The organism is Yersinia sp. IP36721, assembly GCF_003634395.1.
GTDB lineage: Bacteria > Pseudomonadota > Gammaproteobacteria > Enterobacterales > Enterobacteriaceae > Yersinia > Yersinia entomophaga.
On the sequence record NZ_QCZL01000001.1, the window covers coordinates 288358 to 346028 of the forward strand.

A 57671-nucleotide genomic window follows, 5' to 3' on the forward strand; every position below is an offset into this window, starting at 1 on the left:
CATGAATCATCGATCGACTTAACCAGTATAGGAAACGTATCGGGGAATAAGACCGTTTGTAATATGACATCGGTAGTCAGTTTAGGTGTGTCTTTTTCATTATCTAAATCTTCAAAAATGACTGATAGTTTAGCATCTGATTTGTTTGCTTCATTGGTATAGGATGAAAAAAAAGTTAACTTATAATTGCCAGTATCAATAGGAAAAAAGTAACTGATTAAGTCATTCTCTTCATCAGTCACAACGTTATAGTCTGTCTCTGTGTTCGCAAATATCAGGCAACCTTTAGATTTAAACAATAATTCGGTGCCAGTCATTCGACCAGAGGCTATTTTTATTATATAAAAATCGGCGTTATTATTCATAGCAACGAAGGTTCTATTGGTGTAAAAATCAGTCATTAATGATGAGCTGTATTTCTTAAAGAGAATACAACTAAAATAGTTCGCATACATCTTTTAAAGTTTGGTTATTATTGCCGATTTGAATCTATTACTCATCGGAATAAATCGCACTAATTCTTATCGTTTCTGGTACCGGCATCCTTTTATAAAGGATGTTTTTTTCCTAATAATTCCAAAGAATGTGATTGTTGCTAATTGTAGAGTATAACCAGATTTTGTTTAAATAATCAGATGCTACTTCCTGTTAAGGTTTTTTATTCATGAGTATAAGTAAGAGCAACAATAATGTGGACGGAGAACTACCTGCTCTTGATTGCATGATTTTCTATGTCAGGCCAATGGTGAAAGGTTCTATATTAGAATACCCATCATTTATACGGAAAGAAAAAGGTCTGGTACTGGATTCCTCACTTTTAATTGCGCCGAGTTTGGATGACTTAAATCAGATTTCCGGAGTTTGGAGTATCAGTGGGATACCTATATTTAGTGCTATTGAAATTTTAGCAACGCTTGATGAGGCTAAATCACAATCAAATAAAGGTAAAAGGCCTCCATCCGATAGTGAAATCAAATTTGAAGATTCTGTCCCTGTCTGGTATGACAGGAATTATTCAACCTGGCGTAATTCTGAAGTGAGTGGTTTACTTATTTCTGAAGTCATGAACGGGGGGGGGTATTATTTATCATTATTAAATATTCTTCGCCGGTATGAGGCATATGGAATATTCCGTTATCTTATTTCACAGTCAGCTAATGGAGAAAATATAAAAATATCTCAGTTGAGCAAAAATTATGGATTATCGTCCCCCTACTTTAGATTTCTGTGTCGTAAAAGTTTTAATTCATCGGCGAAAAAAAAGATGATGAGTTGGCGTATGGCAACCGCGGTCTTACTGCTAATTGAAAGTGATATGTCAATATTGGATGTGGGGTTAGCTTGTGGTTACTGCTCTGCATCTCATTTTACATTAGACATAAAAAGAAATTTCGGGCTCACTCCATCTGAGATAAGGCACCTGGAGAGTGGTTTATATGATAGTTAATCCATACCTTTTCTCTAAAATATTAATTTTATCTTTATTAACTTTTAGCTATGCCTCTCCAGGATTTGGAGAGGTTATTACCGCTACGCCGGTAGACCGGGAAAAAAGTCAGAGTTCATTTATTGCCAATAATATAACGATTAATAAGGTATTTGACGTCGTTTCATCCAGGATAGAAAAGCCGATTATTCTTAGCAAAATTGCAATGCAAAAAAAAGTGACTGGCAATTTTGACATGTCACAACCGGAAGAAATGTTTAAGTCATTAGCTAGACGGACGGCTTTAATATGGTATGACGATGGAACCAGTATATATGTATATGATAATAGTGAAATTCGCAATGAACTAATAAACTTGCGTTCAACAAGTTGGAGTGAGTTGCTTAACTATATTAAGACCACTGGAATTTATGACTCGCGTTATCCACTACGTTCAGAGGGTAAAGCATCCGTAGTCTATGTTGCAGGCCCTCCACTTTATGTCGAATTAGTATTAGCTACCGCTCGCTACTTGGATGAGCGGATTCAAGTCGAAGAGAAAGCAGGGACTGATGTGACTATTATCCCGTTAAAGCACTCGTCGGTTAACGATCGTGTTTTTAGCCAACGGGGCAAAGCCGTGACGATTCCAGGCATGGTCACCGTTATTAATTCATTGTTCAGTAAAAATGCTTTGGGTAACAACGTTCATGTTATTCCGCGTGAAGATATTTCAAATCAGATAGAAACAGGTTTTCCGTTACCACCGGCGGCGCTGGATTTGGCGCAACAAAATTACGGAGCTATTACTGACACGGGAAGTAGTCACTTTTCCGTAGTTGCTTATCCTGATAGTAATAGTCTGTTAGTTACTGGTTCCGCGCAACAAACTCGCTACATATATCAATTAGTTAACGCCCTAGACGTTTCTCGTCGGCAAATTGAACTTTCTCTCTGGATTATTGATATATCGAAAAAAAAATTAGATGAAGTGGGCGTCCGTTGGCAGGTTGGTAGCGTAACCGCAGGCGGGGGTGACATTGTTTTTAATCAAAGCAATCTGTCAAATAGCGCCAGGTTTTTGGCACGTATTGATGCAATAAGCCGTACTGGTGATGCTCAAATAGTTTCTCGTCCTATCGTATTGACGCAGGAAAACGTCCCGGCACTTTTTGATAACAGTTCGAGTTTCTATGCTCGGCTGGAAGGTGAAAGGGTCGCGACTCTCGAGCAGGTGACCTACGGCACTATGGTGAGTGTATTACCACGGATTTCGCACGGAGGGCAGGTTGAAATGGACGTAAATATTGAGGACGGTTCTCCCGGTCGTAGCGGTAGCGGGGATGTAGAAAAGATTGGCGGTTTACCTGTAGTCAATAGAACTCATATCAGTACTGTTGCTCGAATAGCCAAAGAAGGCAGTTTACTTATCGGTGGATATACCCGCGAACAATTAGAAGAAACCGAGGAGAAAATCCCGCTACTCGGTAGTATCCCTTATTTAGGGCGACTATTCAGCTATAGAAGTACTAATCAACAAAAAATGATTAGGGTTTTTCTGATCCAGCCTCGTTTATTAAGTGAGTCAGAGGCCTGGGATGGTAGGCAATTTTCAGAAAAAGAGCGTTTGAGCGATAGAATAAAAAACAAAAATGAACAGCTACAAGGAACGATAAAATTATTGCAGAACTATATGGATAGTCCATGGCCATAGCCCCACTTGGTGGAAACTCACGTTATATCTCGGCGCAACGTGATAAGAATGAGGAAGCTCAAAACACTGCTGGTGACAGTGAGAATACGCTACGTGGGCAAGGCATCATCGATAACACTAGCGAATATGCATCAATGGCGATGTTAGCCTCGCAGTTTAATCGGCGCAAAGAATTACGTTCATCGAGTGATGATAATACGATATTTACCGAGAGAATTTTGGATGATAACGCTGACGAGAAAGTAAGTCATATTGAAAAAATCATTAATCGCGAGGAAATGACTCCTCCCAAATTACGTTCTTTTCTGGCTCAGTTGTTTCCTGATACCAGCGACATGTTGATGGTTATTTTTGAGCTCCTACGACGAAAAAAACTAACCAGTAAGATCGTTAGTAATTTAAATACGTTGAAAAGTGTCTTAACCGAAGAAGATACAGAGCGTAGGACTGAAGCGGGCGTTAACGTAGCATTATCGGCAAGGTTGTTCTCGCATTCCTTGGATAAGACATCGATTCAACTGCGGGATATATATCGTGACTTTATTTGCTACGATGGCCCAATCATTTATATTTACGAACAATGGGTAAGTGAAATAACGAGTCAGCAACGAGAAATTATGCTGCGTTACCTAACACGTTCACTAGCTTGCGATTTGCAATCTATCCCTACAGGAAATATTAACGTTGTAGAATTTGGTGATCTATTCCGTAGAGTTGGTGGTTTAAGGGAGATTCAATCAGTTGAGATTCATTTTCTGCAGAAAATAATGAGTACAGAGCTTATAAGCATAAGTAATGATCAAGAATTGTCTAATCTTTTCGTTTCTGGGATCAGGAATATAGATAATTATAAAATAAGTTTGGCCAAGTTTTATTCTGAAAAGTTATCATTAGTGACATATGAAACCAAGGCTATTTTTTTACAGTTGTTATTGAGTGGTTTCTCCAGTGTGTCTGTAGATATTTTTTTCTCGTTAGAGAAAAGGGACAAACTCATCCATTTAATGAAAGAAAAAATTAGCCAGATAAAATTTAAAGAAGATGCAGTGAAAAGAATAAATAAAGTTAAGAGTAGGGATGAAAATGCGTAGACTGTCATGGTTCCTGCTTCAACTTAGGAGTAAGCCTGAGTTAATGGTTCTTTTGGTAATGGTGACAGTGATAGCTATGCTAGTCGTCCCTTTACCAACTTTCTTAATCGATTTTTTGATCGGTTTGAATATCATGATTTCTGTACTTATTTTTATGGGTTCGTTTTATATCACCAATATTCTTAACTTCAAGACATTTCCCTCTATTTTACTTATTAGTACTTTATTTAGACTAGCGCTCTCTATCAGTACCAGCAGACTGATTCTATTAGAAGCTGATGCTGGAGATATTATAGCTACTTTTGGCGAGTTTGTTATTCAGGACAATTTAGTCGTAGGGATAGTCGTCTTCGCCATAGTCACTGTTGTGCAATTTATTGTAATCACCAAAGGTTCAGAGCGTATTGCTGAGGTGGCAGCGAGATTCTCTCTGGATGCCATGCCTGGCAAACAAATGAGTATTGACGCTGATGCGCGTTCGGGAATTATTGATAACGATCAGGTGAAAATAAGGCGAGGCGTTCTAGAACAGGAAAGTCAGTTATTTGGTTCTTTTGATGGCGCAATGAAGTTTATTAAAGGTGATGCTATCGCCGGTATCATTATTATTTTTGTCAATCTTGTTGGGGGGATTTCTGTAGGTGTTGCTCAGATGGGAATGGATATGTCCGCTGCACTCAGTAGTTATACACTTCTGACGATCGGTGATGGTTTGGTTGCGCAGATCCCTGCACTGCTGATTTCCATCAGCGCTGGTTTTATTGTTACCAGGGTGAGTGGGAATGATAAAAACCTTGGGGAAAATATTGTATCAGAGCTATTTTATAATGACTTTTCTCTTCTGGTTACTGCAATTATAACTTGTACTATAGGTTTCTTACCTGGATTTCCAACGTTCATATTTATTATACTTTCCTGCCTACTTTTTGGTCTGTATTTTTATCGGTTCTATAAAAAAAGTAAAGAAGATAAATCGGTTAATAAAGTACCTACGGGAGTTATAGATACTCCTAATAATGTTACTACCGGCGAGACCATCAGGACTATAGAGAACATTGATGATTATGTTCCAGAAACTCTGCCTATAATTGTTTCAGTGTCTGTTGTTCATCAGAAAATATTAGAAGATAGAGACTTTTCGCTAAAAATAAAAAAGGATATTTTCATAAAATTTGGATATAGAGTTCCAGATATAGCGATAAATTACTCCCCTACCATCGAGCAAGGAAAGATAATTATCTTGATCAATGAAATATTTGCTGGCGAATTTAGTATAAGATTCGGTCATTTAAAAATCATTGGTTCAACTGATGAACTGGACATTTTAGGCATAGAGTTATTTGTTATACAAGAAGATAATGGTTCTTCGAGTAAATGGATTGATAGTAAAAACCAGGAAAATGCGACGGCGCTAGGTCTGAATTTTTGCGATGATATAACGGAAATGGTCGGTTGCATTAGCGGGTTATTATTACGTCATATCCACGAGTTTTTTGGTATTCAGGAAGCCAAAAATTTATTAGATGATCTGGAAGCTAAATGTCCAGAATTACTGAAAGAATGTTATAGACATGCCACAGTACAGAAAATCACCGAAGTATTTCAAAGGCTTTTAGCCGAAAAAATATCAATACGAAATATGAAGCTGATTTTAGAATCTTTAGTGCAATGGGCTCCTAAAGAGAAAGATACACTGATGTTAGTTGAACATATTCGATGTACGTTAAACCGATATATATCAGATAAGTTCTCAGTTTTAGGCGTAATGAATGTATTAATGCTTGGCGGAGGTGTTGAAGATACTATCAGGCAAGGAATTCGACAATCATCAGGAGGGACATTTTTAAACTTAGAGCCAGATAATGCGGAAAAAATAGTTCAATCACTATCGCTGGCAATAAGTAATGTAAATATCTCTTTGAGAGATTTGATAGTTCTAGTTCCTGTTGATATTCGCCGTTTCGTTAAAAAAATCGTAGAAGGTCGTTTCCCTGATTTAGAGGTGATCTCCTTTAATGAAATTTCAGAATCTACAAAAATAAATGTAATAAAAACCATATGAATGGAGTTTATATGAAATATAAATTTATTGAAATGCTTAATGTTTTCCTTAGCTCGGTAGGGCGTGATGATTTAGTTAATAAAAATCTTGATTGCCACTCTACCGTTCAACTTGAGCTTGACGGAAGGCAGGCTATTAATGTTGACATGCACAGTGATGATATTATTCTCTGGATGTCACTATCTGAATACATTCCTTCCAGGATCGAGCAGGTCAGCGTTAGGTTACTTAACTCTATATTAGAGTATCAGTCTTCTTGCTTTCAACCAGGGCAGCCAGCGTTACTTGTTCATGATAATTTATTAATTATGAGCGCCGTTTTAAATAGCGCAGCTTTGGATGATTTGAGTTTGTTTGCTAATAGTCTGGAAGAATTCTTCGATCGCAGCACGCATCTTGAAGAAATTTTAATTTATTAAATTATGAGATTATTTGACTATGGCGCTCATCCAACCCGAATAAGCGGTGTATTAATCGAGGCTCCATTACCTAGGTGTTTCATCGGCGAGATATGTGTGATTAAACGTTCTTTGACTAACGGAGAGTTAATCGCTAAAGCTCAGGTTATTGGTTTCTGTGCCGGGCAAACTCTATTAAGTCTGATAGGTCGAGTTCAGGGACTTTCTCTGGATGCGGTAATTTTACCGTTGGGTAAACCCTTTCAGTTTCCTATGAGCGAGTCTTTGTTAGGAAAAGTATTTAAGGCCTCGGGTGAGGAGATTCAGTCTTTCTACAGCTCTTCTGAACCTCCAGATAACCAACCGTTGGAGTGGAGGAACATAGATTCATCGCCACCAGAAATCACACAAAGGAGGGAAATTGGTAACAGATTTGATACTGGAATCAAAGCGATAGATGGTTTACTTACCTGCGGCAGAGGGCAGCGTTTGGGTATTTTCGCGGCTGCAGGTGCAGGCAAAACATCGTTGATGAATATGATAATAGCGCATTCTGATGCTGATGTTTGTGTCGTCGCGTTGGTTGGGGAGCGGGGACGAGAAGTCACAGAATTCATTAATGAAATAGCTGATTCCCCGCGCCGAGACTCGACCATCCTGGTTTATGCTACCTCCGATAGCCCTTCGGTGGAGCGTTGTAATGCAGCGTTGCTGGCCACATCAATAGCGGAATATTTTCGTGATTTGGGAAAGAATGTGGTGTTATTTGTTGATTCTATGACGCGTTACGCCAGAGCACTTAGGGATATTGCGCTGTCAGCCGGGGAGTTGCCAGCTCGGCGCGGTTACCCAGCTTCTGTATTTGAGCAACTTCCTTCTTTATTAGAGCGACCAGGCAACATGCAACAAGGCTCCATTACGGCTTTCTATACGATATTGCTAGAAAGCGAGGAGGAGATAGATCCCATTGGTGATGAGATTCGCTCAATTCTAGATGGTCATATTTATCTTAATTATAGATTAGCCGGACGCGGGCATTATCCTGCCATTGATATATTAAAGAGCGTAAGCCGTATTTTCTCGAAGATCACGACTCTTGAGCATTATCAGGCTGCCACAGATTTACGGGACATGCTAGCCCGGTTAGATGACATTCAATTTTATCTGGATTTAGGAGAGTATCAGCGTGGTGAAAATCAGGAAAATGATCGAGCATTAGATAGAAAAGAGAAAATAGAACTGTTTTTAAAACAGAAGACCGGTGCGAAGAGTCTATTTTTAGAAACACAAAGAGCGTTGTATGAACTTACTTCTTAAAAACAAAAATTACTTACGTTTGCTTGAAAAAAAACTGAAGCGTTCCCAGATTGAATTGAACTCAATAAATAAGAAAATAACATCAGTGAGTGAGAAAGTTGAAAGCATCGCTACGCGGATCGAAATCTTAGATATGCAAGCTGGATTATTCGATCAGAAAATGGAGTTTACCAGAGAGGATTTTTTTGATAATCGCCGCCAGAAATCAATAGTTTTGAACGAAATATTCTTATTAAAATATAAGATAGAAACGTTGGATGGAGATTTAAAGCAGCTAAAGCAGAACAGAAATATAATCACCAAGCGAGTCATGAATTTTAATATAAAGTGTGAAAAGTTCCAAAAATATCTTACTGGGTTACGCTGCAACCATAGTTTAGAATCTGAGACTTCGAGGGAAATTGAAATCGAGGAGCTGTCGGCTCATGGTGGTATTCGAATCTAAAATAAATCCGGTATTAAATATTGGACATCATGAGACAGTATCAATTAATGATGCTGTATCCAGGTCTTTTATCACCGATTCGGTGCTAGTTTCTGTGGCAATGTTACCTGAGGATGAAACGCTCCTCAATAAAAAGCTAAATCAGGTTAAAGCGCCGTTTCTAAAAGCTAGTTTATCTCTTGATGGTGAACAGCAGGAGGGTGGGTTGCTGTTAGCACCTTTAGTTATCATAGAAGCGTTATTACACATTAAACAGGGAGTCTCTTTTAGTGCTCAGCCTGAAGTGAAAGAAATACATGATTCGGCATTTACATATTTATTTGGCCGTGAGTTTATTCATATGAACTCATTCGCGGGGAATAAGGGTGTGGGCAACCAAAGAAGAATATCGAGCTCTAAAGTTCTTATCGCTTTATCTGATATATTGAAGCTCGCAAGTACTCATATTGATTCATCTATGCCCACGGTTCAGCGTGAATTACAACAATATCGCGGTGAATATCATTCGGGAGATATAAGCACGCCAAACCAGAATTCAAGTGAGAAGAATAGAGAGATATTGCCCCCATCACTACAGAATAAAGGACCTATAGGCGGAATGATAACGGGTGATGCCGAGCAATTATTGTTGGAGTCAGAATGTCTTTCTGGGTCTATTGGTTTGAGTTGGTCACGAGAAGTTGATGCAACGGATGGTTTTTTAGATAAGGTAGGTATGCCAGGGTTACAGAAAATAGATCTAACGCCTACTTTTTACAGTGATAAGACAGGCACTTTTGATGACTTTTTTGATAATGAGGTGAGCAAGTATATGCCGTTACTACCTGAGAACCCAGAGAATGCATCGCGTGGGTTACATTATCGATTTTCGTCTTGGAGTGATACTCCTTCGGTCAGAATTCAACTGGCAAAGATGCAGAGAATATTTGCAACGGCCTCTGATGATAACGTGCAGTATATTTTAGATGAAAATTATCATTTGCTGGAAACAGAACGGACTATGATCTTTGAACCACGTAAAACATATAGAGAAAGAAAATTTGATTATGGATATTCGGATCAGGATGCAAAACCATAATGTTTAATTTTCGGCGGGTTACTCGGCAGCATGCGCTAATAATAAAACAGCAGTTTGACTATGAGCCACAAGTACTGCCGGAGACGATAGCAGCCAATAGGACATATGCAATTTTCCAGCTTCATTGCTCTAAAGAAAGATTAATTGGAGCGATCGATCTTGTTGATTGGTGTCGATACATTTGGCCAGAACTGGCTGGGTTGGCCTGGGAATACATCGGTGAACAGCAACTATTAGAATTATTTAAAAATGAAGTAAGCGAAAGAAAATTATTTTCTGGGGTTTACTCATTACAAGACATTAGTATTTTATCTGGAGAAACAGGACGGAAATATTGGTTGAAAGTTCGTGAATATCATGTTGGCTGGATTTTATTATCGCGTGCACCAATTTATTTAATACCAATAAAAGGCGAAACTGAGTCATTAAGACATTTACCGATAATGAGTAAATGGATTCTAGGAACCAGTAACATCAGTTATAGACTATTAAATTCATTGGAATTGAGAGATGTTCTTCTAGTGCAAAATATTTTGATGGAACTTAAGATATCAGATAAGGCTATAGCAACATTTTTATATCAGGATCAGGGAGCGATTATTGTGGACACATTAGTTGATAACGAAGGAAATACTGAAAATGATTTTTTGGATGTTTTGAACGAGAATCCAGACGAGGAATTAATCGCTTTTCCTATAAAAATGTCCGAAATATCAGTTGTTTTAACTTTCGTTCTTGGTAAAAAGTCAATAAGTCTTGATGAACTGTCAAAGATTCAGGCAGGATTTCAGTTTGAACTAGAACAAGAAATGGAAAAGAAAATAAAAATCTACGCAAATAATCATCTGTTTGCTGAAGGTGAATTAATCTATATTGATGATGATTTAGGAATTGAAGTAACAAAAATGGCCACTTTAGGCAAGATAGAGTAGATAAAAATGCCTGATGACATATCGCTTATTGCAATAATAGCAATTGCTTCACTCTTGCCATTTATTATAGCTTCCGGAACCTGTTTTTTAAAGATATCAATTGTTCTTATTATGGTCCGTAATGCTATGGGAGTACAACAAATCCCGTCTAATATTGCATTGAACGGAATCGCACTACTTCTTTCTCTCTTTGTGATGATGCCCGTAATCAGTGACATCAATGAGTACTCAAAGACGCGGAAAGTAATAGTAACAGATTCAATCTCGATTGAAGAATTTATTGATGGAGGGCTAGGGAAATATAAATATTATTTGAAGAAATACGCTGATCCTGAATTGATTTCATTTTTTGAGTCTGTTCAACTGGGGCGTAGCGAGGAAGAGATTGATATTGAAAACGAAGGTGCATCGCTATTTTCACTTTTACCGGCTTATGCACTCAGTGAGATAAAGTCTGCTTTTGAAATTGGTTTTTATATTTACCTGCCTTTTGTTGTGATTGATTTAATTATCTCAAGCATACTGTTGGCACTAGGTATGATGATGATGAGTCCGGTTACAATTTCTGTTCCTATAAAGCTTATTCTATTCGTGGCTATAGATGGATGGTCCCTGATATCTAAAGGATTAATTATGCAATACATTGAACTTTCTCAGCAATAGCTTATGGAACAGATAATTTATGCAAGCAATAAGGCATTGTTACTCATCGTTATTCTATCCGCTATTCCTGTATTGGTTGCGACTATAGTTGGGCTATTTGTCGGATTAATACAGACGGTAACTCAGCTACAGGAGCAAACTTTGCCTTTTGGTTTGAAATTACTAGCAGTATTCGGCTCGTTATTTATGATGTCAGGATGGTTAGCAGATAAAATAACGAGTTATACCCTAGAGGTTTTATCTATTGCGCTTCAACCGCTAACCTAAATGTTGTATGAATAATAATACTATTAACTTATATATTTCTTTATACGATACCTTTAGCTCTGGCATGATAACGCTCAGTATTGCCTATTTACGCATTGCTCCAGTTTTCTTTCTCTTGCCTTTTTTAAACACTAAACTTATAAATGGAATAGTGATTAAGAATAGCCTAATTATTTATATAATTTTAGGTCTGTGGCCATATTTATCCGTAGGTGATGATGTCAGAGAGCAGCGAGAAATTATTGATATTGTATTATATGAACTATTAATCGGCATTATCTTTGCTTTTCTAATTTGCTTACCCTTCTTTGTAGCTAATATTATCGGTGAGATAATTGATAATCAGCGAGGTGCGACAATTAGTGATACGATTGATCCTGCTAATGGCATTGAGTCATCTGAGTTTTCTGCATTTCTTAATTACTTGATATGCATGATTTTCTTAGCTGATGGCGGGGTGTATAAATTAGTCGCGGCTTTTGCTGATAGTTATCGCATGATGCCATTCTGTCAGGGTTTTTCTCATTTTGAACCACTGATAATTGGGGCTTGGTTAAATTCATTGGTGAGCCAAGGGTTGATACTGGCATCACCGGTTTTGGTGACATTATTTCTTAGTGAGGTTGCACTGGGGCTATATTCACGTTTTTGCCCGCAACTTAATGCCTTTTCCCTCTCTCTAGCGATAAAGTCTATTATTGCATTTAGCGTTTTTTTGCTTTATTTCCATAATGAAATACCGTCAATATTAGTATCTATGGTAGACATGTCTCTTTTATTGGATATTTTTACGCTTAAATAAATTAAGTTATTTTTATTTGAGTTTCGGTGAAGTATATTTTTTATTTGGGAATAGAATGGCAGAGAAGACAGAGAAGCCTACTGACAAAAAGATCCGCGATTCGGCGAAAAAAGGGCAGAGCTTTAAAGGAAAGGATCTGGTTGCTGCAGCGGTTTTAGTTTGTGGTTCCCTGGCAATTAGTGGGTTCTCGAGTCTTGAGAATATAGGGGAATTGCTACAAAAGGTACTACTATCGCCAAAAGAGATTAACATACCTGCCTATCTAGATGAGTTGTATCGAATTTTTCTCTATGCCGTAGTGCCTGTTTTGTTATTCTGTTTATTGCCTGGGGTTTTACTTTCTTTATTACAAAGTCGTTTCAGGCTGGCAACAGAGGCGTTAAAAATAAACTTCTCGCACCTTAATCCAATCTCTGGGATGAAAAAGATATTTGGCATAAGGCCATTAAAAGAATTAGTTAAGGCAATTTTATATTTATTGTCTTTCTCTACATCAATTTATATATTCATCATGGTATGGAAACGAGATGTATTTATGCTTTATCAGTCTCAGCTAAGTGAAATGATAGAGCAATGGTCATGGCTGTGCGTTGTTTTTATTTTTTTATTTCTCTCGTCATCATTAATATTGTTGCTTCTGGATACTTTGGCTGAGATTTATCTGTTTATTAAGGATTTAAAAATGGAGAAGCAAGAAGTTAAAAAGGAATATAAAGAAAGTGAAGGAGATCCAATGATAAAACATGCGCGAAAAACAATACATATGGATATTCTGTCAGAGGAAACAAAGCATAGTATAAAAAGCTCTCAACTCGTGATGGCTAATCCAACACATATTGCATTAGGTATTTATTTCGATCCAGAAGTCGCAGATTTCCCTGTTGTAATAGTTAAAGCAAAGAATGCAGAAGCGCTCGCGGTTATCGCTTTTGCCGAATCGGAAGGTATTCCTGTTGTAAGAGATATTATTTTAGCACGCAGAATCTACCGTAATAGTAATATTTTTAGTTTTGTCCGAGACAATGACATGCTGGATGTAATTAATATTATTATTTGGCTAAAAAGAATAGAGTTAGAGAAGATGGGTATATATCTTCCTCCTGCAGAAGAGCTTGTTGAAGAAGTGAAATCTGATACCAGTAGTGGAATCGATAGTGATGATTCTAATAACGTTAATAATCAGTAGAGCAAATGTATTATGATGACTATAAATGATTATAGGTTTTTTATGATTTTTATAATTATTTCTATATTTCCCAATCGTTTTTTAAAAGATAGTTAGCGTAAATGTCGTCTAGACTGACCTTGGTATATCAGGGCTGTTTGGCTATATAACATAAGGAGAGCGCGATGAGTGAATCAAAGAATGTAGAACAGGCTCTGATAAATACTGCCATTACTGAAGATGAGAAATATATTGATGATGTCTGTCAGGCATTGTTGGATGGTATAACATTTAAAGATATACATGATATTCCTGAGTCTACAATGCAAGGAATCTATGCATACGCTTATGAGTTTTATCATCAAGGTAAGTTAGACGAAGCAGAAACTTTTTTCAGATTCCTCAGTATTTATGATTTTTACAATTCTGATTATGTCATGGGATTAGCAGCAGTTTATCAATTAAAAAAACGCTTTGACAAAGCAACAGAATTATATGCATTGGCATTTATGCTAGCGAAAGACGATTACCGACCACTATTTCATGCAGGGCAATGCAACTTGATGCTAAAAAAAACTTCGGCGGCTTTGCATTGTTTTGAGACTACGGTGATTAATACGACTAATGCTGAGTTAAAACAGAAGGCTCAGGCTTATTTGTCTGCTCTCAAACAAAACTTGGAAGAAAATCGATCCTGATGTACGGGGCAGGGACGATAAATTTATTTAAAGGAATATATTATGACTATTGACCCCAGTAAGCTTACCAGAGAAAGAATTAATCATGCTTTATCTTTTGTTGCTGCGGGAGTGGGGCCGGGTGGGTTATTGATCGCGAAAGATAATGCCGCCAAAGAAGTTTTGGCTCTTGAGGATGCCTGTCGAGAATTAGCTGCAGAGGAACAATTGAGCCGGCAACGCAAAGGTATTAACGGAGCCCCGTTGCTAACGAAACCGCAGCTTATGACAAAGGCTCCCTTGGCGAGCCGGTTGCAGAATATTGCCCATTCTGATAATCGTCCTGCTGAGGGTAATTTAACGAAAGAGGCTACGCCATTAACCACGGGTAATTACCTAAATGGCAATACGGCATTACTGCAAGCCATGCTCAACTTACAGGATATTTTCCATAAAGATACCATCGGTAATATGCAGAATCGGCTGAAACAGCTCAACGTCGAATCTGAAACAATTCACCTTCAAGGTCATGCTTTAGTGGCCTCTTTTGAGGAAGTGAATATTGAGCTGCGCGCGGCAAACCAACGAACGAAAATGTATATAGAAGACGTAGAAAAAGAACGTCATTTATTAAATATTTTAAAAGCGAAGGGCAGTTCGGTTGCTCAAAACGCACGTTCTTTAGGCTCACAACCTGCATTTAGTGTAGAAACTGGCCCAGTGCAAAAGTATATAGCGGCCTTCCCCGAAACTGTGGGTTCTAATGCCCAAACTCCCCCTTATCCACAATCTGAACTGACTCGTGTAGATAAGGAAATTGCTACGGTTCAAGTACGTTTGGATGCAAAAGAGAAACAGGCCGCTTGTGCAGTTACTGATGCTTTGGCTATAGCAAAAAAAGCTTCCACCTCGCATGAGGAAATAGAAAAGTTTCTTACAGAAATTGGTAATCGCGCACCCGGTAGTATAGATAAGGAAAAGCATATTAGTGCGTTAGGACAACTCGCGATTCTCTCTGCTCTGCTGAAAGAGCTGATTGGCAAATTGAATCTTGATAATGCGTTACGACAAAAGGCTATTCTGGAAAAGATAGACGAAACCGCTTGTCGTGATGCAGAAAACAAAGCTAAAGAGTGTGAGGCATCGCAAAAAAAAGCCGAAGAGACCAGTAAGGCGGCATCCTGCGCTAGTAAAATTCTTAGTTACGTGATGATCGCTGTTTCAGTTGTTGCCACGGTCGCTACTCTCGGTGCTGCGTCTGCATTAATGGTTTGTGTTGCAGCGGTCGGTATTGCTATGGCGGTGGCAGACGTAGTGCTTGAAGCAACAGGAAATAGTAGCTTAATGCAAATGCTAGCCAAAGAAATCGCCACTGGTATAACCAATGCCCTGATTGCCTGTGGCGTACCCAAGGAAAAAGCGGAGGACATTGGTAAAATTGTTGGCGTTGTATTGGCGGCTGTTGCTTTCCTTCTTATTTCTCTGGTTTCATTGTCATCATTCGTAAAAAATATGGCATCGTCTCTTGCTAAATTAATCGGTAATGGTGTGCTGAAAGCAGGTGCAAAATTACTGCCCAAAGCCGCAGCGCATGCTGTAGGGAATACGGCTGGGAAGGTAGGGGATAGTCTGAATCAAGGCATTAGCCGTATAGGAAAGGCAATTAATAACTCAGTAAATATTGGTGAGACGACTTTGCGCAAGGTAGAAATTGGCTCCAAAGTAACAGGAGCTGCTGTGAATGTGAATAACGTAGCGATATCTGGAACGCTAAATATTATTTCTGCTGATTATAACTTAGACGCAAAAAATATATTTGCAGATTTAACATTAAATACAGAGTTTATTCGTTCAATAAACGAATTGATTCGGCGCATAATGGAGACACTTTCAACATTTACGAAAGTAGGCGCTGAACATTTGGACAATATGATTGAAGGGATATATCAATCTCAACAAAATCAGTTGGCCGTGGTTAGACGTATTGCGAGCTAATTGTTTCGTGATATTACCTGATTATTAAAACAGTTTAATCTCGATAAATGGAGTTATTATGAGTTCAAACTTTAATGTTAAATCCCAAGCGCCTGTTTATCATCCTGCGATAAACTCCGATCAAAAAAATAGTCCAATAAATTCTAGTGAATCAGCTGAGGGAACAATAAATAGTTTAAATTTAAACTCGTTATCTGGATTACAAGATGGATCATTAAAACTTCCAAACTCGGGAGTGACTCTTGTATCCCCTCAGAAAGAAATCGATGAAAGTGTTTTAGCTGGTTTATCCAAAAATTTGAATGAATTCATGCAATTGTATTCTAAGAATGCTCCTCATAAAAGATATTCGCCAAACTCAGAGTTACAACAGACCCAGTCAGATTATTTTACAAACGTACTCGCACCTGAGTTTCTACATAAAATTTCTGGAGCCTTGATTGCACGCGAGATTGGTGTAGATAGAGTCTCCCACTTTGATGGGTTTACTTCAGATAATTTAATGATATTCATCAGATCTATGATACAGCGACAACGGATGACTGCGGATGAAAGTAACGCCAAGATAAACATCTTCCTAGCTTCGCTAAGCGCTACAATGGCTGAAAATGCAGCAGATTCAACAATAAAAGAGGGCAAGCAGCAACTGATCGGGGCCATATTCAGCTTTGTTATCGGTTCTGTCATGGTGGGCGCCGGTAGCGGTATACAGCTACGTGGCTTAAATAAGCAAAATAGGATGCTGAATGCAGAAGTTGAACAGCAGCAGCCGAATATTGCTACTAATAAAGTTGGTGACGTCAGGCAGAGCCTTAATGTTATGGATTCAAGAGGTGCCAGCATGAATGCGGTTGGCACAATGAAAAATAATAAAATAGGAACGCTAAATGAACCAAGAGAAAGGATGTCTTCCAAAGAAATACATAATCATCCCAAAGATAAGATACAAATAAAAGCAGAGCGAGAACGACCCCAAGATCTTAATTCATCGTTGAGTACGGCCAAGCCAAACCGCCATACTGGGCGTAAATTGGAGATAGTTGGCATGGCTATTTCTAATATGGCGACTACTGGTGGTCAGATGGTTTCGGGTATCAACATGGCGGAAGTTAAAACTATTGAAGCCAACAAGATGATACAAAACACTGCCGCAGATATAACTCAAACTATTTTAAGAGAAAAAGAAAGAGCCGCTAGCTCTCTTAATGATATGTTTAAAAGCATGCAGGACACTATTAACGGGATAATCGCTGGTCAAAATATGACATCTGCAAAAATTATTCGTGGCTAAGATATTTAAATTAAGGAATCATAGTTATGATAATATCTACAGTGAACGCATTGCCGATCAAGCAGAATTCTAGTCAGATTGAATCGTTACATTCTACGTTGAATGGTGGGGGAGGCGATGTTATCAATAGCGACTTTTTTGATTCTATTATATCACGTTACCAAGATGGTAATAATCATCCGAATTTAATAAGTGATTGGTTAAGTTTATTGGCGAGTGACAATGATGGGGTAAGAAGATTGATCGCGGTGGAAAAAACGGGTGTAACGAAAGGAGATACTCAACGTGTCATTAACCGTGTGTCAGATGATATTCATGATAAATATGAAATATTATCTTCAAAATATAATCATGATGAAATAAATATACCTCCACATATAAAAAGTTTGATTGAAGTTGTAGATATTGGTTATGAAGATTTTCAGAGTAAGCATAAAGAAATAGTTGAGAGATATAGTAAGTATTACGAAGCTTTTAGTGAGGGACTCAGTGCGCAGTCAAAATATGTTGGGGCTGGGAGTGATGCAAATAAAATTGATTTTAAAAAACGGAGTTTTGCCGCTAGTCTAAACGATAAACTTATTATCTATAGTCATGAACCGAGTTTTTATGATGCAGAAACTGGCAAAATAAATGAAAATGCTTTTTCAAATGTAAAAACACTTTATACGTTAACGGGTGATGAAAAAAGATTTAATTACTGGAAGAAGGAACTGTCACCTGAATTAAATGTAACTTGGGATAAAGAGAAAGGATATATTTATGTTTTACCTAATCTGGATAATTTAAAGAGTATATTTAAAAGTCTTGAGAATTCTGATGGGGTAATAATAAATAACCTTAGTGGAAATGATGACATCGCTACCGCAACTTATCAAGCATGGCAGGCAGGGAACGACAGTATAAAGAACCGGCAGCAAAATGCTCTTAACCAGCTTACGGAGAAATATGGTCATCATCTCAATAAGTTGGAAAACTTAATTCAGTTCTTGATTAGAGCTATAGAAGATCACGCCAAATCCAATGAACCAACGTTAAGAATTCTAGCGTAGCAAAGGGATATTATGTCTGACACAAATAGGTTCGCCAACACTCACGATGTTTTATACGTTGGTATATTACAATGGTTGCAGAAAAGTCTTGTTACGATAACTAATTGTCCTCTGTCGAAAATAAATCCGGATGCCAGACTAATACTGGATTTGCATATAGACTCTCTAGAAATATTAGAGTTGGTTATTGAGGTAGAGAAAGAAACGGCTAAGCCGTTAGCTGATGATGTTTGGCATAAATGGAATACGATAAATGATATCGTAGAATATATAAAACTGACGAAGATAAGGTGAGTGTATATTCTGCATTCGATGTAATTTAAAATATCGTCATTATAAAACCCGAATCAGTATATTAAACTTTAATAAGCAGGTTGTGGTTTTACGCGGCTGGTTTCTATTCTAATATGATGAATCCATCTTTTTACGATGAGTTAATCAATGCTATCAGTTAAATATCCGTTGCTCCTGCTATTACCACTATTGCTCGTTAATGGGTGTCAGCGGCCAACAAATAGGGCTCCAGTAGTGGAGACACCACAGCAGATTGAACAGCTATCTGCACTGATTTCTGGTGCCATGTATTTGCGACAGGAATGCCAAAGGAAAGATATTCCTGATGAATCAATACTTATGCAAACGGCGGTAAAACTGGCAATGGAGCGAAATTGGGATACCAAAGCACCAGCTTATCAAGCGCTGAAAGGGAAAAGTCAGGCACGTTATCAGGCTCTTGTGGAAGAAATTGGCACCGATAATAATCAATGTCCTTCTCTTAACCTGCTACTGGCTGATTTTGCCTATGAAGCTCGGCGTAACATGAAATGACAGTATGTTATCTTCATTAATTGCATGGTAATGATGCAGAAACAATAGCCAACCTGCGAGAGCTAGGAAAGGGCCGAAAGGTAAAGGTGCACTTAACGGCCTATTTCTAAGCAAATGCGCGATGAAAGTAAAACTGCTCCCAGCGAGGGAAGCAATCAAAAGCAGGGCCGGTAGCTCCATCCAGCCGAGCCAGGCTCCTAAGGCCGCTAGTAATTTAAAGTCGCCATAGCCTAGGGCTTCACGGTGCGTTGTCAGCCAAAATGCCCAGTAAAGGCACCATAAGACTAAATATCCACCCACTGCACCGATAACGGCATCACTTAGTGCCAACGTTTGATCGAATAAATGGAAAATCAAGCCACCCCATAGCAAAGAAAGCGTGAGGTTATCCGGCAATAGCAAATGCTCAATATCAATTGCGGTTAACGCTATTAATACCCATGTAAAGACTAATGCAGCAAGAAGCGTATATCCGGCAGGAATAATCATGCTGATAAATAATGTTAAAGCCACAGTCGCTAGCTCGATCATGGGATAACGGAGAGAGATCTTATTTTGGCAGTGTCGGCATTGTGCCTTAAGTAGAAACCAGCTGAATATAGGGATGTTATCATGCCATTTCAGTGAGTGATGACAATGTGGGCAATACGAGCGAGGTATACACAAGTTGAATTCATGGTGCTTATTATTCTTGAGCATAATTGGTAGTCGATGAATGACGACATTAAGAAAACTACCGATACATAGGCCAAGTATTACTAGACTACCCCACCATAGTGGAGTGAAGGTTTGTAAGCTATAAAGCATATCTAACATAAGTGAAGTACTCTAATGTCGTGGATTAATAAATTTGGTGTATATCTGTATGGGCTGATAAATAAAATACAGAAATAACAAAGGCACCATTAGCGATTTAATGCATATAAATTATTCTAATTGCTGATGCCTTTCTCTTATTTTTGACTCAAATGTCATTAATTAGTTGTTGGGTGGCGACAGGCTTATTTGTATGGAAGTTAAGATAAATGTGAGTATTCATACTATGTATGATAGCTAGAGGAATTTAGTTCTATGGTGCCAAATTGAAAATATTATGATATGTGATGAGGTAATTAATATTATTGCGGGTATAGTTATTAATATACTGTGTTTTTTAGAAAAAGTTGGTTTTTACTATGGTAAAGTTAATTGAAAACATGTCAATTAGTATGCTAATAGTTAATATTTAGATTAAATATTGGTTGGTTTTTATCAATAAAATATTTTTATGAATAAGGCTGATGATAGCTAAAAATTTTTTTGTTTCGTTACCGTAAAATAAAGCCCGACAGATTTCTGCCGGGCGATAATAGTCAATCTACCTGTGGCTAATCATTAGCCGCAGCGATTACATTTAGATGTTTGAATAATCTGGAAGAAATCATTGCCTTTATCATCGACCAGAATAAAAGCAGGGAAATCTTCAACTTCAATTTTCCAGATGGCTTCCATGCCTAACTCTGGATACTCCACGCATTCCAGACTTTTAATACTGTTTTGCGCCAATACCGCCGCTGGACCACCAATACTGCCGAGGTAGAAGCCGCCGTGCTTATGGCAGGCTTCCGTTACCTGTTTACTGCGGTTGCCTTTGGCGAGCATGATCATACTGCCGCCGTGGGATTGCAGTAGATCCACATAGGAATCCATTCGGCCTGCGGTGGTTGGTCCTAGGGAACCAGAGGCATAACCTTCCGGTGTTTTTGCAGGGCCTGCGTAATAGATCGGGTGATCTTTGACATATTGCGGCAATCCCTCTCCATTTTTCAGACGTTCTTCTAATTTTGCGTGGGCAATATCACGGCCAACAATAATTGTGCCGCTCAGAGATAGGCGCGTAGATACCGGATACTGTGACAGCTCTTTTAGGATCTCTTTCATCGGCCGGTTCAGATCGATTTTTACGACTTTACCTTCCGTGGCCTGGCGTAAATGCTCGGGGATATATTGCCCTGGGTTATGTTCCAGTTTTTCCAGCCAGATGCCCTTACGGTTAATTTTGCCTTTAATATTGCGATCGGCGGAACAAGAAACCCCCATTCCTACCGGGCAAGATGCGCCGTGGCGTGGCAAGCGGATTACACGTACATCATGGGCAAAATATTTGCCACCGAACTGCGCGCCTAACCCTAATTCCTGAGCTTCTTTCAGTAATTCTTCTTCCAGTTGAATATCGCGGAAAGCTTGCCCATGCTCGTTACCTTCGGTTGGCAAACCATCGTAATATTTGGTGGAAGCCAGTTTTACCGTCTTCAGCGTGCTTTCCGCAGAGGTGCCGCCGATGACAAACGCGATATGGTATGGCGGGCAGGCGGCGGTACCCAAAGTGCGCATTTTCTCAACTAGGAAGGCTTTGAGTTTGCCGGGAGATAATAGCGCTTTAGTTTCCTGATACAGATAGGTTTTGTTCGCTGAACCCCCACCCTTGGTGACGAACAGGAATTTATAATCTTCCCCTTCTGTGCTGTACAGGTCGATTTGCGCAGGCAGATTGCTGCCGGTATTGACCTCTTTATACATGTCCAGCGCGGCGTTTTGCGAGTAACGTAAGTTATCTTCAATAAAGGTGTTGTATACCCCACGGGACAAGGCTTCTGCATCATTACCGCCGGTCCAGACGCGTTGGCCTTTTTTCCCTACGATAATCGCTGTGCCGGTATCTTGACAGGTTGGCAAAATACCTTTGGCTGCGATTTCCGAGTTACGCAGGAATTGCAGAGCAACATACTTATCGTTTTCACTGGCTTCAGGATCGTCAAGAATTGCGGCGACTTGCTTTTGATGGGCAGGGCGGAGTAAAAACGATGCATCGTGGAAAGCTTGTTGGGCGAGTAAGGTGAGGGCTTCTGGTTCGACTTTGAGAATATCATGATCTTCAAACTGCGAGACGGAGACATGATTATTGCTGACCAGATAATACTCGGTATCATCTTCCTTTAAAGGGAAGGGGTCTTGATAGTGGAACGGTTTATTAGACATTTTCTCTCACTTGCAACATCAGTTATCGAAACTAAGGTAGATCAAGCCGGTATATTTTTTTTAAGTAGCCTTTGGCTCCGATCCTACTATATGTGGCGTCAGCTAAGCGATGACGCCATCTCTTTTATAGGGGATAGATCGCATTTTCCGTATGTATCTATGACGTAACCAGAAATAATCTGTCGTTGCTTTAAATCACAGTGGATTATTTCTTATTTTTGAAAAAAGTCATTACACCGCCGACAACCAACCCCAGCACAATACCGGTCAAAATCCACTCGGTTAATGTCATTTACATTTCCTTTTTTATTAATTTGCAGGTGTTATTTTTAAATTTTTATTGGTTTTGTTTGCCTCTCATCAGCAATAAACCAATAAAAATAGCCTGCCGTAACAGGCTTTTTAAACGATGTTAAGGATGCTGTGTCTGGACGGTTTCTACGCCATCCGGTTCTACCGCCTCTAACGGAGGCATAATATCTTGAATCATCTGCTCGTCAAAACTAGGGTTAAGAGCCGGTGAAAGGGGAGAACTGACCAGACTATCGGGTATTGCAATATGAGGCACAGGTGCGTCATTCACAAAGTCTGATTCATCCTGTTTCACCGTGCGACTGAGAGAAACCAGCGCCACGCCGCATAAAGCAAAGAAAGCATATAGAATATTGCCCCCTAAAGGCGCAATCAGCGCACCGACCGCCAGTGGGCCGATGCTGGCTCCTACGCCAAATGACATCAGTAAACAGGCTGCCAGAGAGACGCGTCTTTCAGGTTCAATCAGATCGTTAGCCAGCGCGACGACTAATGGGTAAAGGGTAAATTGCAACATGCTAACGATGAATCCTAGCCCTAGTAACAGACGAAAAGGAATATGCGGCCAGATAGCCAGCGGCAGCGCGGTAACGGCAAGTAATATGGCATTGATACGAATCAATAAGGTTCGGTTATAACGATCGGATAACCAGCTCAAGGGAAGCTGAGCCACCAGTCCAGCAAAAATTGACAGTGCCATGAACAGACCCGTTTGCTCGGTTGTCAGCGATTGCAGGCTGGAATAAACCGGAGCAAGCCCGTAAAAAGAACCGACAATCATGCCAATAACCAAGGTTGAGGCTAGAATTTTCGGGATAGAATGGATAAAGAATTTCAATTCCATTGGTGCTGGTGACATTTGCTGGGCATTACTACGGGTTGTCAATGCGATAGGAACCAGGCAAAGAGCGAAGAATAAAGCGATCACCATCAATGTGCTGAGGCCCAAATTGGGCTGTAGCATCAGAACTACCTGGCCTAGCGCCATACCGGCGTAGGTAGCTGCCATATAAAAACCGAATACCGTACCACGTTGATTCGAGGATGACTGATCGTTCAGCCAGCTTTCTAGTACCATAAACTGGCACATCATACACAGGCCGATAATTAGCCTTAGTATGACCCATACGGGTATATATTCTGTTAATCCGTGGCTCAATACTGCCGCGGTAATGATACCGGCGCAGGCGACATAGGCGCGAATATGCCCGACTCTGGCGATAAGAAAATGACCGACCTTACCGCCGATAACTAATCCGATGTAGTTAGCGGCAATAATGGCCCCAATCAGGGCTCCGGACACGTTAATAGATGTTAAACGCAGTGAGATATAGGTCGTCAGCAGGCCAGAACCCAACAACATGAGCACCGTCGCGGTGTAAAGTGGGAAGAATGCGTTCAGAATTTTTTTCACTATAGCGTCCTGGTTTTTTATCCTGAAATGATCGTCGGCGTACAGGCCTAAAAGTCGGACGTAAAAACAGTCAGATAAAGAAATTACGTCACGCCAGCCTGCTCGGGTATTACCTCTCTGCAATCAATTAGATGATTTATAAGCTTCTTTGATATTACCAGCTAAGCATGATAGGTAAAGCGTTGTCCGGACAAGGGCTTTGAATTCGACATGCGAAACGCTTCGCATCTATTGGCAGAAGTGCAGCACAAACGAAGAGAAGTGCTACTATCGCCACTGAAATATTTTCATAGAATAAGGGGGCATGATGAACGAACAACAACTGCGTCAGCTCAGCATTGACGCCGGTGAGTTGCTCAAGGCTCGCGGGGCCAGCGTGACCTGCGCTGAATCTTGCACCGGCGGATGGATAGCGAAAGCCTTGACGGATATCGCCGGTAGCTCGGCTTATTTCGATCGCGGATTTGTGACTTACAGTAATGAAGCAAAACACGATTTGCTCGGCGTAGCGGAAACCACCCTGAATGCGCATGGTGCAGTCAGCGAAGAGGTCGTGCGTGAGATGGCCGTGGGGGCATTACACGCGGCGCAGGCTGATTTTGCACTCTCCGTTAGTGGGATTGCAGGGCCTGACGGCGGTACTGAATTTAAGCCCGTAGGTACCGTCTGGTTCGGTTTTGCAACAAAGGCTGGACAGATCTCGGCTGAGAAGCATGTTTTTAATGGTAATCGCGATGAGATACGCTTGCAGGCCACTATTTTCGCGCTTCAGACGCTGGTTGATAAATTTCTAAAAAAATAGGCTTGATACTGTATGATTGTACAGTATAATTAGCGCTAATTTCCTGCACAAAACAACATTCAGTGGCGACGATAAGGGCGACCTTACCTTGCCAGAGAGGGAGTAAAAATGGCTATTGATGAGAACAAACAAAAGGCATTAGCAGCAGCACTGGGCCAGATTGAAAAACAATTCGGCAAAGGCGCTATTATGCGTCTTGGCGAAGACCGCTCAATGGATGTTGAAACGATTTCTACCGGCTCATTATCATTAGATATCGCTCTGGGAGCCGGCGGTTTGCCTATGGGGCGTATTGTTGAGATCTATGGCCCTGAATCGTCAGGTAAAACTACGCTGACGCTGCAGGTCATCGCCGCAGCGCAGCGCGAAGGTAAAACCTGTGCCTTTATTGATGCCGAGCACGCCCTTGACCCAATTTACGCGAAAAAACTAGGCGTAGATATCGATAATCTTCTGTGTTCTCAGCCAGATACCGGTGAGCAAGCGTTGGAAATCTGCGATGCGTTGACTCGTTCAGGTGCGGTTGATGTGATCATCGTTGACTCCGTAGCCGCTCTGACGCCAAAAGCTGAAATTGAAGGTGAAATTGGCGATTCTCACATGGGTCTTGCTGCTCGTATGATGAGCCAGGCCATGCGTAAGCTGGCGGGTAACCTGAAAAATGCCAACACTTTGCTGATCTTTATCAACCAGATTCGTATGAAAATTGGTGTGATGTTCGGTAACCCGGAAACCACTACCGGTGGTAACGCCCTGAAGTTCTATGCTTCCGTTCGTTTGGATATTCGCCGCATCGGTGCGGTGAAAGAAGGCGATGTGGTAGTGGGCAGCGAAACTCGTGTCAAAGTGGTTAAAAACAAAATTGCTGCGCCGTTCAAACAGGCTGAATTCCAGATTCTTTACGGTGAAGGCATTAACATCAACGGTGAGTTGGTGGATCTGGGTGTTAAACATAAGCTGATTGAGAAAGCCGGTGCATGGTATAGCTACAACGGTGACAAAATCGGTCAAGGTAAAGCTAACGCCAGTAATTATTTGAAAGAAAACCCAGCTATTGCAACAGAGATCGATAAGAAGCTGCGTGAAATGTTGCTGAGCGGTGCTGGTGAACAATCGACTGCGGCAGCCGGTGGTTTTGCCGATGAAGCCAACGATGAGACTAGCGAAGAATTTTAATAGGCTGAAGTGATAGCCGTATAGTCATATTAATCCTATGACCTGGCAAAATATCAACCCGATAAGTTTTGTATTGCGGTAACGCAGCAATTAGACCAATTCTGGACTGAGTTAACTCAGTTTCTGGAAGCGGTGAGAATGTTAGCGCTGTCACTGCCGCAACTCGAAATGTAAGGGGATGGGATTCTCTACTTGTGATTAAAAGTAATGAATGACCTGTTAAGCCGCGCGATGAGATTGCTCTCTCAACGAGATCATAGTGAGACCGAACTGCGCCGCAAACTTGCGGCGCAGTCATTTTCGGTAAAAGGCAATTGGGGACGCGGAAAGAAAAAATCCCCATCTACCACTAAACGGGGTCAAAGCCTGAATAACGGCGGTGGCGATAATCACGACGATCGAAGCGCTAAAAATAGCTTTTATCATCACAGCTATAGTTCTGGTGGTAGCCGCAACGAAGAAAAAGAGACTGACAACGATCTCCATGATCTCACTGACGGTCATGACGCGGCTGAGGCTATTGACCCAAAAGCTATTGATGAAGTCATTGCTTATTGCTATCAACACAACTGGCTGGATGATGCTCGTTTTGCTACCAGTTATATCAACAGCCGTAGCCGCAAAGGGTATGGTGTTCAGCGCATTCGCTCTGAACTGTTGCAGAAAGGCATAGAAAAAGAACAAGCACAAACTGCTTTTGAAATAAGTGAGATCGACTGGTGTCAGCTGGCAAAAGAAGTCGCTCAGCGCAAATTCGGTGAAACCTTACCTGTTGAATGGAAGGAAAAGGCAAAAGTTCAGCGTTATCTCCTCTATCGTGGCTTCTTTCAAGAAGAAATTCAGTCGATTTACAATGATTTTATCGAATGAATGCACACGGGATTTTACTTCCCTCTGAAGAAAATTTATCTTATTCCCACTTTTTGTTTGTGAGCTGACTGGTAGTCCCCTTTATTAAGGGGGGCGCTGTTGGCTCGCGAGCCATTCTTTTAGCTTGATTCCGGGACAATTATGAGCAAGAGCACCGCTGAGATCCGTCAAGCGTTTCTCGATTTCTTCCATAGCAAGGGACACCAGGTTGTATCAAGCAGCTCATTGGTCCCTAATAATGACCCGACATTGTTGTTTACCAATGCCGGGATGAACCAGTTCAAAGATGTTTTCTTGGGCTTGGACAAGCGGGCCTATACTCGCGCCACGACTTCCCAACGCTGTGTTCGCGCCGGTGGTAAGCATAACGATCTGGAAAACGTCGGTTATACCGCACGTCATCACACGTTCTTTGAAATGTTGGGTAACTTCAGCTTTGGCGATTACTTCAAACATGATGCGATTAACTTCGCATGGGAACTGCTGACCAGCGAAAAATGGTTCAACCTGCCGAAAGAAAAACTGTGGGTTACCGTTTACGAAACCGATGACGAAGCCTATAACATTTGGGCAAATGACGTTGGCGTACCGCGTGAACGTATCATCCGTATCGGCGACAAAGGCGCGCCTTTTGCCTCGGATAACTTCTGGCAAATGGGTGACACCGGCCCGTGCGGCCCATGCAGCGAGATCTTCTACGATCACGGCGACCATATCTGGGGTGGCCCTCCAGGCTCACCAGAAGAAGATGGCGATCGCTACATCGAGATCTGGAACATCGTTTTCATGCAATTCAACCGTCAGTCAGATGGCACAATGTTGCCGCTGCCTAAACCATCCGTAGATACCGGTATGGGGTTGGAGCGTATTGCCGCTGTATTGCAGCACGTGAATACTAACTATGAAATCGATTTGTTCCGCGATTTGATTGCGGCCGTTGCCGAAGTAACTGGCGCTACCGATCTTAATAGCAAATCACTGCGCGTGATTGCCGATCATATCCGCTCATGTGCGTTCCTGATTTCAGACGGTGTTATTCCTTCGAATGAAAACCGTGGTTATGTGCTGCGTCGCATCATTCGTCGTGCTATTCGCCATGGAAATATTCTGGGTGCCAAAGATACCTTCTTCTACAAACTGGTAGCGCCATTGATTGCCGTTATGGGTTCAGCCGCTGATGAATTGAAACAGCAGCAGGCGATGGTTGAGCAGGTTCTGAAAACTGAAGAAGAGCAGTTTGCACGGACTCTGGAACGTGGTCTGGCATTGCTGGATGAAGAGTTGAACAAGCTGACCGGCGACACGCTGGACGGTGAAACTGCATTCCGTCTGTATGATACCTATGGTTTCCCGGTTGATTTGACCGCGGACGTGTGCCGTGAGCGCAATCTGAAGGTTGATGAGGCTGGTTTTGAGCAGGCAATGGAAGCTCAACGCCGTCGTGCTCGTGAATCCAGCGGTTTTGGTGCTGACTATAACAGCCTGATCCGCGTCGATACCGCGAGTGAATTCTCTGGCTATGACCATGTAGAGCAGAAATCTACCGTTACTGCATTGTTCCGCAATGGTGAAGCCGTTGACGAGATTCATGCCGGTGAAGATGCCGTGGTGATCTTGAATCAGACTCCGTTCTACGGTGAGTCAGGCGGTCAGGTTGGCGACCAAGGCCAACTGAAAAGCGCTATGGCTGATTTTATGGTCTCCGACACGCAGAAATACGGCCAGGCGATTGGCCACTTAGGCCAGTTATCTCAAGGTACTTTGCGTATTAACGATAGCGTTGATGCTATTGTAGATAGCGCTCGCCGTAATCGTATTCGTCTGAACCATTCCGCGACCCACTTGTTGCACGCTGCATTGCGTAAAATACTGGGTGAGCATGTGGCTCAGAAAGGCTCATTGGTTAACGATAAATACCTGCGTTTTGACTTCTCTCATTTTGAAGCCATGAAGCCGGAACAAATTCGTCAGGTTGAAGACCTGGTGAATGCGCAGATTCGCCGCAACCTGCCAATTCAAACGGAAGTTATGGAGTTGGACGCAGCGAAAGAAAAAGGCGCAATGGCTCTGTTCGGCGAGAAATATGACGATCAGGTGCGCGTATTGACCATGGGCGACTTCTCAACCGAACTTTGCGGCGGTATTCACGCCAATCGTACCGGTGATATTGGTCTGTTCCGTATTCTGGCTGAATTAGGCACGGCAGCAGGTATTCGTCGTATCGAAGCCGTAACGGGGGAAGGTGCTATTGCCTTGCTGCATCAGCAAAGTGATCTGTTACAGGATGTTGCTCACCTGGTGAAGGGGGATAGCAATAATCTGACAGATAAGATTCGGGCCGTATTGGATCGCAGCAAAGCGTTGGAAAGAGAATTACAGCAGTTGAAAGACCAGCAGGCAGCGCAGGAGAGTGCTTCATTGTCCTCCTCTGCGAAAGAAGTGAAGGGCGTAAAACTGTTGGTTAGCAAACTGGATAACGTTGAAGCGAAAATGCTGCGTACCATGGTTGACGATCTGAAGAATCAGTTGGGCTCTGCCATTATTGTTCTGGCAACGACCGCGGACGATAAAGTGAGCCTGATTGTAGGCGTGACCAAAGATTTGACCAACCGAGTCAAAGCAGGTGAGTTGATTGCCGATATTGCCCAGCAGGTGGGGGGTAAAGGCGGTGGACGCCCTGATATGGCTCAGGCTGGAGGTTCGGATGTTCAGGCTCTGCCCGCCGCGCTGGCTAGCGTAGAAGCGTGGGTCGCGTCTCGGCTGTAAGCATGCAATGATCGTGTAAAATAAATGCGCCATACCTCAAAGAAGAGTATGGCGCTTTTCAATTTTCTTGTCATAGGTCGGTTACAAAGTTAAACGCAAATTTGTTCGTGTCGTCTAAACTTGTATTAGTTAGAGGCGCGACCAAGCTACTTACATTTTATGTGGGGGCGATGGCTTACGTTTTCACGGTGTATGATGGATAATGGCGGGGAAACTGAGAGACCCGACTCTTTTAATTTTTCAAGGAGCAAAGAATGCTTATTCTGACTCGTCGAGTTGGTGAAACACTCATGATTGGCGATGAGGTTACGGTTACTGTATTAGGAGTTAAAGGCAACCAGGTTCGAATTGGTGTGAATGCTCCGAAAGAAGTTTCTGTTCACCGTGAAGAAATCTACCAACGTATTCAAGCAGAGAAGTCTCAACCGACGACTTACTGATATTGAAGCAGCGTCTCGTGGAATGCGAGACGCTGCTGCTCACCCCAAAATTCTATTCCCTGCATCATTTCTCACTCGCTCATGGCTATTTTCTCGCTTTTCTCCCAAGATTTAACTCGCCTCAGTAATATTCCTTCAATTCTTTTACAACGCTATTTCGCAGACATCCTTATCTCGCCTGTTGATAAAATACTCTTTTCGATGCCAAATTGCGCATCTTGGCTGTGAATTGTGCAAGTAAACGTTTGTTGGGAAAAATTGTTTGACTTATAAGTGCAGGAAAGTAATATGTGCGCCACGCAGTGCCGATGAGCTTCTTTAAAAGCAAGTTAGGCACAATTCGAAAGAAGCGTATGGTGAGGTGGCCGAGAGGCTGAAGGCGCTCCCCTGCTAAGGGAGTATACGGTCAAAAGCTGTATCGAGGGTTCGAATCCCTCCCTCACCGCCATTTACTATGCACCCATAGCTCAGCTGGATAGAGTACTCGGCTACGAACCGAGCGGTCGGAAGTTCGAATCTTCCTGGGTGCACCATATTTTGCAGTATGGTGAAGTAGTTAAATGACTGTCAGATAGTTTCAGAGATTTATTTGCACCCATAGCTCAGCTGGATAGAGTACTCGGCTACGAACCGAGCGGTCGGAAGTTCGAATCTTCCTGGGTGCACCATTTTAAGAAACCTCGCTGCGGCGGGGTTTTCTGCTTTCTGGCTATTTGAAATAGCATCCTGCCTGATTTGGTCAGTGAGACCCCGCGAGTGCCAGTAGAACGCCACTGACTTCTTTTTTTCCGCTATCTGAATTTCGCCTGCCTATGAAAAATATCAAGATGGGTCGATGAGGTTATAAATATTCATCAAATCTATATCTCATCACAGTGCTTGTACTGGCTAATGAATTCCCATCCAGTTGATTTTATTACGCTCATCTAATGACCATCTTTAGCCAAAAAACACTTTTTCTGATTAAATACAGATGGTTATACAGTAAGCGACAATTTAATGAGTTTGCGATAAAGTAGCTTTTCCTTTCCTCAATGATCCTGGGATAAAGATGTACGATCGCTATGAAGGCCTAATCTTTGATATGGATGGTACGATTTTGGATACCGAATCCACCCATCGACAGGCTTGGCGGAAGGTGTTGATGCCTCACGGTATTCAATTTGATGAGCAAGCTATGGTGGCGCTCAACGGCTCTCCAACCTGGCGAATTGCCGAGATGATTATTCATAATCATCGGTTGAAGTTAGATCCTCATCTGTTAGCCGCTGAGAAAACGGCAGCGGTGAAGGCGATGCTGTTGGATAACGTAAAGCCGCTCCCGCTCATTGACGTGGTTAAGGCTTATCATGGCCGCAGACCTATGGCTGTGGGAACCGGAAGCGAGCACAGCATGGCTGAGGCGCTTTTACGACATCTTGGCCTTCGGGATTACTTCGATGTCATCGTCGGTGCCGATGACGTTACCCGGCATAAGCCGGAGCCAGACACCTTTTTGCGCTGTGCCGAATTGCTCGGCGTGGCGCCGGAGCGCTGTGTCGTGTTCGAAGATGCTGATTTCGGCGTAGAAGCGGCAAAGCGGGCGAAGATGGACGTGGTGGATGTGCGTCTGCTGTGAGTAGCACGCTGGCTGTAGCATCGTTATTCGGTAGCAGTTTTCTTAGCGCGACGCTCTTACCTGGAAGTTCCGAAATTCTATTAGTGACCTTGCTAACTGCGGGCAGTGCGCCTGCGGTGATATTAGTGTTATCTGCAACCGTAGGTAATACGCTGGGTGGCTTAACAAATGTAGTTATAGGCCGCCTGTTACCGGCGTTAAAACCGCAGCGCGGGCTGGATATGACGTTGGGCTGGCTCCAACGCTTTGGTCCAGCCGCTCTCTTGCTGAGTTGGTTACCGGTGGTAGGCGATTTGATGTGTGTGTTGGCAGGCTGGCTGCGTATGCCCTGGGCTCTGGTGGTTTTTTTTCTGTGTGTGGGAAAAGCTGTGCGTTACATCGTTATTACCGTGTTAACGCTGGAAGGAATCGCCTGGTGGCAATAAAGATGTGATGACTTCACATAGTCACATTGACGTAGTTTCAGTATGCTTACGGGCTATGGTTTTTAAGAGCGGGAGGTCGATTTGATCCCGGACGTATCACAGGCGCTTTCTTGGTTGGAAGCGCATCCTAATGCATTAAAAGGAATCCGCCGCGGCATTGAGCGGGAAACATTGCGTGTGACCGCTGATGGCCAACTGGCTGCGACGGGTCACCCTGAGTCACTCGGGGCGGCGTTGACACATCAATGGATCACGACTGATTTTGCCGAAGCTTTGCTGGAGTTTATCACTCCGGTAGACGGCGATATCGATCATTTGCTGGCTTTTTTGCGTGATATTCATCGTTACACTGCGCGTAAACTTGGCGATGAGCGCATGTGGCCCCTTAGCATGCCGTGCTTTATCGGCGCCGAGCAGGATATCGAACTGGCTAAATACGGTTCCTCCAACGTTGGACGCTTCAAGACGCTGTACCGTGAAGGGTTGAAAAACCGCTATGGCGCGCTGATGCAAACCATTTCCGGCGTACATTACAACTTCTCACTGCCTATTGAGTTTTGGCAGGCGTGGGCGGGTGTGGAAGACGAGCAAAGTGGTAAAGAAGAGATCTCTGCCGGTTATTTCCGACTGATCCGTAACTACTATCGCTTTGGCTGGGTGATTCCGTATCTGTTTGGTGCTTCGCCAGCGATTTGCTCTTCATTCCTGCAAGGACGTGAGACCGCATTGCCTTTTGAGCGCAATGATAACGGTATGTGCTATTTACCTTATGCCACTTCTTTACGCCTGAGCGATTTGGGTTACACCAATAAATCACAGAGTAATTTAGGCATTACTTTTAATGACCTGAATACCTATATTGATGGATTGAAGCGTGCTATCCATACGCCATCGGAAGAGTATGCGGCGCTGGGGCTGAAAGAGGGCGATCGCTACCTACAGCTCAATAGCAATGTACTGCAAATCGAAAATGAGCTGTATGCTCCGATTCGACCCAAACGCGTCACTCAATCAGGTGAGTCACCTTCTGACGCGTTGCTGCGCGGCGGGATCGAATATATCGAAGTGCGCTCGCTGGATATCAATCCGTTCTCCCCAATTGGTGTTGATGCGGTACAGGCTCGTTTCCTCGATCTATTTCTGATCTGGTGCGTGCTGGCTGATGCGCCTGAAATGAGCAGCGATGAGCTACTTTGTACGCGTAAAAACTGGAATCGTGTGATTCTGGAAGGGCGTAAACCGGGTCAGACTATTGGTATTGGCTGCGATAGCACTCGTGAGCCTTTAGATAAAGTCGGTAAAGCGCTGTTTGACGACTTGCGCCGGGTGGCAGAAGTGCTGGACGGCAAAGACAGTCGGGCTTATCAGGATGTATGTGATGAGCTAGTTGCTTCCTTCGATAATCCTGAACTGACGTTCTCTGCTCGTATTTTACAGGCAATGAAAGCGGAAGGAATCGGTGGTGTCGGGCTGGATCTGGCTGAACGTTATCGCGAAATGTTACGCAGTGAGCCGTTGGAAATATTGACTGAAGAACAGCTTTCAGCTGAACGTGACCGTTCTTGGATTCGTCAAGGTGAGCTGGAACGTAGTGATGAACTAAGCTTTGAAGAGTATCTGGCGATACACGCAGGTCGCTAGAAAAAGAAAAGGCCACAATCAATGTGGCCAAATTAACATCTCTGTATACAGGGATGATGATAACAAATGCGCGTCTTTCACATATTAAGACGGCGGTGATTTAAAAAAGTTTCATTGGGTTCGAAAAAAAATTCTTCTGCGAGAAATAATTTTTTTGAGGAGGTAACAAGATGCCATTATTGGACAGTTTTACAGTTGACCACACCATTATGAAAGCACCGGCCGTTCGCGTTGCTAAGACGATGAAAACCCCTCACGGCGATGCAATCACCGTGTTTGATTTACGTTTCTGCGTGCCGAATAAAGAAGTTTTGCCGGAGAAAGGTATTCATACGCTGGAGCATTTATTCGCAGGTTTTATGCGTGATCATCTGAATGGTCAGGGTGTGGAAATTATTGATATCTCACCAATGGGCTGCCGTACCGGTTTCTATATGAGCCTGATTGGCACACCTGACGAGCAGCGTGTGGCGGAAGCGTGGAAAGCGGCGATGGCTGATGTACTGAAAGTCACTGACCAGCGTAAAATTCCTGAGCTGAATGAATATCAGTGTGGGACTTACCAAATGCATTCGCTGGAAGAAGCGCAGGACATTGCCAAAAGCATCATCGAGCGTGGTGTGCGGGTAAATCATAACGATGAGTTGGCATTACCGAAAGAGAAACTGACTGAACTGCACATCTAGCATCGTTGATATGTTGGAAAATAAATATCCTCCGGCATAGCCGGAGGTTTTTCATATGCGCCTATAAGGCTCTGTTGCCAGCCGCGCCCTAACAGGCGCATCGCGATCTGACATTTGCATTTATGGATTACTTACGGCCCGTAAACGGGCTGCCCGGATAGGGGATCGAGAGTTGCTCACCCATTTTATCCTCTTCCAACTGGTGCTTTATGTATTCTTGTATCCTGGCTGTATTTTTCCCAACCGTATCAACGTAATACCCCCGACACCAGAACTCCCTGTTACGGTATTTGAACTTCAAATCGCCAAACTGCTCATAAAGCATCAGGCTGCTCTTTCCTTTCAGGTATCCCATAAAACCCGACACACTCATTTTGGGCGGGATTTCCAGAAGCATATGGATGTGATCCACACAGCATTCTGCTTCCAGAATATTCACGTTTTTCCATTCGCACAGCTTTCTTAAGATACTGCCTATCGCTTTGCGCTTTTCCCCGTAGAACACCTTTCTTCGGTACTTCGGCGCAAAAACCATGTGATATTTACAGTTCCATCGCGTGTGCGCTAAGCTCTTTTCGTCCCTCATAGGGACCCCCTTTTGATTTCTTGTTGAACATTTGCAGTTGCCAGACCGCAAACTGTTTTAACAAATCAAAAGGGGTTTTTATAACTGGCTCAAAGCTGAAAGCTTTACCGAACCTCCAGCCTAGCTGGAGGTTTTCTGTGCACAACAAAAATGGCGCCTGATGATGGCGCCATTTCTATTGATATCGGCTTATATCGGTAGGTTTTAGGCTGCGGTAGCCAGTTTGGTGGCAAAACCGAGGAAAAGCAGCCCAACCATCGAATTACCCAGTTTGGCGAGACGTTTTTTCTCACTCAGGAAGTGGGTTAGTGCTGCGCCAGCAAAAATGAGCAGCGACATATAGACAAAGCTTATCATTTCCAGAATCACCGCCAGTATCACGAAGGACAGGCCGGTGTGGGCATAACTTTGATCGATAAACTGCACAAAAAACGAAACGTAGAACAAAATGGCCTTGGGATTGGTCAGGCTCAGGGTCAGCGCTTTGCGGAAAGTGTGTTCCACGATCTCGGTTGCTTCGCTCTGACCTTTTTTCACCAAGGTGCTGTAGAGGATTTTAAGCCCCAAATACAAGAGGTAAATGGCACCGAGCATTTTGACCAGCGTAAACAGGAAAGGCGAAGAGCGGATCAGGGAGGCAATTCCCACATAGGCGCAAAATATCAGTACTGCATCGCCAATAAACACCGCTAATGCAGCCTTATAGCCTTCTTTAACACCGCGGGTAATGCCTGTTTTCAGAACGAACAGGGTGTTTGGCCCCGGCACGATAATAATGAAAATGGCACCTAGGACATACGTCCAAAGATTGAGCACTCCATAACTCTCAAACACAACAACCTCATCATCAATTCACGCTGTGAGCGACTATTCTGTCGGAAATCTGTCCATTAAAAGCGAGCAGTATTCTACGCCGTTTCGTTGATTTATGGCAGCGGAGTGTGATCGCTGTCGTGTTTTATTTCAAGGAGAGATGGAAACAGATCGTGACGCGATCGGTCACGATCTTCGGGCTGATGTGTAAATAAGTGAGAGGAAAGTTCCGCTAATTGCGTGTTCAGGTGATTTATTTTGGGTCTATTACCCTGGCCATATGATAAGCGTCGATATATTTACCGTCGCGTAAGGCATAGCGTTTACTGGTTCCCTCGATTTCAAAACCAAATTTCTTGTACAGCGCTACGGCAGTATCATTATCAACGAATACCGTTAGTTCAATTCTATTGATGTTCAACCAGTTATCACATAAATCAATCATGGTTTTCATCAACGCACTGCCAACGCCCTGGCCCAAGAAACCCGCGTCTACTGCAATGCCGAAGGTGGCAACGTGGTTGCGGCGCGGTCTTTGTATTGTCTCAAGGCTGAGCTGGCCTGCGATTTGTCCGTCGATACAGGCAACGTAATAATAGATACCTGGCGCGGGAGTCCCCAGCTTCTTCGCCCACAAATCCGGAGCAGGTAGCGGAAGCTGTAAGGTGTCGCGATACACCTTCGGATGTGCATATAGCTGTTGCAGAGCCAAATAATCAGAAGGTTCTACCGGACGTATTTGCGCATGAGACATAGGGCTTTTCCTATTGATTAGTGTTTGAATAACCTAACAAAGTATCGGTTTATTCATCGCAGTCAATTATATTCGCATTGATTAAAAATAATGCTTTACAGTTGAGAGTGATAATGATTATCATTGTCATGCTTTCAAGTGAGACCATCAAAGTTTAGGTGTTCACATGACGAAGGCACGACATTGCTCACATTGCTTCCAGTGTTTACTTAGCCAGCCGGGTGCTGGCTTTTTTTTTGCCTTTTCTCGGTGGAATAGTCGCAACGGCTTGTTTGATTTCCGCATTTTCTGCCTCTGCACACGCTTTGTTTTTATGCTTTTTTCTTTGTCGAATTATTTGAACAGAGGGATGAGTTTTTTACGCTTTCATATTTTCCTGCGACATCTAGACTAAAGAAAACGTTGAGGAGAATTGAATATGATTTATCTACGCAAAGCAGAAGAACGCGGTCACGCTAATCACGGCTGGTTAGATAGCTGGCATACCTTCTCATTCGCTGATTATTATGACTCTAACTTTATGGGGTTCTCGGCGCTGCGGGTGATTAACGAAGACGTGATCGACGCTGGGCAGGGTTTCGGTACTCATCCCCATAAGGATATGGAAATTCTAACCTATGTACTATCGGGAACCGTAGAACATCAGGACAGCATGGGCAATAAAGAACAAATCCATGCGGGTGAGTTCCAGATTATGAGTGCCGGCACGGGTGTGCGCCACTCTGAATACAATGGTCGTAGTGACCAGCCGTTGCACCTATATCAAATCTGGATTATTCCTGAAACTAATGGTTTACCACCGCGCTATGAACAAAAGCGCTTTGATAACCCACAGGGGCGCCAGTTGGTGCTGTCTCCGGATGCTCGCGACGGTTCTCTGAAAGTGTTCCAAGATATGACGCTATCGCGCTGGGCGCTGAAAAAAGATGAACAATCTGTTTATCAGATTCAGGCGGAGCGCAGAATCTGGATTCAGGTAGTACGTGGCAAGGTTGCTATCAATGGTCATCACGCAGGCACCAGCGATGCTTTCGCCATTTGGGATGAAACCGCATTGTCGATTCATGCCGATGAAGACAGTGAGATATTGTTATTTGATCTGCCACCGGTTTAACCTTCATTTATCGGCTAAAAAGGGTATGCGCATCGCGTTATACCCTTTTTTTTGTTAAAATCCCCGCCCGTCTCTCTTGCGCCAGTTCATTGATAATGAAGAAAAAAAGGCCAGTGCTTCAAGATGTAGCTGATATGGTTGGCGTCACGAAAATGACGGTTAGCCGCTATTTGCGTAATCCGCAGCAGGTTTCCGCCGTGCTACAGGGGAAAATTGCGGTGGCATTGGATGAGTTGGGCTATATCCCCAACCGTGCGCCGGATATTCTGTCAAACGCCACCAGCCGGGCGATTGGCGTATTATTGCCTTCATTAACTAATCAGGTATTTGCCGAGGTTTTACGCGGTATTGAGAGCGTCACAGACGTTCACGGCTATCAAACCATGCTGGCTCACTATGGTTATCAGAAAGAGCTGGAAGAACAACGTCTGACCTCGCTGCTGTCTTATAACATCGACGGTCTGATTCTCTCCGAACGGAATCACACTCCCCGTACCTTAAAAATGATTCAGGTGTCCGGTATTCCGGTGATCGAATTGATGGATTGTGTTTCCCCCTGCATCGATCTGGCGGTTGGATTTAACAATTTTGAAGCCGCTCGCAAGATGACTCAGCAAATTATCACTCAGGGCCACCGTCACGTAGTCTATTTCGGTGCGCGTCAGGATGAGCGAACGGTGATTAAGCAGCAGGGTTACGAGCAGGCGATGAGAGAATCGGGTTTAGAGCCGGTCAGTATTATGACCAGCCGCTCATCTTCCTATTCTGCCGGTGGCGAGCTGTTGCGTGAAGCGCAGGTTAGTTATCCGCAGATCGACAGTATTTTCTGTACCAATGATGACTTGGCCATCGGCGCGTTTTTCGAATGTCAACGCCAGGGATTATCTATCCCGCAGGATATGGCGATTGCTGGTTTCCACGGCCATGATATTGGGCAGTCGATGGTGCCGCGTTTGGCTAGCGTACTGACTCCCCGCGAAAAAATGGGGCAAATAGGTGCAGAACGTCTGATTGCCAGGCTGCGTGGTGAATCGGTGTCACCCAAAATGGTCGATGTCGGCTTCACTATTCTGCCCGGTGGCAGTATCTGAATAATGGCGTTAAAGAAAAGGCCCGCTATCTTTCGACAGCAGGCCTTTTTTGTGTGAACTAACCTTCAAACTCAGCGAATTAAATCACCATAGCCAATAACAGGCAGCCGACTAATCCACATACTGAAATGATGGTTTCCAGCACTGACCAGGATTTAATGGTTTCCATAATGGTCAGATTGAAATATTCCTTAAACAGCCAGAAGCCCGGATCGTTAACGTGAGAGAAAATCACGCTGCCGGAACCGACGGCAATAACCATCAGCTCTGGGCTGGCACCGGTGGTGGCAATCAATGGAGCAACAATACCTCCGGCGGTAATGGCCGCGACCGTGGCAGAACCCAGCGCGATACGCAACAGTGCCGCGATAGACCAAGCCATCAGAATTGGTGATACACCGCTGCCGCTCATCATACCGGCAATATATTGTTCAACGCCGCTGTCCACCAATACCTGCTTGAATGCGCCGCCACCGCCAATAACCAACAGCATCATAGCGATGATTTTAATGGAGTCGGTTACGGTATCCATTACCGATTCCATGGAGCGCCCGCGGTTCAGGCCAAAGGTGAAAATAGCGATTAATACAGCGATAAGGGTCGCAATAACCGGATCGCCGAAGAATTCGGCATAAGCCAGAACCGGATGCCCTTTTGGCAAAATCATCTCGGCTACGGCACGCAGCGCCATCAGAATAACCGGCACCAGAGCGGTCGCAACACTGACGCCAAAGCTCGGCATTTCTTCATCGGTAAAGGTTTTTGGGTTGTATAAACCTTCAGGAACCGGCTTATCAATGCCCTTCAGGAATCGAGCATAAACCGGACCAGCTAATATGACCGTTGGAATAGCCAGTAAGGTGCCGTACAGCAAGGTTTTACCCATATCGGCATGGAAAATGGTCGCAATCGCCGTTGGGCCGGGGTGAGGAGGCAGAAAGCCGTGAGTGACCGAAAGCGCAGCAGCCATTGGCACACCGATATACAGCAAAGGAATGCGTGCAGACGCCGCAATGCTGAATACCAGCGGTAGTAATAGTACGAAACCGACCTCATAAAACAGGGCAAAACCGACGGTAAAACCTGTCAGTACCACGGCCCATTGAATATGTTGTCTGCCGAATTTATCAATCAGCGTGGTAGCGATGCGTTGAGCACCGCCGCAGTCCGCCAGCAGTTTACCCAGCATGGCACCAAAGCCCATAATTAGCGCCAGGCTGCCAAGCGTGCCGCCAACCCCGGCTTTAATCGAGCCGACCACTTTATCAACCGGCATACCCTGCATAATTCCGACCGCCAGAGCGACCAGAATCAGCGAGATAAACCCGTTCAGCTTGAAACGGATCATCAGTAACAGCAGCATGGCAACGCCAACCGCGACAATGACTAATGGCATAGCATTTCTCCAACCTATTTATCGCTTTTAGTTATGATTTATTTACCCTGCTTTTTTCTCGCCGCAGCGGCGTTTTCTGACTTTGTACCTTGTCTCTTTCCCGTTGCAGCGACACCGGCTGTTTTGGCTATCTCGATTCACTTAGCGGACTAAGCTCCTCGGATGGAGGCCAATTGCCGTTTGGCTGTAATCTGAAAGCTATAGGTATTGATATTGCTCATTTTGCTGCAACGCGAAATTAGTGGGGTAGGGTGCTTATCCAGGACAGGTAACGGGATAAGAACCTTCCTTTTATTATTACGCTCAGTCTTTAAACAGGCTGGCGTGATTGCGCGATTGAGTACAAAACCCGGTGTTCTTCCCTTTGTGATAAAAGTCACATCTCCATTTGTTACCGGTATCATGATACCGGTAACATGTTAAAATACGGAACCGTCAAACAGGGTAAAATTCCCATTCTGAGATAGAGATCAAACTTATGGCAGGACATAGCATCATTGTGATGGGCGTATCGGGCAGCGGAAAAACGACGGTGGGTGAAGCCGTTGCTCATGCAATTCACGCCAAATTTATTGACGGTGATGATCTGCATCCGCGCGCCAATATTCAAAAAATGGCCAGCGGGCATCCGTTAAATGATGACGACAGAATGCCGTGGCTGGAACGTTTGAGCGACGCGGCCTACAGCCTGAACCATAAAAACGAAACCGGTATTATTGTCTGTTCTGCTCTAAAACGTCGTTACCGCGATTGCCTGCGGGAAGGCAATAAAGATATGGTTTTTCTCTATCTGAAAGGCAGCTTTGACATGATTATGGAGCGATTAAAAGCTCGTTCGGGTCATTTTATGCCCACCGATCTGCTGAAAAGCCAGTTTGAAACCTTGGAAGAGCCTCTGGCAGACGAGAAAGACGTGATTTGCGTGGATATCGATGCCGATATTGATGAAGTAGTACGTCGCTGCGTGGCGGCGCTGAGCCATAAAGTCTAGCTTCGGCACCGCTTGGTTATCGGGGCCAATCGTGGCCCCTTGTGTGTTTTTATCGTCGTCGCCGATGAATTAGGCCGTGAGATAGGCTCTGACGCCATCTAAAAACATCTGGGTAGATAACATCACCAGAATCAATCCCATCAGTCGTTCCAATGCGCTGACGCCTTTATCCCCCAACAGACGTAAAAATACACCAGACATCAACAAGATAACTGAGGATAAACCCCAGGCGATCAGCAGCGCTAACACCAAATGGCTCATGCGATTTGGATATTGATGAGAAAGAAGCATCAGTGTGGCCAATATTGATGGGCCAGCCATTAGCGGAATTGCCAGTGGAACCAGGAATGGTTCTTCTCCAGCAGGTAAGTCGGTTGAGTGACCTTCATTGGAAGGGAAAATCATTTTGATGGCGATTAAAAACAGAATGATTCCGCCGGAAATCGAAACGGTTTCAGTGCGTAAGTTCAAAAACGCCAAAATATTCTCGCCCGCGAACAAAAAAATCAACATCAAGATAAGTGAGATAAGCAGCTCGCGAATCAGCACTACCCGTCGCCGCTTCGGTTCCAGATGCTTGAGCACCGACATGAAAATGGGCAAATTGCCTAAAGGATCCATTATCAAAAACAGCAACACGGTTGCCGCAATCATTTCTGTCATTGTGACCTCAACGGACTAAAAGTTTCCGGTATATCAAACCAGAGACGCTCGGGTATTAGGAGGATTACTGTGAATTCCTCCGGCATCGATTAAATTAACTTGCCACTTTTTACATATTTTGTAAGGTGGTATCAGGTCTCTCTTAGAGTCAGTCTGCCATGCCATTTTCGGCGGCGCAGCGCCACAAGACAGGCATCCCTTAATCGGTTGTCACCTCTTCCAAGGCAGGACAGTAAACATGAAAAACGTTGGTTTTATCGGCTGGCGCGGTATGGTCGGCTCTGTGCTCATGCAGCGCATGATCGAAGAACGCGATTTTGACGGCATCCGCCCGGTCTTTTTCTCTACTTCACAGCACGGTCAGGCTGCGCCTACTTTTACCGGTCAGCAGGGCACCTTGCAAGACGCTTATGATATCGACGCGCTGCGTGCTCTGGATATTATCATTAGTTGTCAGGGCGGGGATTATACCAACGGAATTTATCCTCAGCTGCGTGCCAGCGGCTGGCAGGGTTTTTGGATCGATGCAGCTTCTTCTCTGCGCATGAAAGACGATGCCATTATTATTTTGGATCCGGTAAACAATGATGTGATTCAGCAAGGGTTAAATCAGGGAATCAAAACGTTTGTTGGCGGTAACTGCACCGTTAGCCTGATGTTGATGTCACTGGGTGGCCTGTTTGCCAATGACCTGGTCGAATGGGCGTCTGTTGCCACTTATCAGGCTGCATCCGGCGGCGGTGCTCGTCATATGCGTGAGTTGCTAACCCAAATGGGTATGCTGCACGCTGGCGTAGCCAAAGAGCTACAGAACCCTGCTTCTGCCATTTTGGATATTGAGCGTAAAGTGACGGCGGCGACACGCAGCGGCACGTTGCCAACCGATAACTTTGGTGTGCCATTGGCTGGCAGCCTGATTCCGTGGATTGATAAAGCGTTGGATAACGGCCAGAGCCGGGAAGAGTGGAAAGGCCAGGCGGAAACGAACAAAATTCTGAATACCAGCAGCGTTATTCCGGTGGATGGGTTATGTGTGCGTGTTGGCGCTCTGCGCTGTCATAGTCAGGCATTTACTCTGAAACTGAAAAAAGACCTTCCGCTCATTGAAATCGAGGCGTTGCTGGCAACCCACAATGATTGGGTACGAGTCATCCCGAACGATCGCGAGTTGACGATGCGTGAGCTGACTCCCGCCGCCGTGACCGGCACGTTGAATACGCCGGTAGGCCGTTTGCGCAAGCTGAACATGGGGCCGGAGTATTTATCCGCCTTCACCGTTGGCGACCAATTGCTTTGGGGCGCGGCAGAACCGTTACGCCGTATGCTGCGGATTCTGGCGTAATCGCTGCCGCTCTAAAACTGTAGTTCTGAAGTCGCTAAAAAATCAAAAAGGTTGCGATGCTAGCAACCTTTTTTTATCGCTAAATATCAGCGGATTAATTCAATTTTCTGCTGCGGTATGGAACGGTAATTTAATCGAGATACGGGTATATATGTCCGTCTCACAGGTCACGGTCACGCCGTACTGCTGGCCATAACGCACCTTGATACGTCTGTCGACCAGATTCATGCCCAATCCGTCCCCGTCGGGCTTGGATTCATACAATCCCGCATTATCTTCTACTTCCAACGTCAGGATTCCATCCTGCATATTGCCGCGTAGGGTAATATTTCCATTGCTGAACATCTGAGAAATTCCGTGTTTAATGGCATTTTCTACCACCGGCTGCAAAGAGAACGCGGGTAGTCGGGCAGCCAGAATATTTTCTGGCAGGGCGATATTGACGTTCAATCGATCGGCAAAGCGCGCTTTTTCAATTTCCAGGTAAGCATTCACATGCTCAATTTCATCGCTCAGAGTAACGACATCGTGGCTGCGCTTCAGGTTTTTACGGAAGAAGGTGGAAAGTGAAAGCACCAGTTTGCGAGCGTGATTGGGATCGCGACGAATCACAACCGATAAGGTATTGAGGGCGTTGAATAGAAAATGCGGATTTACCTGAGCGTGGAGGAGTTTGATCTCCGACTGGGCTAATAATTGTTTTTGTTGCTCAAATCTACCCGCCATAATCTGCGCCGATAGAAGGTGAGCAATGCCTTCCCCTAGCGTGCGGTTGATACTGGAAAACAGCTTGGTTTTCGGTTCATACAGTTTAATGCTGCCGATGACGCGATGTTCTTCTCCTCGTAGAGGAATAACCAGCGTAGAGCCTAGTTTGCAAGTGGGTGAAATCGAACAGGTATAGGGCACCGCGTTGCCGTCGGCATAAACCACCTGATCCATTCCGATGGCTCGATGAGTGTGGTGTGAAGTAATCGCGGAACCGACAATATGATGATCTGAGCCGGTGCCGATAAAGGCCAGAAGCTTTTCTCTATCGGTAATCGCCACCGCCCCAACGCCCAATTCCTCATACAGAATCCGCGCTACTCGCATACTGTTTTGCTGATCAAATCCGTGTCGTAATAGTCCTTCTGCTCTGGCGGCGATCTGTAAGGCTTTAGCCGAAAATGCCGTGGTGTATTTTTCGAAAATAGCGCGCCGATCCAGTAGGATGCGCATGAACATAGCTGCGCCAATGGTATTGGTGATCATCATCGGCAATGCAATATTTTCAACCAGTTCCACCGCTTCGGAAAAGGGGCGCGAAACCGCCAGAATAATCAGCATTTGCAGCACTTCCGCCACTAACGTCATGCCAGCAATCACTAAAGGTTGGAACAGTAAATCCAGCCGATTCCTACGAATCAGGTAGTTATGAAGGAAGCCGCCTATCAGACCTTCCGCGACCGTGGAGAGCATACAGGCGGTCGCGGTCATTCCTCCCAGAGAATAACGGTGTAATCCGCCGGTTAAGCCGACCAGAAAACCGACGGATGGTCCCCCCAGTACGCCGCCTAAAACCGCACCAATAGCACGTGTATTGGCAATGGAATCATCAATATGCAGGCCGAAATAAGTCCCCATGATGCAAAACATGGAAAAGGTGAGATAGCACACCAGCTTGTGCGGCAAGCGGATGGTGACTTGCATCAATGGAATGAAAAGCGGTGTTTTACTGAGCAGGTATGCGATAACCAGATATACGCACATTTGTTGCAGTAATGAAAAAATCAGTTCGGTCTGGCTAACGCCCATGCTGTATTGCCTCCGTTATTTCCGAGGCCATTATAACGAAGGCATGAATGAGAAAATTTTAACTCGAACAACTAAATATAAAAAAACGCAGACCGTGAGATCTGCTACCAAAGTGCCAATTTGAGTGAATAACTGCCGCTAACCCGAAATAAATTAACCGGATTATTCCTTTTAGTGCTGGAAAGGGATTTCCTTGATTGCTTAACCATTTTTTACTCACCTTTGACTATGCTTATAGCTTGGGGCGCGCATTGTCACAAGGGTAACTCTGAGCCGGGATTGAAATTTATCAGGGTGGTTTTTTGAGATTTTAAGCTAAAAAAATCGTCATTTTGATCGTCGTCATGATTTATACGGTAAATGGATTGCATGATAGATAAGTTGAATTTTTATTTGTCTTAATGATTTTTTCTTGTAAATCATGCTATTAGTCATAGGAAAGATAAAATGTCAGCACTTCCCGAGCAAAATGTGATTAATCAGGTTATTTGTGGTAATTATTCAGATCCTTTTTCCATTCTTGGTATGCACAAAGTTGCCGATATGCTGCAAGTGCGTGCTCTGCTGCCTGATGCTAAAGAAGTATGGGTAGTTGACTGCAAAACCAATAAGAAAGTCACTCGGCTCGATTGTATCGATTCCAGGGGCTTCTTTGCCGCTGTCATTCCTCGTCGTAAAAATCCATTTCGCTACCAGTTAGCTGTTATTTGGGCGGATAGTACCGAAATTATCGATGATCCTTATCGATTTGGCCCCTTATTGCAGGATATAGATAGCTGGTTATTGGCGGAAGGTACGCATTTGCGCCCCTATGAACGTTTAGGTGCTCATTTGATGTCTTTAGACGGGGTGGAAGGCGTCAGTTTTGCGGTTTGGGCACCTAATGCCAAGCGAGTGTCGGTTGTTGGTGCATTTAACTTCTGGGATGGCCGCCGCCACCCAATGAGGCTGAGAAAAGAAAACGGTATTTGGGAAGTTTTTTTACCGGGTGTACAGGCCGGACAGCTATATAAATACGAGATAATAGACAGTAATGGAAATATTCGCCTAAAAGCAGACCCTTACGCTTTTGAAGCGCAAATGCGACCAGAAACGGCCTCTCTGATTAGCCCACTGCCTGATATTGTTGAGAACTCTCCCATTCGACAAAAAGCCAATGCGCTCAATGCGCCAGTTTCTATTTATGAAGTTCATCTGGGGTCCTGGCGGCGACATACCGAAAACAATTTCTGGCTGAGCTACGGCGAACTAGCTGAACAACTGGTTGATTACGTCAAATATATGGGTTTTACCCATATCGAATTACTCCCGATGAGTGAGCATCCGTTTGATGGCAGTTGGGGCTACCAACCGTTGGGCATGTATGCACCGACCCGCCGCTTTGGAACGCCACAGGATTTCAGGCAATTCATTGAGAAAGCCCATCAGGCGGGGCTAAACGTGATTCTGGATTGGGTTCCAGGTCATTTCCCTAGTGATGAATACGGTCTGGCGCAGTTTGACGGTACCGCGCTGTACGAATATGCCGATCCGCGTGAAGGTTATCATCAGGATTGGAATACCCTGATTTATAACTACGGACGAAATGAAGTTCGCAACTATCTGGCAGGAAACGCTTTTTACTGGCTGGAACGTTTTGGTATCGATGGTCTGCGAATAGATGCGGTCGCTTCGATGATTTATCGGGATTACAGCCGGGCCGAAGGCGAGTGGGTGCCTAACCAATATGGCGGCAGAGACAATCTGGAAGCTATTTCTTTCCTGCGTTACACCAACCATACCCTCGGCGTAGAACGACCCGGCGCGGTGACGTTAGCGGAAGAATCCACCGACTATCCCGGCGTAACCTTGCCGCCAGAAGCCAATGGGTTAGGTTTCAATTACAAATGGAATCTGGGCTGGATGCACGACACGCTCAATTACATGCAGCTCGATCCGGTTCACCGCAAATACCACCATAATCTAATGACTTTTGGCATGTTGTATGCCTATACCGAGAATTTCGTGTTGCCGCTTTCCCATGATGAAGTGGTACATGGCAAACGCTCGATTCTGGATCGGATGCCCGGCGATGCCTGGCAGAAATTCGCTAACCTCCGCGCTTATTACGGCTTTATGTGGGCGCATCCCGGCAAAAAACTGCTGTTTATGGGATGCGAATTTGCTCAAGGGCGGGAGTGGAATTTTGACACCAGTCTGGACTGGCACTTGCTCGATGACGAAAACGGCTGGCATAGCGGCGTTCAACGTTTGGTGCGAGATCTTAACCATTGTTATCAAGATAATGCGCCGCTGTACGAACTGGATTATCAGCCGGAAGGTTTTGAATGGCTGGTGGTAGATGACCATGAAAACTCAGTTTTTGCTTTCCTGCGCCGTGATGCGGCAGGTAATGAATTGATCGCCATCAGTAACTTCACCCCGGTGCCGCGCTATAACTATCGAGTAGGCGTGCCCCGCGCCGGACGGTATCGCGAAGTGTTGAATACCGATTCAACCTATTATTGTGGCAGTAATTTGGGTAATCAGGGCGCGATTGATACTCAACAGATTGGCAGCCATAACCAGGATCAATCTTTATCGCTGACTCTACCGCCGCTCGCCACTCTTTATCTGCTGAGGGAGGGATAGCATGACCACGTTACAGACTGGTTCTCCTACTCCTCTTGGCGCGTATTTTGACGGTTCAGGGATTAATTTCACCCTGTTTTCGGCTCATGCCTATGACGTAGAACTGTGCCTGTTCGACGAAGCGGGGCGGGAGGTTCGCTTGCCGTTGCCCGCTCGCAGCGGCGATATCTGGCATGGATATTTACCCGGCGGTCAGCCTGGTCAGCGTTACGGATTTCGCGTTAGCGGGCCGTTTGATCCCCAATCGGGACATCGTTTTAATGCGCAGAAACTCCTACTCGATCCCTGTGCTCGTGCAGTGGAAGGACGCGTTGATGACGATCCGCGCCTGTTCGGCGGAATGGATCATGCCGATCAGCAGGATAGCGCCGATGCGATGCCAAAATCCGTGGTGGTACATGAGGAATATGACTGGCAGGGCGATTGCCCGCCGGCGGTGCCTTGGGGCAATACGATAATTTATGAAGCTCACGTTCGCGGATTAACTCAGCTACACCCCGACATTCCCGAGACGCTACGTGGCAGCTATGGTGCTTTGGCTCATCCTGTGATGATTGATTACCTGAAAAAGCTCGGTATTACCGCGCTGGAATTGCTGCCGATTCAGCATCATGTGGATGAACCTCGAGTGCAGAAACTGGGGCTAACCAACTATTGGGGCTACAACGTATTAGCGCCCTATGCGGTAGAGCCGGATTATGCATCCGGGCGGGAAGGTTTCTCACCGCTGCGGGAACTGCGGGATGCGGTAAAAGCCCTGCATCGTGCAGGCATTGAGGTCATTCTGGACGTGGTGTTTAACCACAGCGCCGAGCTGGACGCTGAAGGGCCAACGCTATCGCTGCGAGGGATCGATAATGCCAGCTATTACTGGCTGAACGCGCAGGGAGAGTATGAGAATCAAACCGGCTGCGGTAACGCGCTCAAGCTGGATCATCCGGAAGTGGTTCGTTGGGTAATCGACTGCCTGTGTTATTGGGTTGAGAGTTGCCACGTCGACGGTTTTCGCTTCGATCTCGGCGCGATTTTGGGGCGCACGCCTGAATTTCATCAGGACGCACCCTTTTTCCAAGCGTTACAAGCGGAGCCGCGGTTGGCTCATTGCAAAATGATCGCAGAACCTTGGGATATCGGCTGGGGCGGTTATCAGGTAGGCCATTTCCCTCGCGGTTTTAGCGAGTGGAATGACCAATATCGCGATGGAATGCGACGTTTCTGGCTACACAATCAATTCTCTTTGGGGCAATTTGCCCAACGTTTTTCCGGCTCTGCCGATATCTATGCTCAGCGGGAGCGTTTGCCTTCCGCCAGTATCAACATGATCACTTCACACGATGGTTTTACCTTACTGGATCTCCTGTGTTTCAACCAAAAACATAATCTGGCTAATGGTGAAGACAACCGCGACGGTACGGATAGTAATTTCAGCAATAACTTCGGGAATGAAGGATTAACGGCGGATGAGGCGGTCTGGCATAGGCGCAAGGCCTGCCAGCGGGCGTTACTCAGCACGTTACTGCTTTCACTAGGTACGCCAATGCTGCTGGCCGGTGATGAGCATGGCCACAGTCAGCAAGGTAACAATAACGCCTACTGTCAGAACAACGCTATGACCTGGTTGGATTGGACACAGGCAGATAGCGATCTGGCGAACTTTACTGCCGAACTTATCCGCCTGCGGCAAAAAATACCGGCGCTTACGCAAGACCGCTGGTGGCAGGAAGGCGATGGCAGTGTGCAATGGTTGAACATGCAGGGGCAGGAAATGAGTGCCTTAGCCTGGGAGCAGGGCTTTCAAAGAAAGCTCCAGATTTGTTTATCTCAACGTTGGCTAGTGGTGATTAATGCCTCCGACCAAGCCTGTGAATTGACTTTACCCGCCGGGAAATGGCTGCCTGTACCTCCTTTTGCTTCGCGCGATGTCGCTGAGCCGCAACAGACAGAATTACTTACGGGGCATAGCGCCGCATTTTCAGTGCGTGTGTTTGAACAAAAAATCTAAGGAATCCGCTATGGTTAAATTCGAAAATAGAGATCCGTTGATGTTAGCCAGACTACTGCCGCTTAAATCGGTAGCTCTGATTTTAGCGGGAGGGCGCGGTTCGCGCTTGAAAGACCTGACGGCCACTCGTGCCAAACCGGCGGTACATTTTGGCGGTAAGTTTCGCATTATCGATTTTGCCCTGTCTAACTGTCTAAACTCGGGCATTCGCCGGATCGGCGTCATTACCCAATATCAGTCCCATTCTTTGGTTCAGCATATCCAGCGCGGTTGGTCGTTCTTCAACGAAGAAATGAACGAGTTTGTCGATTTGCTGCCGGCTCAGCAACGTTTGAGCACTGAAGAATGGTACAAGGGAACCGCGGATGCGGTGTATCAGAATCTGGATATTATTCACAGATACAATGCGGAATATATCGTCATTCTGGCGGGTGATCACATTTATAAAATGGATTACTCGCGCATGCTGATTGACCACGTTGAAAAAGGGGCGAAATGTAGCGTGGCTTGTATTCCGGTGCCGCTAAGCGAAGCTTCGGGATTTGGTGTTATGGAAGTGTCTCTGGACTATCAGATCAAGTCGTTTACAGAAAAGCCGGAAGTTCCGGCATCAATGCCTGGAAATCCCGATATGGCGCTGGCCAGCATGGGGATCTATATTTTTAATGCGGATTATCTGTATAAATTATTGCTCGAGGATATGAATACTCTGGGGTCCAGCCATGATTTTGGTAAAGACCTGATACCTAAAATTACCGAGCGGGGAGAAGCCTGGGCGCATCCGTTTACTCTGTCTTGCGTGACTTCCAACGGCGACTTACCGCCTTATTGGCGTGATGTCGGGACACTGGATGCCTATTGGCGCGCTAACCTGGATTTAGCCTCGGTAACGCCGGAACTGGATATGTACGACCGCTCCTGGCCGATTCGCACGCATATGGAACCACTGCCGCCGGCAAAATTTGTGCAGGATCGCTCCGGTAGCCACGGTATGACCATGAATTCACTGGTTTCTGGCGGCTGTATTGTTTCCGGTTCCGTGGTGGTGCATTCAGTGCTATTCCCTCGGGTGCGGATTAACTCGTTCTGTACGATAGATTCAGCGGTGCTGCTGCCAGACGTTAATGTGGGTCGATCGTGTCGTTTACGGCACTGCATTATCGACCGCGCCTGCCAAATTCCAGAAGGGATGGTGATCGGTGAGAATGCGGAAGAGGATAGTGCACGTTTCTACCGTTCGGAAGGCGGAATTGTACTCGTCACAAGGGAAATGCTGGCTCAGTTGTAATTTAGCTTCAGGCTGGCGTGAAAACGTGAGCCTGATATTCTGGCCGAAGCCGTATGTTGTCTGTAAGCCTATTGGTAGCTGATGAGATACCAGGAGTAATGATGCGGGTTTTACATGTCTGTTCTGAGATGTTTCCCTTACTAAAGACCGGAGGATTAGCGGACGTTGTCGGCGCTTTACCTGCGGCTCAAATTGCCGATGGCACCGACGTTCGGGTGATTTTACCGGCGTTTCCCGACCTGAAAAACGGCATTCCCCATAGAGTATTAGTCAAAGAAATTGATACCTTCGCCGGGCGGGTGGAATTGAGTTATGGCACTTACAATGGCGTTGGAATCTACCTGATTGATGTGCCAGGTTTATACGATCGCCCCGGCAGCCCTTACCACGACCAATGGTTGAATGCTTACGGTGATAATCATCGGCGCTTCGCGCTACTTGGTTGGATGGCTTGCGAACTGGCCTGCGGGCTGGATAGCTACTGGCGCCCCAATATTGTGCATGCTCACGATTGGCACGCGGGTTTGGCCTGCGCCTATCTGGCGGCGCGGGGACGTCCGGCTCGTTCGGTCTTTACGGTACATAATCTGGCCTACCAAGGGCTATTTTCCGCTCACCATATGGCTGAGCTACAGCTTCCGCCGTCCTTCTTTAATATCTACGGTTTGGAATTCTACGGTCAGATTTCATTCCTTAAAGCCGGTTTGTTTTACGCCGATCATGTGACAACCGTTAGCCCGACCTACGCTAAAGAGATTACCCAGCCTGCCTTTGGTTACGGAATGGAGGGATTGCTGCAACAGCGAGCGCGGGAAGGGCGATTGAGCGGCATTCTCAACGGTGTGGATGAAGAAATTTGGGATCCGACCACAGATGCTCTGTTGGGAGAGCGCTATGATTCTGAAGATTTGCGAGGCAAGGCGGTCAACAAAGCCCATTTGCAGAAAGCCATGGGGCTACAGGTTACTGATAAAAAGCCGATTTTCGCGGTGGTTAGCCGCTTAACGGCGCAAAAAGGTCTGGATCTGGTACTACAGGCGTTACCCGAGTTACTCAGGCTGGGTGGCCAGTTAGTGGTGCTAGGCGCGGGGGATGCGCTGCTACAAGAGGCTTTTCTGGCCGCATCGGCGGATTATCCAGATCAGGTTGGCGTTCAGATTGGTTATCATGAGGCGTTCTCGCACCGGATTATTGCCGGTGCCGATGTGATCTTGGTTCCCAGCCGTTTTGAGCCTTGCGGCTTGACGCAGTTATACGGTTTGAAATACGGAACTCTGCCGTTAGTGCGCCATACCGGCGGGCTGGCGGATACAGTAGTGGATTGTGCTTTAGAAAATCTGGCCGATGGTAGCGCATCGGGGTTTGTGTTTGATGAATGTGAAGCAGCGGAACTGGAGCGGGCAATTCGCCGTGCCTTTGTGCTCTGGGTTCGTCCAAAACATTGGCGTCACGTACAGCGTCATGGGATGGAGCTTGATTTTGGTTGGCAGGTAGCGGCAGCAGACTACCGGTCGCTTTATCAACACTTGTTGTAACCACAAATTAGGGAAATACCGCTAATGACGACACCCTTTAGCTACACCTCACCCGTAGTCAGTGTGGAAGCACTGAAACACTCTATTGCCTATAAGCTGATGTTTATTGTCGGTAAAGATCCTTCCATCGCCACTGAGCACGATTGGCTGAACGCCACGCTGTTCGCAGTGCGTGACCGTATGGTGGAACGCTGGCTGCGCTCCAATCGGGCACAATTATCTCAAGATGTCCGGCAGGTTTATTACCTGTCGATGGAGTTTCTGTTAGGTCGAACATTGTCCAACGCGCTGTTATCTATGGGTATTTATGATGATATCAAAGCCGCGCTGGATGAAATGGGTATCGATTTCAATGAGTTGCTGGCCGAAGAGAGTGACCCAGGGCTAGGGAACGGCGGTTTAGGGCGTCTGGCAGCGTGTTTTCTGGATTCACTGGCGACTTTAGCCATGCCGGGGCGGGGCTACGGCATTCGCTACGAATACGGCATGTTTAGCCAGAAAATCGTCAATGGGCAGCAGGCGGAATCCCCAGATAACTGGCTGGAATACGGTAATGCCTGGGAATTCCCGCGTCATAACACACGTTATAAAGTGCGCTTTGGTGGTCGTATCCAGCAGGAAGGGACAAAAACCCGCTGGCTGGAAACTGAGGAAATTCTGGCCTGCGCCTATGATCAAATCATTCCTGGTTTTGATACCGATGCGACTAATACATTGCGTTTATGGTCGGCGCGCGCCAGTAATGAAATCAATTTGGGTAAATTCAATCAGGGGGATTACTTTGCGGCGGTAGAGGATAAGAACCATTCGGAAAACGTATCGCGAGTGCTGTATCCCGATGATTCGACCTATTCCGGACGAGAACTTCGTCTACGGCAGGAGTATTTCCTGGTTTCAGCCACGGTTCAGGATATTTTAGCCCGCCACTGGGCGCTGCATCATACCTTCGACAATCTGGCAGAGAAGATTGCCATTCATCTGAATGATACGCACCCGGTGTTGTCTATCCCTGAATTAATGCGTTTGCTGATTGATGAGCATAAATTTACCTGGATCAAAGCTTGGGGAATGGTGGAAACCATTTTCTCTTACACCAACCATACTTTGATGGCTGAGGCACTGGAAACCTGGCCGATCGATATGATTGGTAAGATTTTGCCGCGCCATCTACAAATTATTTTCGATATTAACGATCACTTCCTCAAACAAGTGCAGGAAGCCTTCCCGGACGATAATGAATTACCGTCCAGAGTGTCGATTATCGATGAAGGGAACGGGCGGCGGGTGCGCATGGCGTGGCTGGCCGTGATTGCCTGCCATAAAGTGAACGGCGTATCGGCGTTGCATTCTGAGTTGATGGTTCAGTCTCTATTTGCTGATTTTGCTCGTATTTTCCCGACTCGCTTCTGCAATAAAACCAACGGAGTGACGCCGCGTCGCTGGCTTGGGCTGGCGAATCGCCCGCTGGCGGCGGTGCTGGATGACAGCATTGGCCATAACTGGCGTACCGATCTTAGCCAACTGAGCGATATCAAACCCAATATTGATTATCCGAGCTTTTTACAGGCGATACAGAAAGCCAAGCTGGAAAATAAAAAGCGGCTGGCAATTTATGTCGCACAAAACCTGAATATTGTGCTCAATCCCGCGGCACTGTTTGATGTGCAGATAAAGCGAATGCATGAATACAAACGGCAGTTGCTGAATGTTTTACATGTGATCACGCGCTATAACCGTATTTTGCAGGATCCAGAGGCGAAATGGGTACCAAGAGTGGTGATCTTCGCCGGTAAAGCGGCATCGGCCTATTACAATGCGAAACAGATTATTCGCTTGATCAATGATGTCGCTAAAGTAATAAACAACGATCCTAGGGTGAACAACCTGTTGAAAGTCGTGTTTATTCCGAACTATGGCGTTAGTCTGGCGCAGATGATTATCCCGGCGGCGGATCTATCCGAGCAGATTTCACTAGCCGGAACCGAAGCCTCTGGCACCAGTAATATGAAATTTGCCCTGAACGGTGCGCTGACGATTGGCACCCTCGATGGCGCTAACGTGGAAATCCGAGAGCACGTCGGTGAGGATAATATTTTCATATTTGGTAACACCGCTGAGCAGGTTGAAGAATTACGCCGCAGTGGTTATAACCCGCGGAAATACTATGATGAAGACCCTGAGCTTCATCAAGTGTTGACGCAGATCGCCACCGGAATTTTCAGCCCAGAAGAACCCAATCGCTATACCAGCCTGTTCGATTCGTTGGTTAATCTGGGCGATTATTATCAGTTATTGGCTGACTATCGTAGCTATGTGGATACGCAGGACGCGGTGGATGAGCTATATCTACAACCGGATGAATGGACTCGTCGTGCGGTATTAAATATCGCCAATATGGGGTATTTCTCATCTGACAGGACGATTCAGGAATATGCCGATGAGATTTGGCACATTAAACCGATAAAACTCTAAGAAAAAACCGCCGCTTCTATCAGGAAGCAGGCGGTTTTTTTCATTGCGGCGCGTCTGTCGAATCAGGAAACCAGTGACAGCGTATTCATTTTCTCGGCATGAACTGCCGCCAACCATTCGGCAATGCGTTGTTTCTGCGCCTCATCCAGCCACATACCCAGTTTGGTACGGCGCCAGATGGCATCGTCTAACTCGACAACCCACTCTTTCTCAACCAAATAGCGCAACTCGGCTTCGTACAGGCCATGGCCGAAATCTTCGCCCAAATCTTTAAGGCTGGTGGCATTGGCCAGAATAATCTCGCTATGGCTACCGTAAGTGCGGGTATAACGGCGCGCCAGAGCTTCCGGCAGCCAGTTATAGTGATGGCGCAGTTTAACGGTATAACTGTCGCGATCGCCGCCGATATCGCCACCCGGCAGCGAACCGTTCTTAGTCCAGGCTGGGCCGACTTTCGGGTAGTATTGAGTCAGTTTTTCCAGTGCATGTTCTGCCAATTTACGATAAGTGGTCAGTTTGCCGCCGAATACCGATAGCAACGGGGCTTTGCCCTGTTCATCAGCCACGTCCAGCGTGTAATCGCGGGTCACGGCCTGCGGTGAGTCGGATTCATCGTCACATAGCGGACGCACGCCAGAGTATGTCCAGACAATATCGTCACGGCCAAGCTGTTTCTTAAAGTGGTCGTTATACACTTTCAGTAAATAATCGATTTCCTGATCGTCGATCTTCACATCTTTAGGATCGCCGTGGTATTCCACGTCGGTGGTACCAATAATGGAGTAATCATCCAGCCACGGAATGACGAAAACGATACGGTGATCTTCATTTTGCAGAATGTAAGCCTGCGGCTGGTTATGTACGCGTGGAACAACGATATGGCTGCCTTTAATCAGGCGGATACCGTAAGGAGATTTCAGTTTTAGACCATCGTCAAAGAACTGTTTTACCCAAGGACCTGTGGCGTTAACCAGACCTTTGGCACGCCAGGTGAAGGTTTTACCAGTATTGACGTCGGTTGCTTCTACCATCCACAGGCCGTTTTCACGCCAGGCGCGGGTCACTTTAGTGCGAGTACGCACTTCGCCACCGCGTTCAACCACTTCCTGAGCGTTAAGCACCACTAGACGCGCATCATCCACCCAACAGTCGGAATATTCGAAACCGCGCACCAGCTCCGGTTTTAGGACGGAATCTGCGCCAAAACGCAGGCCTTTACTGGCAGGCAAAGTGGTACGTTTACCCAAGTGATCGTACAGGAACAGACCGGCGCGAATCATCCAGGCAGGGCGCAGATGGGGCTGATGTGGCAGGCGAAAACGCATTGGGAAGGCGATATGCGGTGCCATTTTTAGCAGCACTTCGCGCTCGGCCAAAGCTTCGCTAACCAGACGGAATTCGTAGTGTTCCAGGTAGCGCAGGCCACCGTGGATAAGTTTGGAACTGGCGGAAGACGTAGCACAGGCCAAGTCTTGCGCTTCCAGCAGCAGTACTGACAGGCCACGTCCGGCAGCATCCGCAGCGATACCGGCACCGTTAATGCCGCCACCGATCACGATCAAGTCTTTGGTTTCCATGTAACCTTCCTCCAGATGTTCGAAACAGCTCTTTAATGTTCGTTTTCGCTCACGATTGTAATCAAAAACCAACAAACAAGCCAAGAGTTAACCAAAGAAAAACATTTATGCGTGATGAAGGTAACAGTTTTGTTGCGGGTTCATTTTAAAGATGTAATCAATGCAGCGAAGCAAACTTCCTTTGCGGGAAGCGTTTTTACCGTCTTATAGATAGATTATAGGTGAAGTCTTGGGTGTCTAACTTGAGAGAAATGGCAGGGAATAGCGGCGAAAGTGTGGGTAAATATCGTCAATAGGGGCCGAAGCCCCTGATTGTAGTTCAAGTCTTATTGGGTGAGCCAGAGGGCGGGAATTAACACAGTTCTAGCTGCACATCATGCTGCTCAATGATTTTCATCACGCTGGCAGGGGGCTGCTGATCGGTAAACAGGTAGTCGATTAAATTCATATTTCCCAGATTTACCATCGCATTACGGCCAAATTTGGAGTGGTCGGTGACCAACATCACGCAGCGGGAGTTTTCGATAATCGCGCGTTTGGTGCGTACTTCGTGATAATCGAACTCAAGCAAAGAGCCGTCCATATCGATACCGCTGATGCCTAAAATGCCGTAATCCAGACGGAACTGGGAGATGAAATCCAGCGTGGCCTCGCCAATAATGCCGCCGTCACGGGTTCGCACTTCGCCACCGGCCAGAATCAGGCGGAAATCTTCTTTAGCGGTGAGTAAGGTCGCAACGTTTAGATTATTGGTCACGACGCGAAGATTTTTATGATTGAGCAGCGCGTGAGCCACGGCTTCTGGCGTGGTGCCGATATCGATAAACAGCGTTGCGCCATCGGGAATCTGGCTGGCAACTCGTTGAGCAATACGCGCTTTTTCCTCAGACCACATGACTTTTCGGTCGTTATAGGCCGCGTTGACCGAACTGGAAGGCAGCGCTGCGCCGCCGTGATGGCGATGAATTTTATTTTGATCGGCCAAATCATTCAGGTCACGCCGAATGGTTTGCGGACTAACAGCAAAGTGTTCTACCAGTTCTTCAGTGCTGACATAACCCTGAAGGCGCACCAGTTCAATAATCGCATCATGTCGCTGCGTTTGCTTCACGATAATCCCCTAATTTGCCCGGTTTACGGACCGTTATTGTGTGGTTCGGGTGCTATTACGCGTATCCCAAAATGCCATCAGTAATCCAATGACCAGACCAGAAACGTGAGCGGCATTGGCGATCGACAGACCTAAAA

The 57671-nt window shown here is 45.0% G+C and carries 49 protein-coding genes and 3 tRNA genes (2 of these 52 only partly in view); 39 read left to right on the forward strand and 13 right to left on the reverse strand.

Going from position 1 to position 57671, the window contains the following annotated elements:
* Nucleotides 1–365, reverse strand: partial view of a PrgH/EprH family type III secretion apparatus protein gene (locus tag DBA33_RS01220; RefSeq protein ID WP_162975144.1) — the start only. It extends 868 nt beyond the left edge of the window; only the first 365 of its 1233 coding nucleotides appear in the window; it begins with the start codon at nt 363–365; its stop codon lies beyond the left edge, outside the window.
* A 299-nt stretch (nt 366–664) separates the two neighbouring features.
* Here DBA33_RS01220 and DBA33_RS01225 point away from each other — a divergent pair, with 299 nt between their 5' ends.
* The 18 genes from DBA33_RS01225 (at nt 665) to gspS (ending at nt 19203) form a co-directional block, all read left to right on the forward strand.
* Nucleotides 665–1447, forward strand: coding sequence for a helix-turn-helix domain-containing protein (locus DBA33_RS01225; RefSeq protein WP_120805296.1), 783 nt, complete (start codon nt 665–667; stop codon nt 1445–1447).
* On the forward strand, nt 1437–3140 hold the full coding sequence (gene sctC, locus DBA33_RS01230) for a type III secretion system outer membrane ring subunit SctC (protein WP_064516587.1): 1704 nt from the start codon (nt 1437–1439) through the stop codon (nt 3138–3140). Before DBA33_RS01225 ends, sctC begins: the two co-directional genes overlap by 11 nt.
* Complete coding sequence (sctW, locus tag DBA33_RS01235; RefSeq protein WP_120805298.1) at nt 3131–4231, forward strand: type III secretion system gatekeeper subunit SctW; 1101 nt, start codon at nt 3131–3133, stop codon at nt 4229–4231. The genes sctC and sctW overlap by 10 nt, the downstream gene beginning before the upstream one ends.
* Nucleotides 4224–6293 (forward strand): EscV/YscV/HrcV family type III secretion system export apparatus protein, encoded by a 2070-nt coding sequence (locus tag DBA33_RS01240; RefSeq protein WP_120805412.1) that lies wholly within the window; start codon nt 4224–4226, stop codon nt 6291–6293. The genes sctW and DBA33_RS01240 overlap by 8 nt, the downstream gene beginning before the upstream one ends.
* An 11-nt stretch (nt 6294–6304) precedes the next feature.
* Nucleotides 6305–6712, forward strand: coding sequence for a type III secretion system protein (locus DBA33_RS01245; RefSeq protein ID WP_064516590.1), 408 nt, complete (start codon nt 6305–6307; stop codon nt 6710–6712).
* A gap of 3 nt (nt 6713–6715) precedes the next feature.
* Complete coding sequence (gene sctN / locus DBA33_RS01250) at nt 6716–8008, forward strand: type III secretion system ATPase SctN (RefSeq protein ID WP_120805300.1); 1293 nt, start codon at nt 6716–6718, stop codon at nt 8006–8008.
* Entirely contained in the window at nt 7992–8453 is a 462-nt protein-coding gene (locus DBA33_RS01255; RefSeq protein WP_120805301.1) for a hypothetical protein, read from the forward strand. Before sctN ends, DBA33_RS01255 begins: the two co-directional genes overlap by 17 nt.
* A complete protein-coding gene (locus tag DBA33_RS01260; RefSeq protein ID WP_120805303.1) occupies nt 8434–9531 on the forward strand; it encodes a hypothetical protein in 1098 nt (365 codons plus the stop codon). The genes DBA33_RS01255 and DBA33_RS01260 overlap by 20 nt, the downstream gene beginning before the upstream one ends.
* Nucleotides 9531–10463 (forward strand): FliM/FliN family flagellar motor switch protein, encoded by a 933-nt coding sequence (locus DBA33_RS01265; RefSeq protein ID WP_120805305.1) that lies wholly within the window; start codon nt 9531–9533, stop codon nt 10461–10463. Before DBA33_RS01260 ends, DBA33_RS01265 begins: the two co-directional genes overlap by 1 nt.
* Before the next feature lie 6 nt (nt 10464–10469).
* Entirely contained in the window at nt 10470–11126 is a 657-nt protein-coding gene (locus DBA33_RS01270; protein ID WP_120805307.1) for an EscR/YscR/HrcR family type III secretion system export apparatus protein, read from the forward strand.
* A 3-nt stretch (nt 11127–11129) separates the two neighbouring features.
* Nucleotides 11130–11393 carry a type III secretion system export apparatus subunit SctS gene (gene sctS, locus DBA33_RS01275; protein ID WP_064516603.1) on the forward strand — a complete coding sequence of 88 codons (264 nt, stop codon included), beginning with the start codon at nt 11130–11132 and terminating at the stop codon, nt 11391–11393.
* Nucleotides 11394–11400: 7 nt separating this feature from the next.
* Nucleotides 11401–12195, forward strand: a complete 795-nt coding sequence (gene sctT / locus DBA33_RS01280; protein WP_120805309.1) for a type III secretion system export apparatus subunit SctT — start codon at nt 11401–11403, stop codon at nt 12193–12195.
* Between the two features lie 55 nt (nt 12196–12250).
* A complete protein-coding gene (locus tag DBA33_RS01285; RefSeq protein WP_120805311.1) occupies nt 12251–13381 on the forward strand; it encodes an EscU/YscU/HrcU family type III secretion system export apparatus switch protein in 1131 nt (376 codons plus the stop codon).
* 164 nt (nt 13382–13545) lie between these two features.
* The gene (gene sicA / locus DBA33_RS01290; RefSeq protein WP_064516609.1) at nt 13546–14058 is read left to right on the forward strand and encodes a type III secretion system translocator chaperone SicA; all 513 of its coding nucleotides are present in this window, start codon (nt 13546–13548) and stop codon (nt 14056–14058) included.
* Between the two features lie 42 nt (nt 14059–14100).
* A complete protein-coding gene (sctE, locus tag DBA33_RS01295) occupies nt 14101–16032 on the forward strand; it encodes a type III secretion system translocon subunit SctE (protein WP_120805313.1) in 1932 nt (643 codons plus the stop codon).
* A gap of 58 nt (nt 16033–16090) precedes the next feature.
* On the forward strand, nt 16091–17323 hold the full coding sequence (locus DBA33_RS01300) for a hypothetical protein (protein ID WP_064516612.1): 1233 nt from the start codon (nt 16091–16093) through the stop codon (nt 17321–17323).
* 26 nt (nt 17324–17349) lie between these two features.
* Nucleotides 17350–18375: an IpaD/SipD/SspD family type III secretion system needle tip protein gene (locus DBA33_RS01305; protein WP_064516614.1), complete on the forward strand. Its 1026-nt coding sequence runs from the start codon at nt 17350–17352 to the stop codon at nt 18373–18375.
* 528 nt (nt 18376–18903) lie between these two features.
* A complete protein-coding gene (gspS, locus tag DBA33_RS01315) occupies nt 18904–19203 on the forward strand; it encodes a type II secretion system pilot lipoprotein GspS (RefSeq protein ID WP_235600976.1) in 300 nt (99 codons plus the stop codon).
* Here the strand turns inward: gspS and DBA33_RS01320 are convergent.
* From DBA33_RS01320 to DBA33_RS01330, 3 genes are all read right to left on the reverse strand, one after another.
* A complete protein-coding gene (locus DBA33_RS01320; protein WP_120805315.1) occupies nt 19159–20019 on the reverse strand; it encodes an A24 family peptidase in 861 nt (286 codons plus the stop codon). The two genes, gspS and DBA33_RS01320, sit on opposite strands and share 45 nt — an antisense overlap.
* Before the next feature lie 558 nt (nt 20020–20577).
* The gene (fumA, locus tag DBA33_RS01325) at nt 20578–22221 is read right to left on the reverse strand and encodes a class I fumarate hydratase FumA (protein ID WP_064516620.1); all 1644 of its coding nucleotides are present in this window, start codon (nt 22219–22221) and stop codon (nt 20578–20580) included.
* 412 nt (nt 22222–22633) lie between these two features.
* Entirely contained in the window at nt 22634–23947 is a 1314-nt protein-coding gene (locus DBA33_RS01330; protein ID WP_064516622.1) for an MFS transporter, read from the reverse strand.
* Nucleotides 23948–24254: 307 nt separating this feature from the next.
* On the opposite strand from DBA33_RS01330, the gene pncC reads away from it, so the two are divergent.
* The 12 genes from pncC to luxS all read left to right on the forward strand — a co-directional run bounded on the left by pncC (nt 24255) and on the right by luxS (nt 34371).
* Nucleotides 24255–24749, forward strand: a complete 495-nt coding sequence (pncC, locus tag DBA33_RS01335) for a nicotinamide-nucleotide amidase (RefSeq protein WP_064516624.1) — start codon at nt 24255–24257, stop codon at nt 24747–24749.
* Between the two features lie 108 nt (nt 24750–24857).
* Nucleotides 24858–25925: a recombinase RecA gene (recA, locus tag DBA33_RS01340; protein ID WP_064516626.1), complete on the forward strand. Its 1068-nt coding sequence runs from the start codon at nt 24858–24860 to the stop codon at nt 25923–25925.
* A 207-nt stretch (nt 25926–26132) separates the two neighbouring features.
* Complete coding sequence (recX, locus tag DBA33_RS01345; protein WP_120805316.1) at nt 26133–26795, forward strand: recombination regulator RecX; 663 nt, start codon at nt 26133–26135, stop codon at nt 26793–26795.
* 141 nt (nt 26796–26936) lie between these two features.
* On the forward strand, nt 26937–29561 hold the full coding sequence (gene alaS / locus DBA33_RS01350) for an alanine--tRNA ligase (RefSeq protein WP_120805317.1): 2625 nt from the start codon (nt 26937–26939) through the stop codon (nt 29559–29561).
* Nucleotides 29562–29815: 254 nt separating this feature from the next.
* Entirely contained in the window at nt 29816–30001 is a 186-nt protein-coding gene (gene csrA / locus DBA33_RS01355; protein ID WP_002209449.1) for a carbon storage regulator CsrA, read from the forward strand.
* A gap of 355 nt (nt 30002–30356) precedes the next feature.
* Nucleotides 30357–30449, forward strand: a tRNA-Ser gene (locus tag DBA33_RS01360).
* Between the two features lie 8 nt (nt 30450–30457).
* Nucleotides 30458–30534: transfer RNA gene (locus tag DBA33_RS01365), tRNA-Arg, on the forward strand.
* 58 nt (nt 30535–30592) lie between these two features.
* Nucleotides 30593–30669, forward strand: a tRNA-Arg gene (locus tag DBA33_RS01370).
* A gap of 383 nt (nt 30670–31052) precedes the next feature.
* Entirely contained in the window at nt 31053–31619 is a 567-nt protein-coding gene (yqaB, locus tag DBA33_RS01375) for a fructose-1-phosphate/6-phosphogluconate phosphatase (protein ID WP_064516630.1), read from the forward strand.
* On the forward strand, nt 31616–32044 hold the full coding sequence (locus tag DBA33_RS01380; RefSeq protein ID WP_064516632.1) for a YqaA family protein: 429 nt from the start codon (nt 31616–31618) through the stop codon (nt 32042–32044). The genes yqaB and DBA33_RS01380 overlap by 4 nt, the downstream gene beginning before the upstream one ends.
* A gap of 81 nt (nt 32045–32125) precedes the next feature.
* Nucleotides 32126–33685, forward strand: coding sequence for a glutamate--cysteine ligase (gene gshA / locus DBA33_RS01385; RefSeq protein WP_064516634.1), 1560 nt, complete (start codon nt 32126–32128; stop codon nt 33683–33685).
* 170 nt (nt 33686–33855) lie between these two features.
* Nucleotides 33856–34371: an S-ribosylhomocysteine lyase gene (luxS, locus tag DBA33_RS01390; RefSeq protein WP_064516636.1), complete on the forward strand. Its 516-nt coding sequence runs from the start codon at nt 33856–33858 to the stop codon at nt 34369–34371.
* 127 nt (nt 34372–34498) lie between these two features.
* On the opposite strand, the gene tnpA is transcribed toward luxS, so the two are convergent.
* The 3 genes from tnpA to DBA33_RS01410 all read right to left on the reverse strand — a co-directional run bounded on the left by tnpA (nt 34499) and on the right by DBA33_RS01410 (nt 36524).
* Nucleotides 34499–34957: an IS200/IS605-like element IS1541C family transposase gene (tnpA, locus tag DBA33_RS01395; RefSeq protein WP_120805318.1), complete on the reverse strand. Its 459-nt coding sequence runs from the start codon at nt 34955–34957 to the stop codon at nt 34499–34501.
* Between the two features lie 204 nt (nt 34958–35161).
* Nucleotides 35162–35791 (reverse strand): leucine efflux protein LeuE, encoded by a 630-nt coding sequence (gene leuE / locus DBA33_RS01405; protein WP_064515711.1) that lies wholly within the window; start codon nt 35789–35791, stop codon nt 35162–35164.
* Between the two features lie 232 nt (nt 35792–36023).
* Entirely contained in the window at nt 36024–36524 is a 501-nt protein-coding gene (locus DBA33_RS01410) for a GNAT family N-acetyltransferase (RefSeq protein WP_064515708.1), read from the reverse strand.
* Between the two features lie 418 nt (nt 36525–36942).
* Here DBA33_RS01410 and DBA33_RS01415 point away from each other — a divergent pair, with 418 nt between their 5' ends.
* A complete protein-coding gene (locus DBA33_RS01415; protein ID WP_120805320.1) occupies nt 36943–37638 on the forward strand; it encodes a pirin family protein in 696 nt (231 codons plus the stop codon).
* A 95-nt stretch (nt 37639–37733) separates the two neighbouring features.
* Nucleotides 37734–38729, forward strand: a complete 996-nt coding sequence (gene gntR, locus DBA33_RS01420) for a gluconate operon transcriptional repressor GntR (protein ID WP_120805322.1) — start codon at nt 37734–37736, stop codon at nt 38727–38729.
* A gap of 79 nt (nt 38730–38808) precedes the next feature.
* Here gntR and gntT read toward each other — a convergent pair whose 3' ends face one another.
* The gene (gene gntT, locus DBA33_RS01425) at nt 38809–40125 is read right to left on the reverse strand and encodes a gluconate transporter (RefSeq protein WP_064515701.1); all 1317 of its coding nucleotides are present in this window, start codon (nt 40123–40125) and stop codon (nt 38809–38811) included.
* Between the two features lie 478 nt (nt 40126–40603).
* On the opposite strand from gntT, the gene DBA33_RS01430 reads away from it, so the two are divergent.
* Entirely contained in the window at nt 40604–41116 is a 513-nt protein-coding gene (locus tag DBA33_RS01430; RefSeq protein WP_120805324.1) for a gluconokinase, read from the forward strand.
* Nucleotides 41117–41185: 69 nt separating this feature from the next.
* Here DBA33_RS01430 and DBA33_RS01435 read toward each other — a convergent pair whose 3' ends face one another.
* Entirely contained in the window at nt 41186–41779 is a 594-nt protein-coding gene (locus DBA33_RS01435; RefSeq protein WP_064515694.1) for a YhgN family NAAT transporter, read from the reverse strand.
* Between the two features lie 238 nt (nt 41780–42017).
* Between DBA33_RS01435 and asd the strand changes: the two genes are divergently transcribed.
* Entirely contained in the window at nt 42018–43121 is a 1104-nt protein-coding gene (gene asd / locus DBA33_RS01440; RefSeq protein WP_064515692.1) for an aspartate-semialdehyde dehydrogenase, read from the forward strand.
* Nucleotides 43122–43220: 99 nt separating this feature from the next.
* On the opposite strand, the gene DBA33_RS01445 is transcribed toward asd, so the two are convergent.
* Nucleotides 43221–44918, reverse strand: coding sequence for a sensor histidine kinase (locus DBA33_RS01445; protein ID WP_064515689.1), 1698 nt, complete (start codon nt 44916–44918; stop codon nt 43221–43223).
* A gap of 447 nt (nt 44919–45365) precedes the next feature.
* Here DBA33_RS01445 and glgB point away from each other — a divergent pair, with 447 nt between their 5' ends.
* From glgB to glgP, 5 genes are all read left to right on the forward strand, one after another.
* Entirely contained in the window at nt 45366–47549 is a 2184-nt protein-coding gene (gene glgB / locus DBA33_RS01450; RefSeq protein WP_120805326.1) for a 1,4-alpha-glucan branching protein GlgB, read from the forward strand.
* Nucleotide 47550: 1 nt separating this feature from the next.
* Nucleotides 47551–49551, forward strand: a complete 2001-nt coding sequence (gene glgX, locus DBA33_RS01455; protein ID WP_064515684.1) for a glycogen debranching protein GlgX — start codon at nt 47551–47553, stop codon at nt 49549–49551.
* 10 nt (nt 49552–49561) lie between these two features.
* Nucleotides 49562–50839: a glucose-1-phosphate adenylyltransferase gene (gene glgC / locus DBA33_RS01460; RefSeq protein WP_064515682.1), complete on the forward strand. Its 1278-nt coding sequence runs from the start codon at nt 49562–49564 to the stop codon at nt 50837–50839.
* A gap of 101 nt (nt 50840–50940) precedes the next feature.
* Nucleotides 50941–52374, forward strand: a complete 1434-nt coding sequence (glgA, locus tag DBA33_RS01465; protein ID WP_064515679.1) for a glycogen synthase GlgA — start codon at nt 50941–50943, stop codon at nt 52372–52374.
* 24 nt (nt 52375–52398) lie between these two features.
* A complete protein-coding gene (gene glgP / locus DBA33_RS01470) occupies nt 52399–54846 on the forward strand; it encodes a glycogen phosphorylase (RefSeq protein WP_064515678.1) in 2448 nt (815 codons plus the stop codon).
* Between the two features lie 62 nt (nt 54847–54908).
* Here glgP and glpD read toward each other — a convergent pair whose 3' ends face one another.
* From glpD to glpG, 3 genes are all read right to left on the reverse strand, one after another.
* Nucleotides 54909–56423, reverse strand: coding sequence for a glycerol-3-phosphate dehydrogenase (glpD, locus tag DBA33_RS01475; RefSeq protein WP_064515676.1), 1515 nt, complete (start codon nt 56421–56423; stop codon nt 54909–54911).
* 352 nt (nt 56424–56775) lie between these two features.
* On the reverse strand, nt 56776–57534 hold the full coding sequence (locus DBA33_RS01480; RefSeq protein ID WP_064515675.1) for a DeoR/GlpR family transcriptional regulator: 759 nt from the start codon (nt 57532–57534) through the stop codon (nt 56776–56778).
* A 33-nt stretch (nt 57535–57567) separates the two neighbouring features.
* Nucleotides 57568–57671 carry the 3' end of a rhomboid family intramembrane serine protease GlpG gene (gene glpG / locus DBA33_RS01485; protein ID WP_064515674.1) on the reverse strand. It continues 733 nt past the right edge of the window, so 104 of the gene's 837 nt are visible here — the last part of the coding sequence; its start codon lies off the right edge, out of view; its stop codon occupies nt 57568–57570.

Excerpts from the sequence above, each read along its gene's own strand:
- DBA33_RS01225 (WP_120805296.1), top strand. The coding sequence starts at position 665 with ATGAGTATAAGTAAGAGCAACAATAATGTGGACGGAGAACTACCTGCT.
- sctC (WP_064516587.1), top strand. The coding sequence starts at position 1,437 with ATGATAGTTAATCCATACCTTTTCTCTAAAATATTAATTTTATCTTTA.
- sctW (WP_120805298.1), top strand. The coding sequence starts at position 3,131 with ATGGCCATAGCCCCACTTGGTGGAAACTCACGTTATATCTCGGCGCAA.
- DBA33_RS01240 (WP_120805412.1), top strand. The coding sequence starts at position 4,224 with ATGCGTAGACTGTCATGGTTCCTGCTTCAACTTAGGAGTAAGCCTGAG.
- DBA33_RS01245 (WP_064516590.1), top strand. The coding sequence starts at position 6,305 with ATGAAATATAAATTTATTGAAATGCTTAATGTTTTCCTTAGCTCGGTA.
- sctN (WP_120805300.1), top strand. The coding sequence starts at position 6,716 with ATGAGATTATTTGACTATGGCGCTCATCCAACCCGAATAAGCGGTGTA.
- DBA33_RS01255 (WP_120805301.1), top strand. The coding sequence starts at position 7,992 with ATGAACTTACTTCTTAAAAACAAAAATTACTTACGTTTGCTTGAAAAA.
- DBA33_RS01260 (WP_120805303.1), top strand. The coding sequence starts at position 8,434 with ATGGTGGTATTCGAATCTAAAATAAATCCGGTATTAAATATTGGACAT.
- DBA33_RS01265 (WP_120805305.1), top strand. The coding sequence starts at position 9,531 with ATGTTTAATTTTCGGCGGGTTACTCGGCAGCATGCGCTAATAATAAAA.
- DBA33_RS01270 (WP_120805307.1), top strand. The coding sequence starts at position 10,470 with ATGCCTGATGACATATCGCTTATTGCAATAATAGCAATTGCTTCACTC.
- sctS (WP_064516603.1), top strand. The coding sequence starts at position 11,130 with ATGGAACAGATAATTTATGCAAGCAATAAGGCATTGTTACTCATCGTT.
- sctT (WP_120805309.1), top strand. The coding sequence starts at position 11,401 with ATGAATAATAATACTATTAACTTATATATTTCTTTATACGATACCTTT.
- DBA33_RS01285 (WP_120805311.1), top strand. The coding sequence starts at position 12,251 with ATGGCAGAGAAGACAGAGAAGCCTACTGACAAAAAGATCCGCGATTCG.
- sicA (WP_064516609.1), top strand. The coding sequence starts at position 13,546 with ATGAGTGAATCAAAGAATGTAGAACAGGCTCTGATAAATACTGCCATT.
- sctE (WP_120805313.1), top strand. The coding sequence starts at position 14,101 with ATGACTATTGACCCCAGTAAGCTTACCAGAGAAAGAATTAATCATGCT.
- DBA33_RS01300 (WP_064516612.1), top strand. The coding sequence starts at position 16,091 with ATGAGTTCAAACTTTAATGTTAAATCCCAAGCGCCTGTTTATCATCCT.
- DBA33_RS01305 (WP_064516614.1), top strand. The coding sequence starts at position 17,350 with ATGATAATATCTACAGTGAACGCATTGCCGATCAAGCAGAATTCTAGT.
- DBA33_RS01320 (WP_120805315.1), bottom strand. The coding sequence starts at position 20,019 with ATGTTAGATATGCTTTATAGCTTACAAACCTTCACTCCACTATGGTGG.
- fumA (WP_064516620.1), bottom strand. The coding sequence starts at position 22,221 with ATGTCTAATAAACCGTTCCACTATCAAGACCCCTTCCCTTTAAAGGAA.
- pncC (WP_064516624.1), top strand. The coding sequence starts at position 24,255 with ATGAACGAACAACAACTGCGTCAGCTCAGCATTGACGCCGGTGAGTTG.
- recA (WP_064516626.1), top strand. The coding sequence starts at position 24,858 with ATGGCTATTGATGAGAACAAACAAAAGGCATTAGCAGCAGCACTGGGC.
- recX (WP_120805316.1), top strand. The coding sequence starts at position 26,133 with ATGAATGACCTGTTAAGCCGCGCGATGAGATTGCTCTCTCAACGAGAT.
- alaS (WP_120805317.1), top strand. The coding sequence starts at position 26,937 with ATGAGCAAGAGCACCGCTGAGATCCGTCAAGCGTTTCTCGATTTCTTC.
- csrA (WP_002209449.1), top strand. The coding sequence starts at position 29,816 with ATGCTTATTCTGACTCGTCGAGTTGGTGAAACACTCATGATTGGCGAT.
- yqaB (WP_064516630.1), top strand. The coding sequence starts at position 31,053 with ATGTACGATCGCTATGAAGGCCTAATCTTTGATATGGATGGTACGATT.
- luxS (WP_064516636.1), top strand. The coding sequence starts at position 33,856 with ATGCCATTATTGGACAGTTTTACAGTTGACCACACCATTATGAAAGCA.
- tnpA (WP_120805318.1), bottom strand. The coding sequence starts at position 34,957 with ATGAGGGACGAAAAGAGCTTAGCGCACACGCGATGGAACTGTAAATAT.
- DBA33_RS01410 (WP_064515708.1), bottom strand. The coding sequence starts at position 36,524 with ATGTCTCATGCGCAAATACGTCCGGTAGAACCTTCTGATTATTTGGCT.
- DBA33_RS01415 (WP_120805320.1), top strand. The coding sequence starts at position 36,943 with ATGATTTATCTACGCAAAGCAGAAGAACGCGGTCACGCTAATCACGGC.
- gntR (WP_120805322.1), top strand. The coding sequence starts at position 37,734 with ATGAAGAAAAAAAGGCCAGTGCTTCAAGATGTAGCTGATATGGTTGGC.
- gntT (WP_064515701.1), bottom strand. The coding sequence starts at position 40,125 with ATGCCATTAGTCATTGTCGCGGTTGGCGTTGCCATGCTGCTGTTACTG.
- DBA33_RS01430 (WP_120805324.1), top strand. The coding sequence starts at position 40,604 with ATGGCAGGACATAGCATCATTGTGATGGGCGTATCGGGCAGCGGAAAA.
- DBA33_RS01435 (WP_064515694.1), bottom strand. The coding sequence starts at position 41,779 with ATGACAGAAATGATTGCGGCAACCGTGTTGCTGTTTTTGATAATGGAT.
- asd (WP_064515692.1), top strand. The coding sequence starts at position 42,018 with ATGAAAAACGTTGGTTTTATCGGCTGGCGCGGTATGGTCGGCTCTGTG.
- DBA33_RS01445 (WP_064515689.1), bottom strand. The coding sequence starts at position 44,918 with ATGGGCGTTAGCCAGACCGAACTGATTTTTTCATTACTGCAACAAATG.
- glgB (WP_120805326.1), top strand. The coding sequence starts at position 45,366 with ATGTCAGCACTTCCCGAGCAAAATGTGATTAATCAGGTTATTTGTGGT.
- glgX (WP_064515684.1), top strand. The coding sequence starts at position 47,551 with ATGACCACGTTACAGACTGGTTCTCCTACTCCTCTTGGCGCGTATTTT.
- glgC (WP_064515682.1), top strand. The coding sequence starts at position 49,562 with ATGGTTAAATTCGAAAATAGAGATCCGTTGATGTTAGCCAGACTACTG.
- glgA (WP_064515679.1), top strand. The coding sequence starts at position 50,941 with ATGCGGGTTTTACATGTCTGTTCTGAGATGTTTCCCTTACTAAAGACC.
- glgP (WP_064515678.1), top strand. The coding sequence starts at position 52,399 with ATGACGACACCCTTTAGCTACACCTCACCCGTAGTCAGTGTGGAAGCA.
- glpD (WP_064515676.1), bottom strand. The coding sequence starts at position 56,423 with ATGGAAACCAAAGACTTGATCGTGATCGGTGGCGGCATTAACGGTGCC.